The sequence below is a fragment of the Methylobacterium sp. Leaf465 genome (genome assembly GCF_001424705.1).
Classification (GTDB): Bacteria; Pseudomonadota; Alphaproteobacteria; order Rhizobiales; family Beijerinckiaceae; genus Methylobacterium.
In genome coordinates, this window is the sequence record NZ_LMRA01000006.1 from 1 (window position 1) to 55085 (window position 55085).

The window sequence follows — 55085 nt, forward strand, 5'->3', positions numbered from 1 at the left end:
CGGTGTCGGGCTGCTCGTCGCTTCTGCCTGCGGCCGGCCCGCCGACAGGTCCACGATCTCGTAGCGGGCGAACGTCCCCTCGCTCGTGGACACGTCCGCCCCCTCCACAACCGCCCCCGTCGTCGGGCCGGCCGCAGGCAGAAGCGACGAGCAGCCCGACACCGTCAGGGCAGTGCCCAGAACGGTGCAGAGGGCCAAAGGCAGTGCGCGCATGCGGGATCGCCTGTCGGTTTCTCTCATGGGCTGCCTAGACCATCGCCGGGTCCCTGTCCGTGGCGGCCGGGACACAGTCTCGCGGTGAGCACCCGTCGGCCGCCAGCCGTCCCCACTACCCACGTCTTTCCCAAAAAATCGTGTCCGAGACGATACTTGAAAGAAGCAACGCGATGTGCGTTCTCGTCGGGGAGGCAACAGTGAATTTGCCTGACCTGGGTTTCGGCAGAACCGGATTCGATGACAGCGTCGTTTGACTACACACCTCCTGGGCTAGCCCAGGGTGTTCCGGGATCGGTCCGACGACGGCACGTCTTTTATATTCCGGGTTACGATCCTGAGGGCAGCAGCCGCTACCGTATGCTGTTCGTCCGAGAGCTGGCCCGCTACGCCAAGCGGTTCGGAGAGCCGAAACGCACGGTAACCGCTGCGCATCTCAGCGCCGACGGGCTGGTTCAGAGCTGGCGCGTGGCCGGCCAGCCTGCCACGCAGGGGGCCGAGACCACCTACGACGTGCTCCTCTGGGACGACATCGTCCGCGCGGACTTCCGGCGCCGGCGTCCGGTCAGCGTCGCCCTCCTGGTCCTCGGCACGCTCCAGACCATCGTCTCCGGCCTGATGCTGCGATTCTACCGGCTGAACTGGAAGTACGGCAACGTCATCCTCTACCCGCTGGTGATGGTCCTGCTCCTCGCCCTGTGCACCCTGGCCATCGCCGCCTTCGTGCATGCCCATCTGGGAACGGCCTTCGGGCACAGCCTCGGGTGGCCGCTCTGGGTGACGCTGCCGGCAGGCCTCCTCATCGGCCTCGCCTGGATCAAGGCGATGGAAGCCGTCCTCAACCGGATCTTCTTCTGGCAGCTCCTGAACGACTGGGTCTTCAACTGGCAGCACGGCCAGGGCCGGCGGCCGGATTACAAGCGCCGGCTCGAGGCCTTCACCGCGCATGTCCTCGCCCGCTGCACCGCCCTGGCGGTCGGCGACCCGCCCGACGAGATCCTGATCCTCGGTCATTCCTCGGGAGCCCTGAGCGCCGTGGAGGTGACCGCCCGGGTGCTCGCCCACGATCCGCATCTCGGCACCGGAACGACCACGCTCGCCCTCGTCACCCTGGGGTCCGGCCTGCCCCTGGTGGCGATGCAGGGCGGGGCCAAGGGGCTGCGCGGCGAGATCGCCAGTCTCGTGACCTCGCAGCGCCTCGTCTGGGCCGACTTCCAGGCGCCCCAGGACTGGATGAACTTCCCCGGCTTCAACCCGGTGGTGCATCTGAAGCTCGACCTTCAGGGCCGGGCGGTCGCCAACCCCCTGGTGCGCTCGGCCCGGTTCCGCGAGATCATCAGCACGGAGACCTACCGGAAGGTGCGCTGGCGTCCGTTCCGGATGCACTTCCAGTTCCTCCTGGCCAACGACCGGCGCGGGTACTACGACTTCTTCGCGATGACCCTGGGCCCGCAGCGACTGCGCGAGCGGGCGCTCGCGCCCATCCTGCCCGACCCCGTATCGCCCGATCCCGCCTCGGCGCGGTCCGCGTCGCCCGGCGCCTGTCCGGGGACGCCGCTGGCCTCCTGAGGCCGGGGAAACCCGCCTTCGTCCGGCATGTTTCCGCACAGCCTCCGGGCGCCGCGGCCTGCTAAGAGGCCGGGGCCGGCCCGTCCGGGGCGGCTGCCAGGACGGGGCGCACGATGTCATCAGATCAGATTCCGGCGTCGGGCGGCAGGCCCAGGGTCCTCGTGGTGATGGGCGTCTCGGGCTCGGGCAAGAGCACGGTGGCGTCCCGGCTCGCCGAGCGCCTCGGCTGGACCTTCGTCGACGGCGACAGCTTCCATAGCCCCGGGCACGTGGCCAAGATGCGGGCCGGGCACCCCCTCGACGACGACGACCGCGCGCCCTGGCTCGCGGCGATCGGCGCCTGGATCGACACGCAGCTGCAGCACCGGACTCCCGGCGTGGTGGTCTGCTCGGCCCTGCGCCGGGCCTATCGCGACGTGCTGGTGCGCGGCCGGGAGGAGGTGCGGATCGTCTATCTGGCGGGCGACCGCCCCCTGATCGAGGGGCGCCTCGCGCGCCGGCAGGGGCACTTCATGCCGGCAGGCCTCCTCGACACCCAGTTCGCGATCCTGGAGCCGCCGGCCCCCGAGGAGAACGCCGTGGCGGTGGGCATCGATGCAGCCCCCGAGACCATCGTCGCAACGATCGTGGCCCGGTTGGGATTGGGGGAGGGCGCCCCGCAACCGTGAGCCCCCCGAGTTCCATGCCCCCGTCCTCCGAACCGCTGCCCGCCGCGATCGCCCTGGTGATCTCGGACGTGGACGGCACCCTGGTGACCACCGACAAGCGTCTGACGCCCGCGACCCGCGCGGCCGTGCGGCGGCTGGAGGCGGCGGGCATCGCCTTCACAATCGCGTCGAGCCGGCCGCCCGTGGGTCTGAGGTCGCTGGTGGCCGAGCTCGGCCTCACCCTGCCGATGGGGGCCTATAACGGCAGCACCCTGGTCGCCCCCGATCTCACCCTCCTGTCGGAGACGCTGATCCCGGCCGAGACCGCCCGCGAGGCCGTGCGGCGCTTCGCCGAGGCCGGTCTCGCCACCTGGGTGTTCGCCCGCGGGCAGTGGAACCTCACCGATCCGCAGGGGCCCTACACCGACCTCGAGCGCCGGACCCTGCAGGCCGAGCCGAACGTGGTCGCGGACCTCGAACCGCTCCTGGACCAAGCCGCCAAGATCGTCGGCGTCAGCGCCGATGCGGCGCACCTGGAGGCCTGCGAGACGGAGACCGCCGCGGCGCTGACGGGGCGAGCCGACGTCCATCGCTCGCAGGCCTACTATCTCGACGTGACGCCGCCCGGCTCCGGCAAGGCCGCCTTCGTGGATGCCATGAGCCGGCATCTCGGCCTCGACCACGCCCGGATCGCGACCCTGGGCGACGCGGCCAACGACGTACCGATGTTCGCCCGGAGCGGATTTTCCGTTGCGATGGGCAACGCCGCGCCAGCCGTCCAGGCCGCGGCGCGGGCCGTCACGGCCACGAACGATGCGGACGGGTTCGCGAAAGCCATCGACGAATTCATTTTGCGGCGCTGAGGCGGTCCGCGCGCCGTCGCCCTTCCGATGCTGCGAGGCCCTTGGCAACATTGGCGAATCGCTTTGGATACAATTCGGACACGGCGGCGGCGACTGTGCCATGTGCGACACAGCACATGGGGAAACGGTCACGCTCGGCCTGCCGGAGCCGCTTTCCGGCCTCAATTAGCCCGGACCTTGACCGTCCAAGAACAAGGACGATCCGGGTCTCCGATGAACCAGCGCTTCCTGCTCCTCGCCATCGCCGCGGTCGCCCTCCCGTGCGGGATGCTCCCGGCCGGCGCGGCCCTGGCCCAGGGTGCGGCGGCGCGGGACAACATCGATGCCCTGATCGAGCAGCAGGCCAAGGCCAACGGGGTGCCGTCGAGCTTCGTCCACCAGGTCGTCAAGCGCGAGAGCAACTACAACCCGAACGCGAAGGGCGGAAGCGCCCTCGGGCTCATGCAGATCAAGCATGCGACCGCCCGGGGCCTCGGCTACCAGGGGGATGCGGCGGGCCTGTTCGACCCGCGGGTGAACCTCCGCTACGGCATCGCCTACCTCGCCGGCGCCTACCGGGCCGCCAAGGGCGACATCGCCCAGGCCTACAACTTCTACAATCGGGGCTACTACTACGCCGCCAAGCGCCTCGGCATCGAGACCAGCGCCCCCGAGGATCTCGAGACGCCGAAATCCGGCGAGGCCTTCTCCAACGCCTTCGCCCGCGCCGACAGCCCCGCCGTCATCGCCGCCAACACCGCTCTCGCCTACGCCCCGAGCCCCGCCGCCAATGGCGTTCCCACCGAGACGGTCGCGGTGCCGCTGCCGCCCCGCAGGCCCGCATCCCTCGCCGGTCTCGGCACGGTCGCGGTCGCGGCCCTGGCGCCGGCCGACGCCGCCCCCCCGGCATCCGCGGCGGCCATCAGCCCCCATCCCGGCGTCGTCCCGGGCATGACCCAGGCCGGCGCCCAGGTCGAGGCCGTCTTCACGGAGTCGATCGAAGTTCCGCTGCCGCCCCGCCGTCCGTCGGCGCCGGCCCTGGCCGCGGTCGGCCGGCCGGGGGTGGCGAAGAAGGCCCCGGTGGCCGGCACCGTGCTCGAGGCCTCGGCCCTGCCGGCCGCAGCGCAGTAGGCCGTCCCGCCCTCGCTCCTCCCGCGCGGCGTTTGCGCGCAAGGGCAGTCCCTGACCGTCACGGCTCGACGGAGACGGCACCGAACCGATTCTCCGGGTTTCCCCCGTTCTGGTGCCCCTGACCGCTTGCGTCGGACCGCGCCTCGCCTCACATGGTGCAATGCGAAGCAGCGTGCTTGGGCTCGGTTCGGCCCCCTCGCGGCAACGATCCAAGGGCACTGTTCCGCCATCGAAGTTCCGCGTTGTTGCATTTTGACAGATTCGAAACGCTGAAGCTGGGCATAATATTTCCATATCCGGGAGCATAGTGCCGGTATCGACCCCCTGTTGTGGCACCCTGCGTGCGGGCTTCAGCCCGACCGCGAACCGAGGAAACGGACGACGGCATGGCCGGCGCGGTAGAACAAGAATCGACCTTCCTGGCTGATCTCGGCCGGCGGGTTCGTCATGCCCGGACCGTGCGGGGCCTGTCGCGCAAGCTCCTCTCGCAGACCTCCGGTCTGTCGGAGCGCTACATCGCGCAGCTCGAGAGCGGGCAGGGCAACGTCTCGATCATCCTGCTGCGCCGGGTCGCCAACGCGATGGGCGTGCGCCTGGACGACCTGATCGCCGGGCAGGAGACCCTGCCGGACTGGCACGTGATCCGCGATCTCCTCGGCAACGCGTCGCCGGAGCAGATCGCCCTGGCCAAGGGCATCCTGTCGGGCCAGTCCTCGGCCAGCGGCGAGGCTCCGCAGCCGCGCGTCGCGGTGATCGGCCTGCGGGGCGCCGGCAAGTCGACCCTCGGCCGCCGGGTCGCCGATCGCCTGGGCTGGACCTTCGTCGAACTCAACGCCGAGATCGAGCGCGAGAACGCGCTCTCGGTGAAGGAGATCTTCGCGATCTACGGACAGGAGGGCTACCGCCGCCTGGAGCAGGCGGCCCTGCGCCGCCTCACCGAGCATCCCGGTCCCCTCGTGCTCGCCACCAGCGGCGGCATCGTCGCGGAGCCTCTGACCTACGACCTGCTCCTCCAGGCCTTCTTCACGATCTGGCTGCGGGCTCGGCCAGAGGAGCACATGCAGCGCGTGCGCGACCAGGGCGAACTCACCACCACCGGCGACCACCCCTCGGCCATGCAGGAACTGCGCGCCGTCCTGGCCAGCCGCGAGCCGCTCTATGCCCGCGCCTCGTCGGTCGTCGACACCTCCGACGTGCCGGTCGACGTGATGGTCGACCGCCTGGCCGAGGCCATCGAGGCGCGCTTCGGCACCCTCGACCACCGCCGCAGCGCCTGACGGCTCGGGCCCGACCGATCGGACCGGGACAGCGTGCGCTCTTGATCGGGCGTGCGATGCGCACCAAGCTATGGGATGCGCGGTCCGGCACCGGTTTCCTCTGCCGGACCCCGTGACGACAGACACGACCATTCCGGAACGCCGCGCGGCGGGAGCAGAAACCCACTGACGCGGCATGACCCGCGCGTCGGGTGGCGGCGCGCTTCGGCCCCACGCGACGCGCCCGGCCCAGAGGAGGCCCCGATGTCCGCCAGCCCCTTCCCCATCGCCGCGAAAGGCGCCGAGCCGCTGGCGGTCTGCGATCCGATCTGGGCGCGCCTGCGGGCCGAGGCCGAGGCGATCGTGCGCGAGGAGCCGCAGCTCGCCTCGTTCATCGTGGCGACCGTCCTCAACCATACCTCGCTGGAGGGCGCCGTGGCGCACCGCGTGGCGGCCCGGCTCGGACATGCCTCGCTGCCGGCCGAGCTCATCGCCCACGGCTTCTTCGAGGCGATCACCGCCGAGCCGAGCCTCGGCCAGGATTTTCGCGCCGACATCGCCGCCGTGCTCGATCGTGACCCGGCCACCAGCCGGGCCATCGAGCCGGTGCTGTACTTCAAGGGCTTCCACGCCATCCAGGCCCATCGCCTTGCCCACTGGTACTGGACGGCCGGGCGGCGCGACCTTGCCCTCTACCTCCAGAGCCGGTCCTCCGAGGTGTTCCAGACGGACATCCATCCGCAGGCCCGGATCGGGCGCGGCATCTTCCTCGACCATGCCACCGGCCTCGTGGTCGGCTCCACGGCGGTGATCGAGGACGATGTCTCGATCCTCCACGCCGTCACCCTGGGGGGCACCGGCAAGCAGGGCAGCGACCGTCACCCCAAGATCCGCCACGGCGTGATGATCGGCGCGGGTGCCAAGATCCTGGGCAACATCGAGGTCGGGGCCTGCGCCCGCATCGCCGCCGGCTCGGTGGTGCTGCGCCCGGTGCCGGCCAACACCACCGTGGTCGGCGTGCCCGCCCGCGTGGTCGGCACCGCCGGTTGCGCCGAGCCGTCGCGGGCCATGGACCAGCTCGTCGCCATGGACCAGTTCATTCACATGGCCGAGGGCATCTGACGGCGCGCCCGGCACGCCGGGATCGATCCGAAGCCCGGCTTGCCCATCCTCCGATGGCGTGGCAAGCGGAGGCCAGCCCGGCCCCGGCCGCCGGCAGGCCCTCGGGGCCGCCGCGCGCGACCGGCCATGAGCCGGAGACGACCCGAACGCGAGAGGCGATCAGCGTGAACAAGACCGACATTGTGAAGGTGCAGGACTACCTCCGCCGGACCTTCGCCAACACCAACATCCGCCTCGTTCCTCGTCCCAAGAAGGACGATTCGGCCGAGGTCTATATCGGCGAGGAATTCCTCGGCGTGGTCTCGGTGGACGACGAGGACGGCGACCGCTCGTTCAACTTCGCCATGGCGATCCTGGACATCGATCTCGAGGATTGAGGGCCCCTGCCTGCCGCGGGGCCCCGACAGGCCGCACCGGCCTGTGCGTGGATTTAACCCTGACGGCAGGAAACCCTTAACGTTTCGTAAACGACGCGGCACAGTGCGCGCCACATCGCCTCTCGATGGTGGAGCGTTCGCGTCATGACCCTCAGCCCCTCGGCCCTCGATTCCCTGCAGACCCTCTGCGTCGGTCTCGCCCTCTCGGGCCTCCTCGCCAGCGCCTTCGAGCTGTTCACGGAGCGTCGCGCGAGCTTCAGCCTGCTGGAGCGCGGCGGCGTCACGGCCGTGGCGGCCCTGCCGATGCTGGCCTTCGGTGCACCCTTCATCATCCTGCGGAACACCGTGCGTGGCCGCCGGCTGGAGCGCCGCCCGATTCCCTTCGTGATGATCGCCACGATGATCGCCTGCGGCTGGAGCCTGATGTCGGGCCGCGTCGCCCTCGACCTCGCGCACCTGATCGCGGGCGTCTGAGCGCCCGCCGCCGGCCCCGCGGTTTCCGGACGGGTCCCGGCCAACATCTGGAACCACCGACGCAGAAAGGGCGCCCCTCCGGAGGCGGCCTTTCGCGTGCCGACGGGAGCCGCCCTCAGCGGTTGGCGGTGGCCACCGGGGATGCCCCGCCGTTCAGGGTGACCCAGGCCAGACCATCCTGCCCCTCGCGTTTGATGAAGGTGTAGCCGGTGCGCGGGCCGGACAGGACCGCATTGGTCTTGTTGTCGAGGATCAGGTCGCCGCGATCGGTGCGGACCATCAGGACCGCGTGGCCCTCGCCGATCTCGTCGATGACCACGGTCATGCGCAGGGCCCGGCGCGGCAGGCCGCGCTCCACCAGCATCCGGCGCTTGAGGAGCTGGTAGTCCTCGCAGTCGCCGAAGCCGTCGTCGGGATAATCCCAGCGGTCGACGACCCCCCAATGGGCGAGGTCGGTGATCGGCTTGATCCGGGCGTTCACCCGCCGATTGACGCGGTTCAGCAGGTCGCGGATGCGCGGCGTGAGGGCGATGACGGCCGGCTGCGTCGTGTCGACGGTGCATTCGGCGGGCATCCGGGCGCAGAAGGCGGTCCAGGCGGCGACGGGGCGAGCGGGGGCGCCTTCCTCCAGGGCCGAGGCATCGGGCAGGGCCGCGACGGTCTGAGCCTCGGTGCTGGCACCGCCGATGAGCAGGATGGTCCCGACGAGGCCGAACTGCACCGTGCGGGCGAGGCGTCGCCGAAGTCTCCCACGCGGCCCGTGCGGCAGTCCCTCGACGCTTCGCAGTATCGCGTGCCGCATGCCGGTCGCCCTGCCATCCCGCTGGTGGAGCGACAAGGTTTACACGGGAACGATCCAGGCTCAATCGGAAAGTTAAACCCGCGTTAACGCGCACCGGGGCGCGTTGGTTCCCTACGGGTTCGTGCGACGAGAGGATGCTTCCGGATCGCGCCACGCCGTCGGGACGGCCGGTGCCCGCGAGCCCGTTCGGCCTCCACCGGGACGCTCAGCGGTTGGCGGTGGTGACGGGCGAGGTCACCCCGCCTAGCGAGACCCATGCCACCGTATCCGCCGACTCGCGTTTGATGAAGACGTAGCCCGTCCGGTACCAGGTCAGAACCTCGCTGGTCTTGTTGTCGAGGATGAAGTCGCCGCGGTCGGTGACCAGGGTCAGCACGGCGTGCCCCTCGCCCTTCTCGTCGATGACGACCGTCATCCGCATCGCCCGGCGCGGCAGGCCGCCCTCGGCCAGGAGCTTGCGCTTGAGCAGCTGGTAATCCTCGCAATCGCCCGAACCGTCCTCGGCGAGGTCCCAGCGATCCGGCACGCCCCAGTGCTCCTGGTCCGTCACGGCGTGCAGGGACTTGTTCACGCGACGGTTGACCGAGACCACGGTGTTCCAGATGGCCGGGGTGAGCGTGATGCGGTTGGGCTCGTTCGCGTCGATCGCGCATTCGGCGGCATAGCGCTGGCAGAAGGCGGCCCAGGCCGGCAGCGGACGGGCCGCGGCCAGGGTCGGGGCGGCGGGAGAGGGCGTGGGCAGGGCCGCCAGGGTCTGGGCCGTCGACGCACCGGTCGTCGCGGCCAGCACCGCGAGCAGGATCAGCGCAATCGTCTTCGTCCGGTCCATGGCGGCGTCCTCACGTCCTATGCCGCCAGGGTGCCGCCGCGGCGCCTGTTCCGCGCTGAAGCCGATCCGCGCAATTTTATCGATTCGCGGGCGCGATTGCGGCTCTCGTGCGACAGACCGAATGCGCCGTCTCGGCGATGGTGCGAAACGGCGCGATTCCGCCAACGGGTCGGTAACCGTGCTCGGAGAGGGGGCTTACCGGAAGCGGAGCGGGCGGCCCCGCCGTGACACCCGGGAGCGCCCTTGCTATGCCGCGGCCTGGGCGAGGGGGCGGAGCGTTCCCCGCGGGACGGACGTCCCCGCCGAGCCCCGGACACGGAATTTTACGGCACCATGAACATCTTCGCCACCTTCGAGGCCCGCGTGCGCGGCGCCGTGCAGGCCCTCATCCAATCCGGGCAGCTGCCCGAGGGGCTCGACCTCGCCCGCGTGGTGGTGGAGCCGCCGCGCGATGCGAGCCACGGCGACCTGGCCACCAACGCCGCGCTGGTGCTGGCCAAGGAGGCGAAGACCAACCCCAAGGCCCTGGGCGAGACCCTGGCCGCGGCCCTGCGCGCCGACCCGGACGTGACGGAGGCCAGTGTCGCCGGCCCCGGCTTCATCAACCTCCGGCTGGCCCCGGGCACCTTCCACGCCGTCGTCCGGGCCGCCCTCACGGAGGCCGAGGCCTACGGGCGCGGCACCATGCCGGGGGGGCCGGTCAACATCGAGTACGTCTCGGCCAATCCCACCGGCCCGATGCATGTGGGCCACGGGCGCGGGGCGGTGTTCGGCGATGCCCTGGCCAACCTCCTGGTGGCGGCCGGGCGTGACGTGACGCGCGAATACTACATCAACGATGCCGGCGCGCAGGTCGACGTGCTCGCCCGCTCGGCCTTCCTGCGCTACCGCGAGGCCCTGGGCGAGGCCGTCGGCCCGGTGCCGGCGGGGCTCTATCCGGGGGACTACCTCGTACCGGTGGGCGCCCGGCTGGCCGAGATCCATGGCCGTGCCCTCCTCGACCAGCCGGAGGCGGACTGGCTGCCGACGGTGCGGGCCTTCGCCATCGCGGCGATGATGGACCTGATCCGGGAGGACCTCGCCCGCCTCGGCATCCATCACGACGTGTTCTTCTCCGAAGCCACCCTCAAGGAGGAGGTGCCCGCCCTACTGGCGGAGCTTCGCCAGAAGGGCCTCGTCTACGAGGGTCGCCTGCCGCCGCCCAAGGGGCAGCTGCCCGAGGACTGGGAGGATCGCGAGCAGACCCTGTTCCGCACCGTGGAGTTCGGTGACGACGTCGACCGGCCGCTGCTGAAGTCGGACGGCTCCTTCACCTACTTCGCCTCCGACATCGCCTATCACCGGACCAAGATCGCCCGGGGCGCCACCGATCTCATCGACGTGCTCGGTGCCGACCATGGCGGCTACGTCAAGCGCATGCAGGCCGCCGTGAAGGCGGTCAGCGACGGCCGCGCCACCCTCGACGTGAAGCTGTGCCAGCTCGTGCGGCTGCTGCGCGCGGGCGAGCCCGTGAAGATGTCGAAGCGCGCCGGCGAGTTCGTCACCCTGCGCGAGGTCGTCGACGAGGTCGGGCGCGATCCGGTGCGCTTCATGATGCTCTACCGGAAGAACGACGCCACCCTCGACTTCGACCTCGCCAAGGTGGTGGAGCAGTCGAAGGAGAACCCGGTCTTCTACGTGCAGTACGCCCATGCGCGCTGCGTCTCGGTGTTCCGCCAGGCCGCGCAGGCGATGCCGGGTGAGGATTTTTCGCGGGCCGGGCTGCTGGGCGAGGCCGACCTCGCCTGTCTCACCGATCCGGGCGAAGGGGAGATCATGCGGTTGATCGCGCAGTACCCGCGCGTCCTCGAGGCGGCGGCCGGCGCCCATGAACCGCATCGCGTGGCGTTCTACCTCTACGAACTGGCCTCGTCGCTGCACGGTTTATGGAACAAAGGCAAAGACTTGCCGCAATTACGGTTTATTAATCCTGGCGACCGAAACTCCACTCGGGCTCGATTGGCCCTCGTTGAGGCGTTGCGGGGCGTTGTCGCCTCCGGCCTCGCGGTGTTGGGCGTCACCGCGCCGGACGAAATGCGGTGAGGTGATCTCGGCGTGAAGAGGGATGCTGCCATGACGACGAACGCTTCGCGGGCGACGGTCGATTTCGACACCTTTGCGCGAGATCTGCAGCAGCCTCCGGCGCCGGCCCAGGCGCCCGTCCAGGGTGTCGCGCCCGTCCAGGCTCAGGCCCCGGCTGCGGCCAAGGCCGACCCCCTGGCCGAACTCGCCCGCATCGTCGGGCAGGACGATCCCTTCCGCGCCCTGCTCCAGGCCCGCGATTCCCGCGCCGATGCCGCCGCGCGCGGCCGCATCGAGCCGAGCTTCGGCGACGGCCCGGTCCAGGGCCGCCCCGCCCAGGTCGAGGCTCACACGCCCGTTCACGCCCCGGCCCCCGTGCACCAGGCCGCTCAGCAGCCGGTCTCGCCGACCGACGCCTTCGACCAGTATCTCGCCTCCGTCGATCACGGCGCCTATGCCGATTCGCAGGGCGCCTATCCGGATCCCAACGCGGCCGAATTCGCCCCCAACGACGCAGACGACCGGGTCCGCTCCCTGGAGCGTCCGCGCAAGCGCAGCCGCCTCGTGTCGGTGGGTGCCGGCCTCAGCGTTCTCGCCCTCTGCGTCACCGGCGCCCTGGCCTGGCGCGGCCTGCATGGCCAGTCCGGCGGCAGCGGCGGCGTCCCCACCATCCTGGCCGACACCGCGCCCCTGAAGATCGCGCCGCAGAAGTCCGATGGGGTCGAGATTCCGGACCAGAACAAGCAGATCTACGAGCGCACCGCCAAGGACGGCCAGATCCGAATCGTCAACCGCGAGGAGCAGCCCCTCGACGTGGCCCAGGCCGCCCGGGCGGCTCTCGGGACCGGCGAAGGGGGAGCGACCCCCGGCAGCGCCGCTCCGGCAGCGGCGCCCCAGCCGGCCCAGCAGGGCGGCCTCGGCGAGTCCCTCGGCGAACCCCGTCGGGTCCGCACGGTCTCTGTGAAGCCCGATACGCCCCCGCCGCCGCCGCAGCGCGAGACCTCCGCCGAAGCGACGACACCGTCGGTGATCCCGACCATGACCCTGCCGGGCGCCACCGGCGACGGCGCCGCCAGCCCGTCCCTGCGCCAGCGCGCGACCCGGCTGCCGCCGCCGGTGGCGACGACCCCGGTGGCCGAAGCGCCCGCCGCGACTCCGCCGGAGCCGGCACCGGCCCCGCGCGTCAAAGCGCCCCAGCGCGTGGCCGCCGTGGCCCCGGAGGCGACCTCCGCCATCTCCGCCCCGCCGCCCGTCGCGGCGGCACCCGCCGCAGCCTCCGCGGGCGGGGGCGGCTACGCCGTCCAGCTCGGCGTCCGCACCAGCGAGAGCGAGGCCCAGGCCGCCTTCCGCCAGATGCAGGGCAAATACAGCCAGCTCTCCGGCCAGCCGGCCCTGATCCGTCAGGCCGAGGTCAACGGCAAGACGATCTACCGCGTCCGCGTCGGGCCCCTCGGCAAGACCGAGGCGACCAGCCTGTGCACCCAGCTCCAGGGTGCCGGCGGCCAGTGCTTCGTGGCCAAGAACTGAGGTCCGCTCCCGGACGCCGGACGAACCGGGCGCCGGCGCGCGCCCGGTCGGTCGACCGGCCAGCGGGCGCGGCGCCTTCGAGGCGCCGCTCGTCCTGTGGCCACCGTACCACGCTCGCCCCCTCCCGTGAGCCCCCTCCCGTGAGCCCCCATTCCGTTCGTGGTTGTCCGGCCGCATCCTGCCCCGATTGGCGTGATGTCGATTCGTCGCCGAACCCCTCCGAGCGTCGTCCCACCCCGCCGGCCCAATCCACCGCGCCGATCCACCGAGGATGCGTCCCCGATCATGACCTCCCGTGCCCTGATCCTTGGTTGCGCCGGCAAGACCCTCTCGGCGCAGGAGGCCGCCTTCTTCCGGGACGTGGCGCCCTGGGGCTTCATCCTGTTCAAGCGCAACATCGGCACGCCCGACGAGGTCCGGGCGCTGACCGACGCCCTGCGGGACACGGTCGGCCGCGCCGACGCCCCGATCCTCATCGACCAGGAAGGCGGCCGGGTGCAGCGCATGGGACCGCCGCACTGGCCGGCCTATCCGGCGGGGCGTCGCTTCGCCGGGCTCAACGGATCGGCCGCGACGATCGCGCATCTGGGCGCCCGGCTGATGGCCCATGATCTCGCCAGCGTCGGCATCAACGTCGACTGCGCCCCGGTCCTCGATGTGCCGGTGGCGGGCGCCCACGACGTGATCGGCGACCGCGCCTACGACACCACCCCCGACCGCGTGGCCGAGATCGGCCGGGCCGTGGCCGAGGGCCTGATGCAGGGCGGCGTGCTGCCGGTGATGAAGCACATCCCCGGCCACGGCCGCGCCGGCTGCGACAGCCATAAGGGCCTGCCGGTGGTGGAGGCGGACCTCGCCAGCCTCAGCGCCCAGGATTTCGTGCCCTTCCGAGCCCTCGCCGACCTGCCGATGGCCATGAGCGCCCATGTGGTGCTCACGGCCCTCGATCCCGCCCATCCGGCGACGCAATCGGCCATCGTGATTCGCGACATCATCCGCGGCGCCATCGGCTTCGACGGCCTGCTGATGACCGACGACCTCTCGATGCACGCCCTCCAGGGCACGTTCCGGACCCGGACCGAGGCCTGCTTCGCCGCCGGAATCGATGTCGGTCTGCACTGCAACGGCGATCCGGACGAGATGCAGGGCGTCGCCGAGGGTGCCCCCGCCCTGGCCGGCGCGGCCCTGCGCCGGGCCGAGGCCGCCCTGGCCCGCCTGCCCGCCATCCCCGACGCCTTCGACGTGCACGAGGCCCGGGCTCGCTTCGCGGCAGCCCTGTCGATGGCCGCCTGAGGTCCGGGTCGCCTGGACGCCCGGCCACCTGACGTCCCGCGCGCCGGTGGCCGGACGAGGCGACAACGGCGCGCGGCTGGTCTATGACCCGGCGGTGGGCCGGAAACTTGCATGCCCGCGATGCGGCGATCGGAACGGAGCGCGCGTCACCCGCACTTCTTGTGCTCGGGGTGCCCGATCCTTAGGTTCGCCATCAATCGACACACGAGACGGCGCCGCGCAGTGTTCGGGCTGTGGCGCGGGAGGTTGCCATGGGCAGCATGAGTATCTGGCACTGGATCATCGTCGCCGGCATCGTGATGCTGCTGTTCGGCCGCGGGAAGATCTCGGACCTGATGGGCGACGTCGCCAAGGGCATCAAGGCCTTCAAGAAGGGCATGGCCGAGGACGAGACGCCGACCACCACGGCCGTGCCGCCGCCGAGCGCGGGCGAGCCGGTGCGGACGCTGCCCCACCAGGGGGAGCCCGCCACCGCCAACACGGTGTCGGCCGACCGCAAGGTCGTCTGATCCGCCACGCGAGAATGGGGCGCTGCGGCCGATCGCGGGTCTGGCGCACGGCGCCGCGACCTGCCATGGGCAGCACGCCGTGGATGGGCGGCGCAGGGTCGCGGGACAGTCGACACCATGTTTGACATGAGTTGGGGCGAGGTGATGCTGATCGGCGGCGTCGCCCTCATCGTCATCGGCCCGAAGGATCTGCCGAAGGCCCTGCGCACGGTCGGCCAGATCACCGGCAAGATGCGCCGCATGGCCGGCGAGTTCCAGTCGCAGTTCAACGAGGCGATCCGCGAGGCGGAGTTCGACGAGATCCGCCGCGAGGTGGATGGGGTCAAGCGCTCGGCGAGTACGATGGGGCCGACCTTCAACCCGGTGCAGACCATCCGCGACGAGCTGAAGGGCGCTGTGGACGGCCGAACCGAGACCAAGACGACCCCTTCGCCGACCCAGGGCCTTGCCAACGTCGCCGACCAGCTGGCCGAGCGCGAGGCGACGATGCCGGCGCCGCCTGCGCCGATGCCACCCGAGACCTTGCCGTACGAGCCCGTCCGACACGTGCCCGGCCCCGTGGAAGCGCTGCCCGACCTGCCGCCGCGCTCCGCCTCGGAAGCGCCCGCTCCGGCCACGCCCCACGCCTGGACCGCCGAACCCCCGGCCGCCTTCCCCGACCCGACTCCCAGCGCGTCGCCTCGCTTCGAGACGCCGGCCAAACCCCAGCTTGATTCCGGCCGATGATCAACGAGACCGACGAAGCCGAGATCGAAGCCTCGCGGGCCCCGCTCCTCGACCATCTCATCGAATTGCGGTCGCGGCTGATCAAGTCGCTGGCCGCCTTCGTGGTGATGTTCTTCGGGTGCTTCTTCTTCTCGCGGCACATCTACAACATCCTTGTCTACCCCTACGTCTCCGTGGTGGGTGTCGAGAACGCGAAGCTGATCGCGACGCACTTCCTCGAGCAGGTGTTCACCAACATCAAGCTCAGCGTGTTCGGGGCCGGCTTCCTGGCCTTCCCGGTCATCGCCACGCAGATTTACGCCTTCGTGGCCCCGGGCCTCTATCGCAACGAGCGTCAAGCCTTCCTGCCGTACCTCGTCGCCACCCCGATCTTCTTCATCCTCGGCGCCCTGGTGGTGTTCTTCCTGGCGATGCCGCTGCTGATCCAGTTTTCGGTCTCGCTGCAGCAGATCGGGCAACCCGGCGAGGCGACGATCGCGCTCCTGCCGAAGGTGGACGAGTACCTCTCGCTCATCATGACGCTGATCTTCGCCTTCGGCATCGCCTTCCAGCTGCCGGTGATCCTGACCCTGCTCGGGCAGATCGGCGTGATCGACACGGCGTTCCTGCGCGAGAAGCGCCGCTATGCCATCGTCCTGGTCTTCGTGGCCGCCGCCGTGCTGACGCCGCCGGACGTGATCTCGCAGCTCTCCCTCGCCATTCCGATGCTGCTGCTCTACGAGGCCTCGATCTTCTCGGTGGCCCGCGTCGAGCGCCGCCGGGCCGCCAAGCGCAAGGCCGAGGGGCTCGACCCGTAAGGCTTTCGGTCCTACGGGGCCTCGGCCGGCAGGGGCGAGGCGACGGGGGCGGCAGGATCACGCCAGCGGTTCAGCTCGGCATCGATCGCCCCTTGCGTCCCCCGCATGAACTCGGCGCCGCTCAGGCCCGGGGGCAGGGGCGGAAGGTAGCTCACCGTCACGGCGCCGGGGCTGTGGCGGGCGCCCCCGTGGGGCCAGTACAGGCCGGAATTCACCGCCACCGGCAGCACCGGCAGGCCGAGCTTGGCATAGAGCAGCTCGACCCCGCGCTTGAACTGGACCGGCTCGGCGATGCCGCCGCGGGTGCCTTCCGGAAACATCAGCACCGAGCGTCCCTGCGCGATCGCCGCGCGGCTCTCGTCGATCATCACCCGCAGGGCCTGGGTGCCGTTGGCCCGGTCGATGATGATCATCGGCGAGCGGCGCAGGAACCAGCCGACGATGGGGATCGCCACCAGCTCGCGCTTGGCCACGATGGCGACGTTGGGCACCAGCACGAGGAAGGCCAGGGTCTCCCAGGCCGACTGGTGGTTGGCCACGATGAGACAGGGCTCGGCCGGGATGCGGTCGCGGCCCTCCTCGACATAGGTGAGCCCGACGATGCGGGCGAGGCCGAACAGGATGCCCCGCGACCACAGGCGGGTGAAGGCGCGGATGGGCCGCGCCGGCGCGCCCAGCAGGGCGAGCACCGCCAGCGGCACGATGAACAGGGCGGTCCAGCCGGCCCAGTAGGCGTTGAAGAGCGCGGAACGGATGCGCGACACGTGACGATCCCTCGATCTCGCCCCGGGCGCGATCCCTCGCGGATCAGGAGCCCCAGGCGCGGCATTTCCCCGGCGACGGCGGCGGCGATCCGGTCTATGCCGGCCCGCCGCGCCGACGCGCGCACGATCCTTTAAACATTTTCCAGTCTCACGCGAGCCGAACGCCGTGCGCCTCACCGTCACCACCTGGAACATCAACTCGGTGCGCTTGCGCATCGATTCGGTCCTGCGCTTCCTCGCCGAGGCCCAGCCGGACGTGCTCTGCCTGCAGGAGACGAAGTGCCCGGACGACGCGTTTCCGCTGAAGGCCCTGCGGGGCTCCGGCTACGAGCACGTCGTGTTCGCCGGCCAGAAGGGCTACAACGGCGTCGCGATCCTGTCGCGCTTTCCCCTCCTCGCGCGCGACGTGATGGCGTTCTGCGAGCGCCAGGACGCGCGTCACATCTCGGCGGTCCTCGGCCCCGAAGCCGGGACGGCGGCCGGGATCGTCCTGCACGATTTCTACGTGCCGGCCGGCGGCGACGTGCCCGACCGCGGCCTCAACCCGAAATTCGCGCACAAGCTCGACTTCCTCGACGAACTGCGCGCCTGGGGCGGCCGTCGGGTCACAGGCCCCGCGATCCTGGTCGGCGACCTCAACGTGGCGCCCCTGGAGCACGACGTCTGGTCGCACAAGCAGCTCCTCGACGTGGTGAGCCACACCCCCATCGAGACCGAGCGGCTCGAGACCCTGCGGGGCGAGGCCGGTTGGGTCGATGCCGCCCGCCTGCTCGTGCCGGAGCCGACGAAGATCTACACGTGGTGGAGCTACCGCTCCCCCGACTGGTCGGCGGCCGACAAGGGCCGGCGCCTCGACCATGCCTGGGTCTCTCCCGACCTCGCCGGCACGGTGCGCGACATGACGGTTGCCCGCCATGTCCGGGGCTGGGACCGCCCCTCCGACCATGCGCCGGTGACGCTGACCCTGGAACTCTGAGGGCTGTCACCGGCCGGTCATGCGCGAGGCGTAGGGGCGGCGTCCATCATCCCCGATGGACAGCCCGAGAGCCCGCATGAATCCCGCAGCACGGGCGGTCCGCCGCGAAACCAGCCTCGGCCTGACCCAGGCCGTGCATCGCAGCCGCGCCCTGTCCCGCGCCGGCCTGTCCGAACGGCTGTTCACCCTGGCCTTCAGCGGGCTGGTCTATCCCCAGATCTGGGAGGATCCGGCGGTCGATCTGGAGGCCCTGGCGCTGGGGCCGGAGGACCACGTCGTCGCCATCGCGTCGGGCAGCTGCAACGTCCTGTCCTACCTCACCGCCGATCCGGCGCGGATCAGCGCGGTCGATCTCAACGGCGCGCACATCGCCCTGGGGCGCCTCAAGCTCGCGGCCCTGACGCGGCTGCCGGATTCGGCAGCCTACCTGCGCTTCTTCGGGCGGGCCGACAGGGCCGACAACATCGCCGCCTACGATGCATGGATCGCGCCCCACCTCGACGCCACCGCGCGCGCCTACTGGGAGGCCCATCGCCTCGACGGGCGCCGGCGCATCGCCGCCTTCTCGGAGAACGTCTTCGGCCACGGCCTGCTCGGGCGCTTCATCGGGACCGGGCATCGGCTGGCCCGGCTCTACGGCTGCGACCTCTCCGCCGTCCTCAAGGCCCGCGACCGCGCCGAACAGCGCAGCCTGTTCGCGGCGCACGTGGCCCCCCTGTTCGAGAAGCGCCTCGTGCGCTGGCTGATCCGGCGCCCGGCCTCCCTCTACGGCCTCGGGATTCCCCCGGCCCAGTACCGCGCCCTCGCCCAGGACCACCCGGGCGGCATGGTCGACGTCCTGCGCCACCGCCTGGAGCGCCTCGCCTGCGACTTCGAGCTCGCCGACAACTACTTCGCCTGGCAGGCCTTCGGCCGGGGCTACGCCCCCGGTCCCGACGCCGCCCTGCCGCTCTACCTGCAGCCGCGCCATTTCGAGACCCTGCGGGCCCGGGCCGGACGCGTGAGCTACCGCCAGCAGTCGATGACGGCGTTCCTGGCCGCCAGCCCCGACCGGAGTGCGGATGCCTACGTGCTCCTCGATGCGCAGGACTGGATGAGCGACGCCGACCTGACCGCCCTGTGGACCGAGATCACCCGCACCGCCCGGCCGGGCGCACGGGTCATCTTCCGCACGGCCGCCGACGAGCGCTGCCTGCCGGGCCGGGTGCCGGACGGGATCCTGGACGCCTGGGACTATGCCGAGGCCGAGAGCCGCGCGGGACAGGCCCGCGACCGCTCGGCCATCTACGGCGGCTTCCATCTCTACCGTAGGCGGGCGGCGTGAGCGACGCCGCGCGGGCGATGGACCGGATGTACCGGCGCCAGCGCCATTTGTACGACGCCAGCCGCAAGTTCTATCTCCTCGGGCGTGACCGGGCGATCGCGGACCTCGCCGTGCCGGCGGGCGGTTCGGTGCTGGAGATCGGCTGCGGCACCGGACGGAACCTCGTGCGCATCGCCCGAAGCTACCCGGAGGCCGCCTGCCACGGACTCGACGTCTCGGCGGCAATGCTCGCCACGGCCGCCCGCAGCATCGCACGTGCCGGGCTCCAGCCCCGCATTCGCCTCGCGCGCGGGGACGCCACGGCCTTCGACCCGGAGGCCCTCTTCGGGCGGGCCCGCTTCGACCGGATCGTGATCTCCTACGCCCTGTCGATGATCCCGCCGTGGGAGCGGGTGCTGGCCCAGGCCGCCGGACACCTCGCGCCAGGCGGCCAGCTCCACGTGGTGGATTTCGGCGATCAGGCGGGCCTGCCGCGGCCCGCCCGTAGCCTCCTCAACCGATGGCTCGCGGCTTTCGCGGTGACGCCGCGCGCAGACCTGCCGCGGGTGGTCGCGGCCGTGGCCTCCGCCCTGGACGCCGAGGCGCGGGTGCAGCAGCGCTTCCGCGGCTACTGCGTGCACGCGGTGATCACGCGCTGAGGCGGTGCAGGACCCTCCCGGCGACCGACGATCGCAGAGATTGATTCAGCCGTCTCCGGAACGCCCGGGCCCGACCCCGCATTGGGTTTCCGACGCGGCGGCTTCCAGGCCGCCCACCCCAACCGGAGGTTTTCCCATGCGCAAGCTCCTCGTCGCCTTCCTGCTCCCGAAGCTCGTCTCCTATCTGCGCCGGCGCTATTCCGGCCGTCCGAGCCCGCGCCACTACTCCTGAGGTTCAGCGCGCCGCGCCCGCCCCGAGGCCCGGCGCGCGCAGCCGCGCCGCCCGTCGACCGTAGCCGAGGTAGATCGCCAGCCCCACGACGAGCCACACGGCGAGCCGCAACCAGGTGTCTCCGGGCAGGCCGAGCATCAGTGCGAGGCAAGACAGGATGCCGAGGATCGGCACCACCGGCATGCCCGGCACCCGGAAGGGGCGGGGGCGTCCCGGATCCGTCCGGCGCAGCACCAGGACGGCGGTGCAGATCACCAGAAAGGCGAAAAGGGTGCCGATGCTCACCAGTTCGCCCAGGAGATCCATCGGAACCAGCCCCGCCACCAGGGCCGTCACCGCGCCGATGGTGACTTGGCTGGCGGCCGGCGTGCGAAAGCGCGGATGCACCCGTGCGAAGGCCGGCGGCAACAGACCGTCGCGCGCCATGGCGTAGAAGATCCGGGCCTGCCCGTAGAGGGCGGCGAGCGCCGCCGTGGTCAGGCCGAGGACCGCCCCGATCTTGATCGCCACCGCGAAGGCCCCGAAGCCGATCGCCTCCACCGCCTTGGCGATGGGGTCGGGCACGTCGAGGGCCCGGTAGGGGACGAGGCCGGTGAGCACCGCCGCCACCGCCACGTAGAGCACCGTGCTGATCGCCAGCGACCCCAGGAGCCCGATCGGCGCGTCGCGCTGGGGGCGACGCGTCTCGCCCGCCGCCGTCGAGATCGTCTCGAAGCCGATGAAGGCGAAGAACACCACGCCGGCCCCGCGCAGCACGCCGCTCCAGCCGAACGCGCCGAAGGGGCCGGTGTTCTCCGGCACCAGGGGAGACCACAGGCCCACATCCACATGGGCGGCACCGACGCCGACGAAGGACAGGATGATCGCGACCTTGATCGCCACCATCACGGCGTTCACCCGGGTCGATTCGCGGTTGCCACGCACGAGGAGCAGGGTCAGCAGGCCGATCACGGCCGCCGCCGGCAGGTCGAACCATGCGGCGCCCCCGCCGGGCAGGGGGGTGAAGGGAGCCGCCGACAGAAACGCAGGCAGGTGCAAGCCGGCATCGGCGAGGAGGGAGCGAGCGTAGCCCGACCAGCCCACCGCCACGGTCGCAGCGCTCATCGCGTATTCGAGAACGAGATCCCAACCGATGATCCAGGCGCAGGCCTCGCCGAGGGTTGCGTAGGCATAGGTGTAGGTGCTGCCCGGGGCCGGCACCATCGCGGCGAGCTCGGCATAGCAGAGCGCGACGAATCCGCAGGCGATGCCGCCGAGCACGAAGGACAGGGTCAGGCCGGGGCCGGCATAGTTCGCCGCCGCCGTGCCGGTGAGGACGAAGATGCCCGCCCCGATGGTAGCACCCACGCCGAGGGCGACGAGGTCGAACGCCGAGAGCGAGCGCGGCAGGCGCGAGGATTCCTTGCCCTCGGCGTCGGCCGCCAGGATGTCGGCGACGGATTTGCGCGCGGTGAGGCTGTTGCCCGTCATCGCCAGGACCTTCGCATGACGGTGGATCGCGGGCCAGTCGGCGCAAGTCCCGGGCCAGGCAGGGGGTGCCGAGCACTCGCCCCGGATTTCACGCCACGATCTAGTTCCCGCACCAGGCGGCAACCTGCCCGTGTTGTCAGAGCCGGACCCCTCTGGTAAATCATGGGCCGCATCAAGAGTCGGGGCGCTCCCTGACGCCAACCTGCTCTCCCGGGCAAGGTGGCACCCTCCGGCAATCGGCGGGGATGTGGCCGGACCGGCAACCAAACGGGCTTCGCCATATCTCTGTTCGGCCGGCCGCTGCACTCCCGATGCGGACCTTGGCCAGACGAGAGCGACCCATGCCCCCCGAGCCCCAGCAATTCGCGAGCGACAACTACGCCGGCATCTGCCCCGAGGCCTGGGCCGCCATGGACGCGGCCAATCGCGGCTCGGTACCGGCCTACGGCGAAGACCCGTGGACGAAGCGGGCGGCCGACACCTTCAGGACCCTGTTCGAGACGGACGCCGCCGACGTCTTCTTCGCCTTCAACGGCACCGCCGCCAACGCCCTGGCCCTGGCCTCTCTCTGCCAATCCTACCACAGCGTCATCTGCTCGGCCTCGGCCCATGTCGAAACGGACGAGTGCGGCGCGCCCGAGTTCTTCTCCAACGGCTCGAAGCTGCTCGTGGTAGCGAGCCCCGACGGCAAGCTCGACCCGGCCCTGATCCGGGGCGTCGCCACGGGGCGCTCGGACATCCATTTCCCCAAGCCCCGCGTGGTCACGATCACCCAGCCCACCGAGACGGGGCAGCTCTACAGCCTCGCCGAGATCCGGGCGATCGCCGCCACCTGCCGGGATCTCGGCCTGCGCCTCCACATGGACGGAGCGCGCTTCGCCAATGCCTGTGCCAGCCTCGGCTGCAGCCCCGCCGACATGACCTGGAAGGCCGGCGTCGACCTCCTTTGCTTCGGCGGCACCAAGAACGGCATGGCGGCGGGCGAGGCGATCCTGTTCTTCGACGCCGCCCTGGCGGAGGATTTCGGCTACCGCTGCAAGCAGGCGGGGCAGCTCGCCTCGAAGATGCGCTTCCTCTCCGCTCCCTGGGTCGGGGTGCTGGAGGACGGGGCCTGGCTGCGTCACGCGACCCACGCCAATGCCTGCGCGCAGAGCCTCGCCGCCGCCGTGGCCGATGTGGCGGCCTTCGACCTGATGTTCCCGGTGGAGGCCAACGCCGTGTTCCTGCGCGCCGCGCCCGAGCACCTCGAGGCCCTGCGCGCCCGGGGCTGGCGCTTCTACACCTTCATCGGCGGCGGTGCCCGTTTCATGTTCGCCTGGGATTCGGACCCGGCCCGGATCGAGGCCCTGGCGGCGGACATCCGCGCCGTGGGCGCCTCGGTCTCCGTGGCGGCCTGAGACGTCGATTTCTCCCTGCGACGGACGGAGGGCTGGCGTCAGGGCCGGTTTCGTGTATGGTCCGCGCCGCTCCGACCCGTATGAACGGGGCCGGGGCACAAGCTGCTTGTGGGCCTGACCGTGCTGGACGACATCCCGGCACCGGCCTTCCGCGAGCGTGGCGCGGCCCTCCTGACGAGGCCGCCCGTTTCCGAAAACCCGGACCGAAAGGCACTGCGATGTCGATCACGGCAGAGCGCAAGACCGCGCTCATCAAGGAATACGCGACCGGCGGCAAGGACACCGGTTCTCCGGAGGTCCAGGTGGCGATCCTCACCGAGCGGATCACCAACCTCACCGGTCACTTCAAGACCCATGGCAAGGACAACCATTCCCGCCGCGGACTCCTGAAGATGGTCTCGCAGCGCCGCTCGCTGCTCGACTACGTCAAGCGCAAGGACGAGGCCCGCTACCGCAGCCTCATCGAGCGTCTCGGCATCCGCCGCTAAACACGGCGTTCACGCGGTTCCGGGCCCGGCCCGGGACCGCGTTTTGACAGTTCGGGCTGCCGGAATGGGTCCGGCCACCCGAAGACCCGGGCGACTTGAAGGCGGATGCGTCGGGGACAGGATCGCGGGGGGCGCGGCGCGCGGCGCCCCCCGCCATCTTGCCCCTGACGGCGCCGGGTTCGCCCGACCGCAGGAAGGCTAGACATATGTTCGATATCCAACGCGAAGAGCTGATGTGGGGCGACCGCAAGCTCGTCCTTGAGACGGGCAAGGTCGCCCGCCAGGCCGACGGTTCCGTCATGGCGACCTACGGCGAGACCTCGGTGCTCGCCACCGTCGTGTCCGGCAAGGAGCCCAAGGCCGGCATCGATTTCCTGCCCCTCACGGTGAACTACCAGGAGCGCGCCTACGCCGCCGGCCGAATCCCCGGCGGGTACTTCAAGCGCGAAGGCCGTCCGTCCGAGAAGGAGACCCTGGTCTCCCGCCTGATCGACCGCCCGATCCGCCCCCTCTTCGTCGAGGGCTGGCGCAACGACACCCAGGTGGTCGTCACCGTCCTGACCCACGACCTCGAGAACGACCCCGACATCCTCGCGATGGTCGCGGCCTCCGCCGCCCTGACCCTGTCGGGCGTGCCCTTCATGGGCCCGATCGGCGCCGCCCGCGTCGGCTACGTCAACGGCCAGTACACCCTGAACCCGCACGTGGCCGACCTCGAGGCCTCGACCCTCGACCTCGTCGTCGCCGGCACCCAGGACGCCGTCCTGATGGTCGAGTCCGAGGCCAAGGAACTCGGCGAGGAGGTCATGCTCGGCGCCGTGATGTTCGGCCACAAGCACTTCCAGCCGGTCATCGAGGCGATCATCCGCCTCGCCGAGAAGGCCGCCAAGGAGCCCCGCAACTTCCAGGCGCCGGAGAACGGCGACGTGGAGCAGGCCGTCCTCGACGTGTGCGAGGCCGACCTGCGCGCCGCATACAAGAACACCGTCAAGCAGGAGCGCTACGCCGCCGTCGACGCCGTGAAGGCGAAGGTGGTGGCCGCGCTCTGCCCCGCCGAGGGCGAGGCCCGTTTCCCGGCGGAGAAGGTCAAGGCCGCGTTCAAGGAAGCGCAGTCGAAGGTCGTGCGCTGGAACATCCTCGACACGGGGTCCCGCATCGACGGACGCGACGTGCGCACCGTGCGCCCGATCGAGTCCCAGGTCGGCGTGCTGCCCCGCGCCCACGGTTCCTCGCTCTTCACCCGCGGCGAGACCCAGGCCCTCGTGGTCGCCACCCTCGGCACCGGCGAGGACGAGCAGTTCATCGACGCGCTGGAAGGCACCTACAAGGAGACCTTCCTGCTGCACTACAACTTCCCCCCCTACTCGGTGGGCGAGACCGGCCGCATGGGCTCCCCGGGCCGTCGCGAGATCGGCCACGGCAAGCTCGCCTGGCGCGCCGTACACCCCGTGCTGCCGCCGGCCCACGAGTTCCCGTACACGATCCGCGTCGTGTCCGAGATCACCGAGTCCAACGGCTCCTCCTCGATGGCCTCCGTCTGCGGCGCCTCGCTGTCGCTGATGGATGCGGGCGTGCCCCTGCGCCGTCCGGTGGCGGGCATCGCCATGGGCCTCATCCTTGAGGGTGAGCGCTACGCCGTGCTGTCCGACATCCTCGGCGACGAGGATCACCTCGGCGACATGGACTTCAAGGTGGCGGGCACGGAAGCCGGCATCACCTCGCTGCAGATGGACATCAAGATTGCGGGCATCACCGAGGAGATCATGAAGGTCGCCCTGCATCAGGCGCAGGAAGGCCGCGTCCACATCCTCGGCGAGATGGCGAAGGCCCTGACCGATGCCCGTCCCGAGCTCGGCGAGTACGCGCCGCGCATCGAGACCATGCAGATCCCCACCGACAAGATCCGGGAAGTGATCGGCACCGGCGGCAAGGTGATCCGCGAGATCGTCGAGAAGACCGGCGCCAAGATCAACATCGACGACACCGGCACGGTGAAGATCGCCTCCAGCGACGGCAAGGCCATCAAGGCCGCCTACAACTGGATCCGGTCCATCGTGGCGGAGGCCGAGCCGGGCATGATCTATGACGGCACCGTCGTGAAGACGATGGAGTTCGGCGCTTTCGTGAACTTCTTCGGCGCCAAGGACGGCCTCGTCCACATCTCGGAGCTCGCCGCCCAGCGGGTCGCCAAGGTGACGGACGTCGTCAAGGAGGGCCAGAAGGTCAAGGTGAAGTTCCTCGGCCAGGACGACCGCGGCAAGATCCGCCTGTCCATGAAGGTCGTCGACCAGGAGACCGGCGAGGACCTCACCGAGAAGCTCAAGGCCGAGCGCAACGCCGAGCAGGATCGCGCCCGCGGACCTCGCCAGGAGGCGTAGGCCATCCGATCCGGCCGGGTGCGCGAGCGCCCGGCCGCACGGTCAGAACGAGAAGAGCGCGGTCCCGCCGGGGCCGCGCTCTTCTCGTTTGGACAGCGCCTTGACCGGCGATCGGCCGAGGCTCAGGCCGCCCGCTCCCGCAGGTGCGCGACCAGCACGGCGGCGGCGCTGTCCGGATCGCGATCGTTCCAGATCGTGCACTCGGCCGCGATCGGGACGACGCGGTCGAGGCGGGTGCGCAGGTCGCCGTCCTCGGGCCGGGCGCGGGCGGCGAGGCGCCGGGCCAGCACCTCGGGGGCCGCCGTGATGGCGACGACGCCGACCTGTGGCAGGGTCCGCCGCGCCTCCTCGACGATCCGGCGGGAAACGTTGCAGACCACCAGCCGTCCGGCCCGCGCCGGCTCCACGGCGTTGCCGGGAATCGCGTAGCCGAGACCGTGCGCCCGCCAGTGCAGGGCGAAGGCGCCGGCGGCGGCGCCTAGGGCGAAGGCCTCCTCCGTGAGGGCGACGTTGTCCTCGTGGGCCGAGGGTGCGCGGGTGATGAGGCGGCGCGGGAAGACGAAACGGGGATCACCGCCCAGCGCGTCCCGCGCCAGCCGCAGCAGGGTGTCCTTGCCGGCCCCGCTCGGGCCGACCACGAGGGCGAAGCCGCCCGCCATCACACCACCCGCTCGCCGGCGCGCCACACCTGGCGCACCACCGGCACGCCCCGGGCGAGGCGGACGCGGACGAGGTCGGCGCGCAGGCCCGGCGCCAGCCGGCCGCGATCGGTCAGGCCGGTGGCGCGGGCGGGGTTCGCCGTCACGGTGGCGATGGCGTCCGGCAGGGTGATCCCGGGGACGCGCTCGGGCAGCCCGAAGGCCGCCATCAGCAGGCTCGCCGGCACGTAGTCCGAGGACAGGATGCTGAGGGTGCCGGCCTCCGCCAGGGTATGGGCCGCGACGTTGCCGGAATGCGAGCCGCCCCGGATCAGGTTGGGCGCCCCCATCATCACGGTGATGCCGGCCGCGTGCGAAGCCTCCGCCGCCTCCAGGGTGGTGGGGAACTCGGCGAGGACCACCGATTCCTCCCGCGACAGCGCGACATCGGCCAGGGTGGTGTCGTCGTGGCTGGCGAGGGGGATGCCGTGCGCGTGGGCGAGGGCCACCAGGGCGGGCCGGTTCACGGCGTTGAGGGCGCGGCCGTCGCGCATCTTGCGGGCGGTGCTGCGTTTTATCTCCTCGAGGGAGCGGCCGCCGCGCCCGGCATACACGTAGTACTTGTCGACGTCACGGAACTGGCGCTGACCCGGCGTGTGGTCCATCAGCGACAGCAGGCCGATGGGGTAGCGCCCGACGAAGGCGCGCACGGTCTCGACCACGTCGGGGGAGGGGATCTCGCAGCGCAGGTGCGTGCGGTGCTCGGCCCGGAACAGGCCGGCCTCCCCGGCCTCCGCCAGGGCGGCGGCGAGCAGCTCCAGCTCGGTGCCGAGGCCGCTGCCGTCCGGGTCGGTGCCGGCGCGCAGCGAGTCGAACACCGTGGTGATGCCCGACGCCGCGATCTGCGCATCGTAGGCCAGCACCGCCCCGAGGGGATGCCAGCGCACGCCGGGGCGCGGGGCGTAGTGGCTTTCCAGGTGGTCGGTGTGGAGCTCGACGAGGCCCGGGATGAGGGTGTCGCCGGCGCAGTCGAGGCCGCGCTCGGGGGCGCGACCGGTGCCGATCTCGGCGATGCGCCCGTCGACCACGGCGAGCCAGCCGTCCTCGACCCGGTCGGGCAGGACCAGGCGGGCGTTCTCGAGGATCTGGACCCGGTCCGTCATGCTTGCCTGTTCCCGATCCCGAATCATGCCGCCAGCGCCCCGTGGAAGGCCGAGACGTCGACGATGCGCGTCGCCACCGCCTCGCGCACGTCCGCATCGTGGAAGATGCCGAGGATGGCGGTGCCGGCGGCCCGCTTCTCGGTGATGAGGTCCACCACCACGGCGCGGTTCCGCGCGTCGAGGGAGGCGGTGGGCTCGTCCAGGAGCAGGATGGGCCGGTCGGCGATGAGGCCGCGGGCGATGTTCACCCGCTGCTGCTCGCCCCCCGAGAAGGTTGCGGGCGGGAGGGCCCAGAGGCGCTCGGGCAGGTTGAGGCGGGCCAGGAGGTCGCCCGCCCGGGTCCGGGCCGCCGCGGGGGCGAGGCCGCCCTCGAGGCCGGCGGCCTCCACCACGGCGCGGGCGCCGACCCGGGGAATCACCCGCAGGAACTGCGAGACGTAGGACAGCGTGGTGCGGCGCAGCCCCAGGATCTCGCGCGGCGCGGCCGTGGCGAGGTCGACGATGCGGGCCCCGTCGCGGACCCGGATCGCCCCGGCGGCGCAGCGATAGTTGCCGTAGGCCATCTTCAGCAGGGAGGACTTGCCCGCGCCGGAGGCACCGCCGAGCACGACGCACTCGCCCGGACGGACCGCCAGGGTGGCGCCGGCGATGACGGGCAGCACGGCGCCGCCGCGCAGGTGCAGGGTGAAGCTCTTGGCCACGTCTTCGAAGGCGAGGAGGGGGGGCGTCATGCGGCGAGCACCGAGGACACGAGGAGCTGGGTGTAGGCGGCCTGCGGATCGTCGAGGACCTGGTCGGTCAGGCCGGTCTCGATCACCCGGCCCGCCCGCATGACGAGGACGCGGTGCGAGAGCAGGCGCGCCACGGCCAGGTCGTGGGTGACGATGATGACCGCGAGGCCGAGCTCGGCCACCAGGCCCCGGATCAGGTCGAGGAGGCGGGCCTGGACCGAGACGTCGAGGCCCGAGGTCGGCTCGTCCATGAGGACGAGGCGGGGGGCGGTGACGAGGTTGCGGGCGATCTGCAGGCGCTGGCGCATGCCGCCGGAGAAGCGCGTCGGCGGGTCGTCGACCCGGTCGGGGGCGATCTCGACCCGGGCGAGCCAGTCGAGGGCGGTGGCGCGGATGCGGCCGTAATGGCGGTCGCCGATGCCCATCAGGCGCTCGCCGACATTGCCCCCGGCCGAGACCGCCATGCGCAGGCCCTGCGTCGCGTCCTGGCGCACGAACCCCCAATCCGTGCGCATGAGCGCGCGGCGCTCGACCGCGCTCAGCGTATCGAGGTCGCGCGTCGCGCCGTCGCGCATGCGGTAGGCGACCGATCCGGCATCGGCCGCGACCTCGCCGGCGACGAGCGAGAGCAGGGTCGACTTGCCGGAGCCGGATTCGCCGACCACCGCCAGGACCTCGCCGGGGTCGAGAGTGAAGCCGATGCCGTCGCAGGCGAGGCGCCGGCCGTAGCGCTTGGTCAGGCCCTCGACGCTCAGGAGCGGGTCCATCACGCGGCCTCCCCGGTCTGGCCGTCGGCGCGGCGGGTCTCGCCAAGGCAGCTCTCGCCAAGGCGGCTCTCGCAATGGTCGGTGTCCGAGCAGACGAACATCCGCCCGCCGGCATCGTCGAGGACGACCTCGTCGAGATAGACGCCCTCGGCGCCGCAGAGGGCGCAGGGGCGGTCGAAGCTCTGGACCCGGAAGGGGTGGTCCTCGAAGTCGAGGCTGCGCACCCGCGTGTAGGGCGGGATCGCGTAGATGCGCTTCTCGCGCCCAGCGCCGAAGAGCTGGAGGGCGGGGCAGTCGTCCATCTTGGGGTTGTCGAATTTCGGGGTCGGGGAGGGGTCCATCACGTAGCGGCCGGCCACCTCCACCGGATAGGCGTAGGTGGTGGCGATGTGGCCGTGGCGGGCGATGTCCTCGTAGAGCTTCACGTGCATGAGGCCGTACTCGGCCAGCGCGTGGAGCTGGCGCGTCTCGGTCTCGCGCGGTTCGAGGAAGCGCAGGGGCTCGGGGATCGGCACCTGGTAGACGAGGACCTGCCCCTCGACGAGCGGCGCCTCCGGGATGCGGTGGCGGGTCTGGATCACGCTGGCCTCGGCCGTGCGCGTCGTCGTGGCGATTCCCGCGGTGGCGGTGAAGAAGCGCCGGATCGAGACCGCGTTGGTGGTGTCGTCGGCGCCCTGGTCGATCACCTTGAGGACGTCGGCGGCGCCGAGGATCGCGGCGGTGACCTGCACGCCGCCGGTGCCCCAGCCGTAGGGCATCGGCATCTCGCGGGCGGCGAAGGGCACCTGGTAGCCCGGGATCGCGATGGCCTTGAGGATGGCCCGGCGGATCATCCGCTTCGTGCCCGCGTCGAGATAGGCGAAGCTGTAGCCGGGGCCGGCCGAGACGGTGACGGCGGCGGGCGCCGCGGCGGGGTTGGACGGGTTCATTCGGCGGCCTCCCGCAGCGGCGATTCGTCGGATTCGGGCGGAGGCGCCGCCGCCCGGGCGGCGTGCTCGGCGCGCAGGCGCCGCACCAGGTCGAGCTCGGCCTGGAAATCCACGTAGTGCGGCAGCTTCATGTGCTCGACGAAGCCCGTGGCCTGCAGGCTGTCGCAATGGGCCAGCACGAATTCCTGGTCCTGGGCCGGCACCGCCACGGCCTCGCCGAGTTCGGCGGCCCGGAGCGAGCGGTCCACCAGGGCCATGGCCATGGCCTTGCGCTCGCCCTGGCCGAAGACGAGGCCGTAGCCCCGGGTGAATTGCGGCGGCACCGCCCCGTGGCCGTGGAACTGGTTGATCATCTGGCACTCGGTCAGGTCCACCGTGCCGAGGCCGACCGGAAAGCCGAGTTCCTCCGGGGTGAATTCGAGGTCCACCGCCCCGACCCGGATCTCGCCGACGAAGGGGTGGGTGCGGCCGTAGCCGCGCTGCGTCGAGTAGCCGAGGGCGAGGAGGAAGCCCTCGTCGCCCCGGGCCAGCGCCTGGAGCCGCACCGCCCGGTCGACGGGGTAGTCCACCGGCTCGCGGGTGAGGTCGCCCACGGGGGCGCCCGCGTCCGGGGGCGAAGGTTCGAGCAGGCCGGCCTGCCCCAGGAGGTCGGTGACCCGCGGGCAGGCGGCGGCATCGGCCTCCGGCTCCGCCTCGGCGGCGGGATCGGGGGAGCGGTCTCGCGAATCCCCGTCGGCCAGGCCGAAATCCACGAGGCGGTGGGTGTAGTCGAAGGTCGGGCCGAGCACCTGCCCGCCGGGCAGGTCCTTGAAGGTGGCGGAGATGCGCCGCGCCAGGGTCATCGCGCCGGTGTCGACCGGCTCGGTGGCGCCGAAGCGCGGCAGGGTGGTGCGGTAGGCCCGCACCAGGAACACCGCTTCGACCACGTCGCCCCGGGCCTGCTTCAGGGCGAGGGCGGCCAGATCGGGATCGTAGAGGGAGCCCTCGGTCATCACCCGGTCGACGAGGAGGCGCATCTGCTCGCGGATCTGCGCCACGGTGAGCTCGGGCACGGCCGGGTCGCCGCGCCGGACCTCGGCCAGGAGGCGGTGGGCGTTGTCGATGGCGGCCTCGCCGCCCTTGACCGCTACGTACATGGCAGAGCCTCCGAACCCGGCGAAGCTTCGGCGCCGACGGGCCGGGCCGAGCGCGGCAGCCCGGCGAGGCGGCCCGGCGCCACGAACAGACAGTCGATCCCGAGGGGGAAGCCCGCATGGTTCGCGGCCCAGCGCGCGGCCCAGTCGGCGGGCAGGGGGCCGGCGTCGAGCCGCGCCGTGCCGCGGATGCCGGGTCCCGCGAAAACCTGCCCCGCGAAACCCGGCCCCGTGAAACCCGGCCCTGCCTCGTCGGAGAGGGTGTCGACGGCCAGGATCAGCGTGGCGGAGGCATCCGGGTAGGCGGGGGTGCCTTGGGCGAAATCCGTGAAGGGCGGGCAATGGGCCGGATCGGCGATCAGCGCGAAGGCGGCCTCTGCGGGGGCCGCGACCAGGGGCGCCCCGGTGTGGAAGCGCAGGAAGCCGGCGACCGCCGGGTCCGCCCGGAGCGGCGCATCGAGCCAGACCGGCGTGTCGGCGTCGGTCAGCGCCAGGGCCAGGGCCGCGAGCTCGGGAGTGAGGGGGCCGGGGGGCGCCAGGGCGGTGACCAGGGGGCGGATCCGCCCGGGCCGGCTCAGGGCTTCCATCGCGGCGCGGAAGACGGCCTGGCCTTCGTGGACGGGATCGGCGAAGCCGGGGGCGAGCCTGTGGGCCATCAATCCTCGCCCCGCGCCAGGGTGAAGAAGGTGACCCGGGTGGCCGCCGCCTTCCGGGCGGCCCGTTGCGCCGCCTCCACCCGGCGGCCGGCGATCTCCGCCAGCGCCGCCTCGAGAGCGGGCCGCGCCTCCGGGCGCTGCCAGTGGGCATCCAGGATGGCGGCGAGGCGGGCGCGGGCCCGGTCGCGGCCGAGATGGTAGGCGAAGCCGGTCTCGCCCCCGGGCAGGCGCACCGCCGCCCGGGTCACCGTGGCCTCGCCGGCGTTGAAGGGCCGGCCGTCGCCGCCGATCCGCCCGCGGACCATGACGAGGCCCGTCTCGGGCGCCCGCAGGTCCTCCGCCTCGGGGGCGGCGCCGGCCCGCGCCAGGGCGGCCAGCAACTCGTCCGCGGAGGCTTGGCCGGCCCGCGCCATCGCCCGCTGGCGCGGGGCAAGGTCTGGCATCCCGGGCCCGGGTGGTGTTTGGCTGGCGCTCGGCATCGGTCGGTCTCCAAACCTGTCTATATGTGTAGACAAGTGGATGATCGGGCGCAAGGGCTTTCGAGGACGCCGTGCATTTCGAGGACACCATGCCTTTCGAGGACACCATGCAGACGACGCACGCGAGCCACCCATGACCGAGGCGGGCGACAGCCGCGTGACGGCGCTCCAGCGCGGGGGCGGCCTCGCCGCCTGGCGGCAGATCGCGGACGCCCTGGCGGACGAGATCCGCGGCGGGACCCTGGCGGCCGGGGCGCAGCTGCCGGCCGAGTCGGCGCTCGCCGCGCGCTTCGGCGTGAACCGGCACACGGTGCGCCGGGCGCTCGGCGTGCTCGCCGAGGGCGGGCTGGTGCGGACCACGCAGGGGCGGGGCAGCTTCGTGGAGCAGGGCCCGATCGCCTACCCGATCGGCCCGCGCACCCGCTTCTCCGAGATCGTCTCGCGCACCGGGCGCGAGGCCTGGGGCGACCTGATCGCGGCCGCCACCAACCCGGCGGATGCGGACTGGGCCGAGGCCCTGGGGATCGCCCCGGGCGCGCCGATCCTCGAACTCCTCACCGTGCACCGGGCCGACGGCGCCCCGATCTCGACGGCCCGGACCTGCCTGCCCCTGCCGCGCTTTACCGGTTTCGACGCCGCCTACGCCGCCAGCGGCTCGCTCACCCGCGCCTATGCGGGCTTCGGGGTGGCCGACTACACCCGGCTCTCCACCCGGATCGGTGCCCGCCCGGCCAGCCCCGAGGAGGCGGAGCGCCTGGACATCGCCCCCGGCCGCACCCTGATCGCCCTGTCCAGCGTGAACGTGGACGGCGCGGGCACCCGCATCCAGGCCACCCGCAGCCTCTTCGCCGCCGACCGGGTGGAGCTGGTGGTGGAGTGAGGCGGGCTCCGATTCGGCCGGGGCGGGCGACGTGCTGGCAGTACGGGAAAGGCCAGGAGACGGACGAGGCGGACGGGCACGGCTTCGCGGCCGGTTCGATGTGGTCGCGGCACCCGGCCGCCGCGGGCTTCGTTGAGATCGCGGCCCGGGCGGGCTATGCACGGGCCCCATGGACCTCCAAGCTCCCGTGAGTCGCTCCGTGGCTCCCCTCGCCTGCACGCCGCCGCTGAACCGGACGGCGGCGCCGTTCCTGCCCATGAGCCGCGCCGAGATGGACCGGCTCGGGTGGGACGCCTGCGACATCGTCCTGGTGACGGGCGACGCCTACGTGGACCACCCGAGCTTCGGCATGGCCATCATCGGCCGGCTGCTCGAGGCGCAGGGCTTCCGGGTCGGCATCATCGCGCAGCCGGACTGGCAATCGGCGGAGCCGTTCAAGGCCCTGGGCCGGCCGACGCTGTTCTTCGGCGTCACCGGCGGCAATCTCGATTCGATGGTGAACCGCTACACGGCGGACCGGCGCCTGCGCAGCGACGACGCCTATACGGCCGGAGGCGAAGGCGGCGCCCGGCCGGACCGCTGCACCATCGTCTACACGCAGCGCTGCCGCGAGGCCTACAAGGACGTGCCGATCATCCTCGGCGGCATCGAGGCCTCGCTGCGCCGCATCGCCCATTACGATTACTGGTCCGACAAGGTGCGCCGCTCGATCCTGGCGGATGCCAAGGCCGACCTGCTCCTCTACGGCAATGCCGAGCGCGCCGTGGTCGAGGTGGCCAACCGCCTCGCGGCCGGCGAGGCCCCGCAGGATCTCCACTCCGTCCGGGGCGTCGCCCTGTTCCGCCGGGTGCCCGAGCCCTACACCGAGTTGCCCGCCGACGACCTCGATTCGGCGGACGAGGCCGCCAGCCGCCGCCCCGGCGAGACCGTGATCCGGCTCCCCGCCTACGACGAGGTCAAGGACGACAAGGAGGCCTATGCCCGCGCCTCGCGGGTGCTGCACCGGGAGGCCAATCCCGGCAACGCGCGCCCCCTCGTCCAGCGCCACGGCGACCGCGACCTGTGGCTGAACCCGCCGCCGATCCCGCTCTCCAGCGACGAGATGGATGCGGTCTACGACCTGCCCTACGCCCGCGCGCCCCATCCGTCCTACGGCGACGCCAAGATCCCCGCCTGGGACATGATCAAGTTCTCGGTGACGATCATGCGCGGCTGCTTCGGCGGCTGCACCTTCTGCTCCATCACCGAGCACGAGGGCCGCGTCATCCAGAACCGCTCGGAGGGTTCGATCCTGCGCGAGATCGAGCACATTCGCGACAAGACGCCGGGCTTCACGGGCGTGATCTCGGATGTCGGCGGGCCGACGGCGAACATGTACCGGATGGCCTGCAAGGACCCGAAGATCGAGGCGGCCTGCCGGCTGCCGTCCTGCGTCTTCCCCGACATCTGCCCGAACCTGAACACCTCGCACGACGACCTGATCCGGCTCTACCGCAAGGTCCGCGAGGTGGAGGGCGTCAAGAAGGTGATGGTCGCCTCCGGCGTGCGCTACGACCTCGCGGTCCGGAGCCCCGAATACGTCGAGGAGCTCGTGACCCACCACGTCGGCGGCCGTCTCAAGATCGCCCCCGAGCACACCGAGCGCGGCCCCCTCGACCTGATGATGAAGCCGGGCATCGGCACCTACGACCGCTTCAAGGAGATGTTCGACGCCGCCGCCCAGAAGGCCGGGAAGAAGTACTACCTGATCCCGTACTTCATCGCGGCCCATCCGGGCACGACCGACGCGGACATGCTCAACCTCGCCCTCTGGCTCAAGAAGAACGACTACCGCGCCGATCAGGTCCAGACCTTCCTGCCCTCGCCCATGGCGACGGCGACGACCATGTACCACACCGAGATCAACCCCCTGCAGGGCGTGCGGCGCGGCGGCAGCGAACCGGTCGACGCGATCAAGGGGCTGCGGCAGCGCCGGCTGCACAAGGCGTTCCTGCGCTATCACGACCCCGAGAACTGGCCCCTGCTGCGCGAGGCGCTGCGGGCGATGGGCCGGGCGGATCTCATCGGGCCGCGGCCGGACCAGCTGGTTCCGGTCTCGCAGCCGTCGGGAACGGGCTCCGGGGCGGGCAAGGGGCGGGGCCAGCCGCACCCCGCCCGCCATCCGGGCGCGCCGCGCTTCACCACGAAGGGCGTGCCGCTGCGGAAGTGACGGTCCCGCGCGCCATGTGCGCGGTCTCACCGCATCCGGGGCGACAGGTGCCCTACGTCCCCCGGATGAGCATCCCCATCCGCGACGTCAGCGTCCCGATCTTCGTCAACGCCCTGCGCAGCATGAGCGCGTGGCTCGACAAGGCGGCATCGGAACAGCCGGAGGCCGCGTTGATCGGCCGGCGGCTGGCGCCGGACATGAAGCCCCTGCCGGCCCAGTATCAGATGGCCTCCGACAGCGCGAAGAACGCGGTGGCCCGGCTCGCCGGGATCGAGGCGCCCGCGATGCCCGACGTCGAGACGACCTTCGCCGAACTCCAGGCGCGCTGTGCCAGGACGATCGCCTTCGTCGAGGGCGTCGATCCGGCCGCCTTGAGCGCCGAGCGCGAGGTGGAGCTGAAGTTCCCGAACGGCATGGGATACCGCTTCAGCGGGCAGGCGTATCTCACCGGCTTCGCGCTTCCGAACTTCTTCTTCCACGTCACCACCGCCTACGGCATCCTCCGCAGCGCCGGGGTGGGCCTCGGCAAGATCGACTACCTCCAGCATCTGGGCCCGCCGACCCTCCCCACGGCGAAGTAGGCGCGCCAGGCGCCCGAACCCCGAAACCCGAGACCGGGCGCTCGTCGCCGGCCTGCCGGTGGACGCCGTGGCGGCCGATCCGCCCCCCCGGCAGGACCCGGATCGTGACGGCCGGGCGGGATCAAGGCCGGGGCGCGCGGGACGAGCCAGGATGTCCCGGCCCGGGGACCGATTGTCCCCGGGCAGAGGATGGGATGCGGGCGGGCCGACGACGTCCCGAACTCACTCGACGAAGCCCCAGGCGGCGTCCCGCGCGCGCCGGTCGTCCTCGTCCATCGGGCGCATCCAATCATCCGGGCGAGGAGTTCGGCACGGATCTCGGCAGGCATCCCCGGCGACCGCCGGTGCGGCGGGCGGCGCGGGCCGGACCGGGGATGCCGGTTCCCCCGCGCGGCGCGGGCCGGGCCGGGGCGGATCGCTCGCCCGCGCCCCCCGTCCCGGGGTCCGACCGCCGACGTGTCGTCTCGGAATCGTCATGGAAGCCCTCCTCAATGGGCCAGGAACCTCAATGGGCCAGGAATCTCAATGGGCTAGGAACAGCGCCGCCGGGCTGCCCCGAAGGAGCGCCCGGGTGACGCCGCCGAAGAAGAACTCCCGGATGGGGGAATGCCGGTAGGCGCCGGCCACGATCAGGTCGGCCCCGAGCATCCGCGCCCGGTCGCACAGCGTCTCCGCGATGCCGTCCGCCACCGGCAGGTCGACGACCGTGACGGCCACGCCGTGGCGCGCCAGATGGGGGGCGAACTCGGCGCCCGGCACGGCGGCATGGAGGTCCTCCGGGTCGGCGACGCAGACGATCTCCACCACCTCGGCCGCGCGCAGGAACGGCAGCGCGTCGTTGGCCGCCCGCGCCGCCTGCGCGCTGCCGTCCCAGGCCACGACGATCCGCTGCGCGGAGAAGGCCTCGATGCCCGGCGGCACGGCGATGACGGGGCGTCCGCTGATGAACAGGGCCTTCTCGACGATCTCGCGGTCGATGTCGTAGGTCCGGGAGCCCGCGTCGAGGACCGTCAGGTCGTGCAGGCGCGCCTGCCTCGCGAGCCGGCCCACGATCTCCGGGAAGGGCAGGCTCGGCGTCTCGACCGTGCAGATCACGCCCGCCTGCGCCGCATCCCCGGCCACGCGGTCCGCGACGGAGCGGGCCAGCGCATCGAGGCGCCGGTCGATGGCGGCCACGCCGTCGAGGTCGAACGCGCCGAGCCAGGCATCGTCGCCGGTCAGCCGCCACGAGGCCGACTGGACCGTCAGGTGGGCGCCCGCGGCTCTCGCGAGGGTCAGCCCGTAGCCGATGGCGGCGGAGGCCTCCGGGCGGTCGGATTCGATGGCGGTCCCGACGAGGATGTCGCGGATGGCAGAGAGCGGCGAAGGAACGGCCTGGGACATCGTTCGTCTCCCGATTGAGCCGCCCTCAGCCTCGGCCGGTTTCGAACGATCCGCCTTGATCCACCTCAAGTCATCGCGCAGGCCCGATCCCGGCGAACGCGGCCGGGCGGGATTTCCACTGCGTGCCGCGAAGACGAGACGCACCACCACGGACCCGGGAAGGCCTGGGATGCGCGGGACAGCCCGCCCCTGCGATGACGTCCCGACCCGGGAGCTTTCCGGCAGGACGTCCCCGACGGCGCCCGCCCTCGGCGAGATGCGCCGATGCCTCGGACGTTCGCCCGGCGGCTCGATCCCCCATGCGGCGACCGGCCGGCCCGGGGCGGACGATCCGGGCCGCGTCAGACCCGATCCGCCCCATCTCGCCGCGGGACCGACCGCCTAGCGCGCGGCCCCGCCGATCAGGGCCCGGCGCAGGCGTCCCGAGACGGCGTCGATGAGGGCCACGGTCACCAGGATCATCAGGATCAGGAAGGCGACCTGGCGCAGTTCGAGGACGCGGATCAGCTCGCTGAGATACTGGCCGATGCCGCCCGCGCCGACGATGCCGATGATGGTGGCCGAGCGGGTGTTCGATTCGAAGAAGTACAGCACCTGGCTGCCGAGCACCGGCAGCACCGCCGGGATCAGCCCGAAGCGGATGCGGTGCAGCGCGGTGCCGCCGGAGGCGGAGACGCCCTCGCCGGCCTTGGCGTCGGCGGTCTCCACCGCCTCGGAGAACAGCTTGCCCAGCGCCCCGACATCCGCGCACGCGATGGCGAGCGCCCCGGCGAAGGGGCCGAGCCCGACGACGTTGATCCAGATCAGGGCCCAGATCAGCACGTCGACGGAGCGCATCACGTCGAGGCCGCGCCGGACGGTGAAGTGCACGAAGGGGTTCGGCACCACGGTGCGGGCGGCCAGGAACGCCACCGGAAAGGCCACGAGCGCGGCCGTCAGCGTGCCGATGAAGGCGATGCCGAGGGTCTCGGCCAGCGCCTGGAGGAAGGCGAAGGCCCGGCCGCCGGTCTCGGGCGGCCACATCAGCAGGCTGAACTCGCCGAGGCGGCCGAGGCCGGCCAGCAGGCGCGCGCCGGAGACATCGAGGCGCACCAGGGCGTAGGCCGCCAGGGCGGCGAGGCCGGCCAGCGCCAGGACCGCCAGGAGGCGCCCCCGCCAGGCCGGTCGGAAGCTGTCGGGAAAGCGCCGGCGCAGGGCGGCGATCTCGGCCGGGGTCGGGTCGGGGCCGGTCATCGCAGGCCCCCGAGCAGCCCGTGGCGCAGGCGCTCGGTGCCGAGGTCGATCGCCATCACGGTGAGGATGATCAGGACCAGGATGGCGCTGACGTCGGCGTAGTAGAAGTTGCGGATCGCCACGAGGAGCTCCTGTCCGATGCCGCCGGCGCCGACGAAGCCCATGACGCCGGCACCCCGCACGTTGATCTCGAAGCGCAGCAGCCCGTAGGAGACGAAGTTCGACAGCACCTGCGGCAGCACGGCGAAGCGCAGGGTCTCGATCCGCCCGGCCCCGGCGGCGGTGAGGCTCTCCACCGGCCGCATGTCGATGTTCTCGACGACCTCCGAGAACAGCTTGCCGAGCGCCCCCGTGCTGTGGATCGCCAGGGCCAGCACGCCCACCATCGGCCCGAGGCCGAAGGCTATGACGAAGAGCAGCGCGAACACGATCTCGGGCACGGTGCGGCAGAATTCGAGCCCGCGCCGCACCAGGATGCAGGCCGTCCGGCTGCCCGTCACGTTGGCGGCGGCGGAGAAGCACAGGAGGACGCCGCCGATCGCCCCCAGGAGGGTGCCGAGATAGGCCATCAGCAGGGTCTCCCCCAGGAGCCCCAGCCATTTCGGCCCGCCCCAGTACCATTCGGCCAGGTCCCCCGGCAGGTTCGCCCAGGTCAGGGGTGGCAGGATCTGGACGATGTAGTCGGTGAAGCGGCCGAGATGGGTCGCCAGCACCCAGGGGCGCACCTCCGCGGCCCAGGCGGCGAGCCCGGTGAGGACGACGAGCCCGGCGAGGCCCGCCCAGGTCCGGCGCCGGGTCGCGGCGACGGCGGCGTCGTAGGCCCCCGCCAGGGCGGCGGCCCGGTCCGGGGGCAGGGGCGCGATCCGCTCAGGCATCGGTCGTCCCCGGCGCGCCCCCGCGCCCACGGCTCGTGACGGGTCCGGTCAAGATTTGCGGCGCTGGTCGTCGTTGAACTTCAGCATCTCGATGATCGGCTGGTAGTCCTTCAGGGTCACGGGGGTGAGGCCCTGGTCCTTGCCGTCCGAGAGCCGGTCGAAGGCCGCCTTGTCGGCCGTGGGCATCGCCACCAGGGCCTCGCGGATCTTCGCCTTGAGGGCGTCGGGCAGGCTCGACAGCATGGCGAAGGGCCCCTCGGGCAGGAAGTCGGACTTGAACACCACGCGGAAATCGGCCTGGCTCATCGGCGTGCCGTCGGGCTTCTTCAGCATGCCCTTGGCGGCCATGCGGGTGACCATGGTGTCGGTGTCGGTGTTGTAGAGGTTGGCCGCCGCGTCCACGGTGCCCTGCACCAGGGCGAGGACCGCGTTCTCGTGGCTGCCGGCATAGACGGTCTTGCCGAAGACCGTGTCGACCGGGTAGCCGGCCTTGTTCAGGAAGAAGCGCGGCGCCTGGTTGCCGGAGGTGGAGTTCGGGTCGACCAGGGCCAGGTTCTTGCCCTTGAGGTCCTCGATCGTCTTGTAGGGGCTGTCGGCGCGCACGTAGACCACCGAATAGTAGCCCGAGGCGCCGGTGTTGTGGCGCTGGTTGACGATGGGCTCGACCTTGACGCCGGTCATCACCGCGCGGGCGAAGGAGGCGGGGCCGTAGAAGGCGAGCTGGGCGTTGCCGGCACGCTGGCTCTCGATCACGGCGGCGTAGTCGTTGGCGATGCGCAGCTTGACCGGCACCCCGAGGGCCTTCGACAGGTAGGCGGTCATCGGCGCGTAGCGATCGGTGGTGCCCGACGCGTTCTCGGCCGGGATCACCGCCAGGGTCAGCTCCGGATAGGCCGCACTCCAGTCCTGGGCGGCGGCGGGCGCGGCGAGGAGGGCGAGCGCGAGGGCTCCGGCGAGGGATCGGCGGGTCAGCATGGGAAACTCCCGGATGGAGGGTTTCAGGACTCAGGCGACGAGGGCGGCGGGGTAGGGCGCGCGGCGCGCGGGCGCGTCCATGACCTCGCCCGCCTCCAGCCCGTAGAGCTGGCGGGCGACGTCCTCGGTGAGGTCGGCGGGGGCGCCGTCGAACACGAGGCGGCCGTCGGCGAGGCCGACGAGGCGGTCGCAATAGGTGCGGGCCAGATCCAGGGAGTGCAGGTTGCACAGGACCGTGATGCCGTGGCGCCGGTTGGCCTCGGCCAGGGCGTCCATGACGATGCGGGTGTTGCGCGGGTCGAGGGAGGCCACGGGCTCGTCGGCCAGGATCAGGTCGGGGGCCTGCATCATCGCCCGCGCGATGGCGACGCGCTGCTGCTGGCCGCCGGAGAGCTGGTCGGCCCGGTGCCCGGCGAAGTCGCCCATGCCGAAGCCGTCGAGGGCGGCCAGGGCCAGGGCGCGCTCGCCCTCGGACCAGAGCTTGAGCAGCGCGCGGTGCCGGGGCACCTCCGAGAGCCGGCCCATCAGGACGTTGCTGAGCACGTCGAGGCGGCCGACGAGGTGGAACTGCTGGAAGATCATGGCGCAGCGCGCCCGCCAGCGCCGCAGGTCCCGCCCGCGCAGGGCCGTGACGTCGAGGCCGTCGAACAGGATGCGGCCGCCCGTCGGCTCGGCGAGGCGGTTGATCATCCGCAGCAGGGTCGACTTGCCGGCGCCCGAGCGCCCGATCACGCCGACGAAGCGGCCGCGGGGGATGGCGAGGGAGACGCGCTCCACAGCGCGGCGGTCGCCGTAACGGCGCGTCAGATCTTCGAGGATCAGCATGCGGGTATCCGGCGCTTCACGATGAACGCCGGTAAACCCGCGGGGCACGACAGGATCATGACAGTTGTTCGGCTAATCGAGAGCCGGAAGTCTCAGGCCTCTGCTTCGTAGCGCTCCAGGAACGCGTCGATCGACAGGGCGCGGAAGTCCGGCAGGGCGCGGCGCAGGCGGGCGTGGTCCCAATCCCACCAGGCCAGGGCCAGCAGGCGCTCGGCGATCGCCTCGGGGAAGCGGCGGCGCACGACCCGGCCCGGATTGCCGACCACGACGGTGTAGGGCGCGACATCCCGCGTCACGATCGTGCCGGCGCCCACCACCGCCCCGGTGCCGATGGTGCGCCCGGCCAGGATGACGGCGCCGTGGCCGATCCAGACGTCGTGGCCGATGCGGACGGGCAGGGCCCGGCGCCGGGCGAAGAAGGCGGGCTCGTCCCGCTCCTCCCCCGGCCAGTAGGCGCCGGCCCGGTAGGTGAAGTGGGATTGCGAGGCCCGCTCCATCGGGTGGTTGCCGGGGTTGATCCGCACGTGGGAGGCGATGGAGCAGAACTTGCCGATGGTGGTGTGGTTCGCCTGCCCGTCCTCGACGATGTACGTGTAATCGTCGAGATGCGTCTCGCTGAGGCGCGTGCGCGCGCCGACCTCGGTGTAGCGCCCGAGGCGGCACGCCGAGAGCTCGGCGGTCGGGTGGACGGCCGGTTCGAGGCCGAGGCGATCGGAGACCATCGGGCGATCCTGTCAGGCGGGGAAGGGGAGGCGGCGCAGGAGGCGGAACGGGCCCGCGCCGTCCTGGACGACCACGCTCACCGCATCGACCGTCAGGTCGGGCAGGCCCGCGGCGGCGGCGGCCAGCAGGGGCAGGGCGGTCGCCCCGTCCTCCGGCCCGAGGGGGCCGGTGAGCGTCATGTGGAAGCGGAAGGCCTCGAAGACGTGCGGATAGCCCCAGCGCTCCAGCAGCGCCCGGCCGCGGGGATCGAGGCGCTCGGGGCGGCGGCGGGCCCGCTCGGCGGGCGTGAGGGGCGCGCGCAGGGGATCGAGGGCCGCGACGCACTCGGCGGCGAGGAGGCCGAGGGCGGCCGGGGGGGCAACCGGCACCAGGGCGGCGAAGGCCCCGAGGGCGGCGACCCGCAGGGGGCCGACGGGCAGGGGGCTCCGGTGCGCGGCCAGGGCCTCGGCCGCCGCGAGGAGATCGGCCTCGGTGGCGCCGGGGGCGAGGCGCATCGGCGCCTTCAGGGTGGCGTGGAAGCCGTAGGTGCGCGGCTCGGCGGTGTGGGCGGCCAGGATCGCCCGGAGCGCCTCCGGGCCGGGCGCCGGGCCGGGACCGAGGATCGCCTCGCCGAAGGCGGCCAGGGCCGAGCCGGGGGCGGGCGTGAAGTACAGGGCGTATCGGGCGGGTCGGTCCAACGGGGTCGTGTCCTGGCGGCACGCGAGGGGCGGGGTGGGCCGCACGGGATGCGCCCGCGCGCGAGGTGCCGAAGCGCGCATACCACGGGCGCCCGACGCCGATATGACAGGCTGGGCGCCGTCCGAGGCGCGATGAGGCGATGGCCGTGTCCGCGCGCAGGCACAGACAGATCCGGACCCTGACCCCGCCCTCCCTTGCCCTGGCGGCCGCCCTGCTGGTGGCCGGCGGGGCCGGCGCGCAGGCCGCGGGGGAGGCGCCCACGCGCCGCTTCACGGCCGCCTACGGCCTGAGCTTCCTGAACCTGCCGGCGGGCGAGGCGAGCCTCGCGGTCGAGCGGGCGGACGCCCGCTACGCCCTCGAGCTCGAGGCGGGCCTGCGCGGCCTCGCCGGCTTCTTCTTCGACGGGGCCGGCAAGGCCACCGTCGCGGGGTCGACGAATCGCGCCGGCGCGGTCACCGCCACCTTCCGGATCGACAGCCGCTACGGCGGCAAGCCGATCGCGGTGGAACTCGACCTCGCCGGCGGGCGCGTGCGCAGCGCCAGCGTCGCGCCGCCCCCGACCCCGCGCGACGACCGGGTCCCGGTGGCGCCGGAGGACAGGGTCGGCGTGGTCGACCCCCTGACCATGCTGACGATTCCCCTCGGGACCGCTCCCCTGGACCCCGGCCTGTGCGACCGGCGCATCCCGGTCTTCGACGGGGCGAGCCGGGCCGACCTCGTGCTGTCGCGGGGCAGCCTCGCCACGGTGACGGAGGGCGCCTATCGCGGCCCCGCCCTCGACTGCCGGGTGCGCTGGGTGCCGATCTCCGGGCACCGCTCCGGCGGGAGCAACGTCCGCCGCATGGCCGCCAACGACGACATGCGGGTGCGCTTCGCCCCGATCCTCGACGGGGCGCTGTTGCTGCCGCTGTCGATCACGATCGCCACCGGCTGGGGCTCGGTGCACATCGAGGCGACCCGCTGGGGCGGGGCGCCGCCGGCCGGCCCGGACGCCCCGGCGGCGAGGCCCGGGGTGACCGTGCGGCTGCCCAACGCCCGCTAGCTGGGGCGTGGCTGGGACCGGCCCCGGCGACGACCTCGTGCCGCCCCGCACGCCGGCGGTGGAACGCCCGTTCCCCCGCCGCGTTCGCCCCGCGACGCAGCACAGGAGACGCCAGCATGCCCAATGCGATGATCCACGACATCTTCAGCGGCACCCCGAACCTCACCACCACGGAGCGCGCCGTCTCGGTGGTGCTCGGCCTCGGCATCGCCGCCGCCGCCGCGCAGCCGCGCCCGAACAAGTGGCTCAGCCTCGCGGCCCTCGTGGTCGGCGCCGGCCTCGCCATCCGCGGCGCCACCGGCCACTGCGCCGTCAAGGCCGCCACCGAGGCCTGACCGGCCCCGCGCCCGGTGCCCACGGCATCGGGCGGATCGCGACCGGACACGAAAAAGGGGCGCCTCGGTGAGGCGCCCCGTCTCGTTTCGGGCTTCGGACGTCGCTGGCCTTACAGCGTGGTGGTCGAGCGGCGGCCCTGGATGAAGCCGTAGATCGCCAGCACGACGATGGCGCCGACGACGGCGCCGATCAGGCCCGCGCCCTGGTTCGGACCGTACCAGCCCAGCGCCTGGCCGAGGAAGGTGGCGACGAAGGCGCCGACGATGCCGAGGATCGTGGTCAGGATGAAGCCGCCGGGCTCGTTGCTGCCCGGCATGATGAACTTGGCGATGACACCGGCCAGAAAGCCGATGATGATGGTCCAGATGATACCCATGAGCTGATCCTCGAACTTGGCCGAACCCTCTGGGTCGGACGTCACTGGCGGCAGGGGCCGGCTTTCGAGCCTTGGCCTTGGCGCATGGGGTGAGAACGCCGCACCCGCGGGATGAGTTGCGCCGCACGACGGGACTTTGTCACGTGGACGGAAACGCCGATCCGGCGCGGCCGGTTCGCCGCGCGCGCCGGGCGCGGGGGGCCTTTACGTTCGGGTCCCCGACGCGGCACAACGCTTGCCCCGAGCCGGGATGCCAAGGGGGCATTCCAGGGGTGCCCCGCGGCATCCCGCGGCCGACACGCGAGAGGCACGTATCCCCGCCATGACGATCCAGCGCTTCGAATCCGGTCCCCGCATGAGCCAGGCCGTCACCTACGGCGACATGGTCTTCCTCGCGGGCCAGGTGGCCGGCACGGTGGTGGGCGCCGGCGTCACCGCGCAGACCCAGGAGATCCTGGGCGAGATCGACCGCCTGCTGGCGGCCGCCGGCACCGACAAGAGCCGCATCCTCACCGCCACCATCTACCTGGCCGACATCGCCACCTTCGCGGAGATGAACGCCGCCTGGGACGCCTGGGTGGCGAAGGACAACCCGCCGGCCCGCGCCACGGTGGAGGCCAAGCTCGCCGCCCCCGAATACCTTGTCGAGATCGTGGTCGTGGCCGCGAAAGGACAGGCATGAGCCGAGCCGGCACCCGCCGCGCGCTCCTGTCCGGGGGGCTGGTCGCCGGGGCGCTCGCCGCCCTGCCGCCCGGCCTGCCGGGGGCCCGGGCGCAGACGCCCGCGCCGCAGGGCGAGCGCGTGGTCAACATCTACAACTGGTCGGACTACATCGACCCGAAGGTGCTCGACGCCTTCACCCGGGAGACCGGGATCAAGGTCGTGTACGACACCTACGACAACAACGAGATCCTCGAGACCAAGCTGCTGGCCGGGCGCTCGGGCTACGACGTGGTGGCCCCCTCCGGGCCGTTCCTGCAGCGGCTGATCCGGGCGGGCGTGTTCCAGCCCCTCGACAAGGCCCGGATCCCCAACCTCGTCCATGCCTGGCCCGAGATCGCCGCGCGGCTCGCCACCTACGACCCCGGCAACACCTACGCCGTGGACTACATGTGGGGCACCACCGGCATCGGCGTGAACCTCGCCCAGGTGCGCGAGCGCCTGGGGGCGAACCAGCCCCTCAACAGCTGGGGCCTCGTCCTCAATCCGGGCCTGATGGCCAAGCTCAAGGATTGCGGGGTGATGCTGCTCGATTCCCCCGAGGACCTGATCCCGAGCCTGCTGCCGTTCTATGGCTTCAAGCCGGATTCCAAGCGCTGGGACGACATCACCCAGGTCACCGACGCCCTGTTCAAGGTCCGCGGCTCGGTGCGCAAGTTCCACTCCTCGGAATACATCAACGGGCTGGCCAACGGCGACCTCTGCCTGGCGGTCGGCTATTCCGGCGACATCATGCAGGCGCGCAAGCGGGCCGAGGAGGCCAAGAACGGGGTCGAGATCGGCTATGTCATCCCCCGCGAGGGCGCGCTGATGTGGTTCGACGCCCTCGCGATCCCGAAGGACGCCCCCCATCCCGCCGAGGCCCACCGCTTCCTCGACTACCTGATGCGGCCCGAGGTGGCGGCGGCCAACACCAACTTCGTCTCCTACGCCAGCGGCAACGCGGCGGCCCGGAAGTTCGTCAAGCCTGAGATCCTGGCCAATCCCGGCATCTACCCGGACGAGGCGACGATGCAGCGCCTCGCCAGCAACACCGCCTGGGACGACCGCACCCAGCGCTTCGTCACCCGGAGCTGGACCCGGGTGCGCACCGGCCGCTGAGGCCGTCGCCGACCGGACCCCCAAACAAGAACGGCGGCCCCGAGGGACCGCCGTTTCGTGTTTTCGGACGCTCCGACCGGGGGGGGGTCAGTTGCTGGCGAGGTGGGGCATCGGGTCGACCGGGGTCGCGCCCTTGCGGATCTCGAAGTGGAGCTGGGGCGAGGTCACGTTGCCGGAGGCGCCGGACTTCGCGATGGTCTGGCCACGCTTGACCTTCTCGCCGGGGCGCACGTCGAGCTCGCCGTTATGGGCGTAGGCCGAGACGTAACCGTTGGAGTGGCGCACCAGGACGAGCTTGCCGTAGCCCTTCACGTCGGAGCCCGCATAGGCCACGGTGCCGTCCTCGGCGGCCTTCACCGCGGTGCCCTCGGGCACCGAGATGTTGATGCCCTCGTTGCCGGAGGTGCCGTAGCCCGAGATCACCCGGCCCTTGGCGGGCCAGCGGAAAGACTGCTCGGAGGCGGCGACCGACCCGGTGCTCGCCGGCTCTGCCTTGGGCGCCTCGACCGCAGCGACCTTCACGGGCGCCTTGGCGGCCTCCTTGGCGGCGGCCTCCGCGGCCTTCGCCTCGGCGACCTTGCGGGCGGCCTCCTTGGCGGCGTCGGCCTTGGCCAGCTTGGCCGCCTCGGCCTCGGCCGTCTTGCGGGCCGCCTCGGCCTTCTTGGCCGCGTCCTTGGCCGCGTCCGCCTTCGCCTCGGCCTTCACCTCGGCCTTGGCTTCCTTGATCTCGATCTTGCGGACCGCCTTGTCCTCGGCCTTGGCGACGGCCTGACCGGGACGGGGATGGGCCTTGCGGGCCTCGGCCGCCTTGGTCTCGGCGAGCTTGGCGGCCGCCGCCGCCTTCTCCGAGGCCTTGCGGGTCTCGGAGGCCTTCGCAGCCTCCACGACCTTGCGGGCTTCGGCGAGCTTGGCGGCCTCGGCCTGGCGCTTGGCCTCGACCTTGGCCTCGGCGGCCTCGCGGGCCTCCGCCTCGCGGCGGGCGTCGGCGGCACGCTTCTCGGCGGCCCGGTCGATCACCTTCGGGGCCGGCGCGGCGGGCACCGCGCGGGTGCTCATGCGGGCCGCATCGGGATTCATGCCCGAGACCGCCGAACCCGTCATGCCGGCCGAGACCGGCTCGGTGGAGGCGAGACGCGTGGTCTGGGGCCGGGCCGGGGCGGGGGCCGCCGCCATCGGGCGGGGCGACATGGCCGCCGGCGAGGAAGCCGCGCCCGGGGCCCCGAGGGCCTGGGACTGGATGCGGCTGGTGCGCACCACCGGCGCCGGGGCGATCTCGCCGTCGGGCAGGCTGCCCGTCGCGGCGGGCTCGCTCGACAGGTTCGAGGCAAATGGATTGCCGAAGGGATCGCCCAACCGGGACGCATCCGAAGAACAGGCGGCCGCACCGCCTCCAATCACGCCGATGAGCGCGAAACGCGACAGCGTCCTCAACCCTCGACCAGTCCCGCGAACCCGCATCGACGCACCTGTTTGCCTGACGCAACTTGATGACGTCATTCAAACCCGATTCAGGTTAAGCAACCGTTCCGATTCACCACGTTCGCGGCACGGACGGGGCTCCACCGGAACCTTTCGCGCTACAGGAGGCCGGCGCGCCCGGGGGTGAGCGGCGCCAGCCGGACGGCCGCGCCGGGGCGGACGTCCAGGGTGCCGTCCGGTCCCCGCGTCCAGGTGACGAGGCCCGCTGCCTCGGGCCGGCCGACCGGGGCGACGAGGCGGCCGCCGGGGCCGAGCAGGTCGCCGAAGTGCCCGGGAATCGCCGGCACCGTCCCGTTGAGGAGGATGCGGTCGAAGGGCTCCGCCCCCCGCAGGGTCGCCGGGTGCAGCCCGTCCCCGACGGTGATCGTGGCGAGCGGCCGGTCCTCCGGCACGAGGTTGTCGCGGGCCTCGTCCGCCAGGGTGGCGTAGCGCTCGAGGCTGCGCACATGGGCAGCGCCCAGCCGCAGCAGCAGGGCGGTGACGTAGCCCGAGCCGGTGCCGATCTCGAGGATGCGGGCGCCCGGGCGCAGGCCCAGGGCCTTCAGCATCGCCGCCACCGTGGTCGGCGCCGTCATGGTCTGCCCGCAGGCCAGGGGCAGGGCAAGGTCGCGCCGGGCGAGGTCGCGGTGCCGGGCCGGGGCGAAGCGCTCGCGCGGCACCCGCTCCATCGCCCGCAGGGTGTCGGTGTCGCGCACGCCGCGGCCCCGCAGGGCCATGACGAAGGCGGCATCCTCGATCGAGCCCTCGTGCATCATGGCTGATTCTCGAAGAAGGCCCATTGTCTCTGGGTGTGTGCCGCAGGGGGGACGGCTTGTCCCGGGTGCGGCTGCTCAGAGTTGCGGCTCGGATTCGAATGGAACGCGTTCCCCTCCCCCCTGCGGGGAGGGGGCAGGGGTGGGGGTCGCTCCGCTGGCCTCAGTCGGTCGCGGGTCACCCAGCCACCCCCACCTCCCACGCCTCCCCACAAGGGGGAGGAGGGCCGCATCGGGCTGAGCAAAACGATTGCTAAACCTCCGAAAAACCCTGCGCGAAGCGCGTCAGGCTCGGCTCGTCGGTGAGGTCGAGGCGCAGCGGCGTGACCGAGATGCGCTTCTCCGCGATGGCCTTGAGGTCGGTGCCGTGGCCGGGCTGGAACGTCGCCTTGGCGAAGGCGAGCCAGAAATAGGGATTGCCGCGCCCGTCCTGGCGCGCATCGATCTGGAGCAGGGCCTGGTTGCGGAAGCCCTGCGCCGTCACCGCCGTGCCCAGGACCTCCCCGGGCTCGCAATCGGGGAAGTTCACGTTGACGACGATGCCGGGCTCGATGCCGATGTCGAGGATCTTGCGGACGACCCCGGGGCCGTGCTCGGCGGCGCAGTGCCACTTGATGGCGCCGCGCCCGCCGGCCCCGTAGGCCTGGCTCAGCGCGATCGATTTCACGTTGAGGATCGTCCCCTCCATGGCCGCCGCGATGGTGCCCGAATAGGTCACGTCCTCGGCGACGTTCTGGCCGCGGTTGACGCCCGAGAGCACCAGGTCGGGCCCGTGGTCCTTGAGGATGTGGCGCACGCCCATGATCACGCAGTCGGACGGCGTGCCCTTCACGGCGAAGCGCTTCTCGGCGACCTGGCGCAGACGCAGGGGGTCGTTCAGCGAGAGGGAATGCGAGACGCCGGACTGGTCGGTCTCCGGCGCCACCACCCAGACGTCGTCCGAGAGGGCCCGGGCGATCCCCTCCAGGGTCTCGAGCCCCGGCGCGTGGATGCCGTCGTCGTTGGTGACGAGAATGCGCATCAGCTCTTGAACCCCTCGATCCGGTCGATCCCGCCCATATAGGCCTTCAGCACCGACGGCACCGTGACGCTGCCATCCGGGTTCTGGTAGTTCTCCATGACGGCGATGAGCGCGCGGCCCACGGCCACGCCGGACCCGTTGAGGGTGTGGACGAAATTCACCGCCTTGCCATCCCGGGCGCGGACGCGCGCGTTCATCCGCCGCGCCTGGAAGTCGCCGCAGACCGAGCAGGACGAGATCTCGCGGAACGTCTCCTGGCCCGGCATCCAGACCTCGATGTCGTAGGTCTTCTGGGAGGCGAAGCCCATGTCGCCGGTACACAGCGTCATGATCCGGTAGGGCAGGTCGAGCTTCTTCAAGACCGCCTCGGCCGAGCCCAGCATGCGCTCGTGCTCCGCGGCCGACTGCTCCGGATGGGTGATCGAGACGAGCTCGACCTTGTTGAACTGGTGCTGGCGCAGCATGCCGCGGGTGTCCCGCCCCGCCGAGCCGGCCTCGGCCCGGAAGCACGGGGTGAGGGCGGTGAAGCGCAGGGGAAGCTCTTCCTCGCGCAGGATGCTCTCGCGCACGAGGTTGGTGAGGGGGACTTCCGCCGTGGGGATGAGCCAGTGCTCGCCCGCCTGGAACTGGTCGTCCCGGAACTTCGGCAGCTGCGCCGTGCCGAACATCGCCTCGTCGCGCACCAGGATGGGCGGCGCCACCTCGGTGTAGCCGTGCTCGCCGGTATGCAGATCGAGCATGAACTGCCCGAGCGCCCGCTCCAGGCGGGCGAGCTGGCCCTTGAGCACCACGAAGCGGGCCCCGGACATCCGGGACGCGGCCTCGAAATCCATCAGGCCCGAGGCCTCGCCGATCTCGAAATGCTGCTTTCCGGTGGCGAGCTGGGGCCGGTGCGCCGCGAAGCGCCGGTACTCCACGTTGCCGTGCTCGTCGGCGCCCTCGGGCACCTCCGGGTTCGGGCGGTTCGGGATCGCGGCGAGGCGCTCGTCGAGGGTCGCCGCCGCCTCCGCCTGCGCGGCTTCCAGGGCCGGGGCCTCCTCCTTCAGGCGGGCGACCTCGGCCATCAGCGCCTGCGCCCGGTCCTCGTCCTTGGCCTTCTTGGCGCCGCCGATCTCCTTGGCAAGCGCGTTGCGGCGCTCCTGGTTGCCCTGCGCGGCCGAGATCGCGGACTTGCGCGCGTCGTCCAGGGCGATCAGCTCGGCGGCGAGTGGCGCCAGCCCGCGGCGGCGCAGGGCCTCGTCGAAGGCGTCCGGATTGTCGCGGATGGCGCGGATGTCGTGCATGGGCTCGGCTCGTACGATGCGAGCCCGACGCTTAGCCGCATCGGCCCCGGCCCGACAAGCGCGGCCGGGTGATCTGCCCCGCTACTGCGCCCGGATCTGACGCTCGGCCGCCTTGTCCTCGGCGCGCCCGTAATTGATGAAGAACAGGTTCCCCTCCACGGGGCGCCCCTTCTGCAGGTTCGTGAGCTGCACCGTGGTCTGGTAGCCCTGCGGATCGGTGATCCGCCACTGGCTGAGGGTCTTCACCTCGGCGTCGAAGAAGAGCTGGATCTTCGAGGTGCCGCCCAGCGTCGAGCGGTCCTCCAGGGCGATGCGCAGGCCGCCCGGATCGTTGGCCACGTCGGTGACGGAGAGATCGCGGGCGAGGTCGATCTTGTCGCGCAGCAGGAATTTCAGGGGCGTCTGCGAGATGAAGTAGAGGTCCTGGGTACCGAGCTTGCGGTCCTTGACCGCCACCGAGGTCCCGTCGGCCACGATCTCCAGGGGGGAGGGCTGGTCGTAGTCGAAGCGCAGGCGGCCGGGCTTGGCGAGCGTCAGCTTGCCGCCGATGCGGCGCCCGTCCGGGCCGATCTGGACGAAGCTGCCGGTGAGCGTGGTCATGCCGTTGAAGTAGGCGTTGGCCTGCGCGATCACAGTGGCGTCGTCCGCCTCGACCGCGACGGCGGCCGCTGCGGGCGCGCCCACGGCCGCGACCTTGGCGCCAGCCTTCGGATCGACGGCCTTCGGATCGGTGGTCTTGGGCTCCGCCCTGGCGGCCTTGGCCGCAGCCGCCTTGTCGGCCGCCACCTTGTCCGCCGGCTTGGCCGGCTTCGGCGCCTGGGCCACGGGCTTCTTCGGCGCGGCGGCGGGGGCCGCCGGGGCGGGCTCGGGCTCCGGCTCGGGGGCCGGGGCCGGCTGCTCCTTGCGGCCGAACAGGCCGTCGAGGAACGAGGAGACCTGGGCGGAGGCCGGCTGCGGCAGGGCGAGGCCCGCCGCCAGGACGAGCAGCGGACCGGCGGCGAGGCGGTGACGGCGGCCGATCATCGGGACGCTCCCTTGAGGCGATGCGTAGGCGTGCGGATCGAGTGCGGGTGGTGCCCGCTTAGAAGCCCGCCCTGTGGCGAATATGCGACGGGTGGGACGGCCACCGCCCCACCCGCGCCATCCGGCTCAGTCGTCGTAATCCATCATGCCGGAGGCGGCGTGGCCGCCCTCCATCAGGATCTCGCGCTTGCCGGCATGGTTGGCCGGGCCGACGATGCCCTCGATCTCCATCCGCTCCATGATGGAGGCGGCGCGGTTGTAGCCGATCTGCAGGCGGCGCTGGATGTAGCTCGTCGAGGCCTTGCGGTCGCGCATCACCACCTGCACCGCCTGGTCGTAGAGCTCGGCGCCGGGATCGATGCCGCCGCTGCCCGCATAGGCGCCGGCGTCGAAGATCGGGGCGTCGCTGTCCTCGATCTCGGCGGCCTGGACCTTCTCGGCGCGGTCGGCCTTGTCCGCCTTCGCGCCCTTGGCGGGCTTCTCGTCGCCGCTGCCGTCGTCGGCCGTGACGGCCTCGAGGTAGGAGGGTCGGCCCTGGCGCTTGAGGTGGGCGACCACGCTCTCGACCTCCGCATCGGAGCAGAACGGCCCGTGCACGCGCGTGCGCCAGGCGCTGGATCGCCCCCTCGATGTCCTTGCCCGCCACCATCATCAGGTCGGCCATCTCGTCGACCACGATCACGATGTAGGGCAGCGCCGACAGGTCCATCTCCTCCGTCTCGTAGACGGCCTGGCCGGTCTCGCGGTTGAAGCCGGTATGGACCTCGCGGGTGATGGTCTCGCCCTTGGCCCGGGCCTCCGCCATGCGGGCGTTGTAGCCGTCGATGTTGCGCACGGCGATCTTGGACATCTTCTTGTAGCGCTCCTCCATCTCGCGCACGGCCCATTTGAGGGCGATGACCGCCTTCTTCGGGTCGATGACGACGGGGGAGAGCAGGTGCGGGATGCCGTCGTAGACGGAGAGCTCCAGCATCTTCGGGTCGACCATGATCAGGCGGCACTCCTCCGGCTTCATCCGGTAGAGGAGCGACAGGATCATGGTGTTGATGGCCACGGACTTGCCCGAGCCCGTGGTGCCGGCCACCAACAGGTGGGGCATCTTGGCCAGATCCGCGATGATCGGCTCGCCGCCGATGTTCTTGCCCAGGCACAGGGCGAGCTTGTGCTTGCTCATCCCGAAATCGGCCGAGGCGAGGAGTTCGCGCAGGTACACGGTCTCGCGGGTGTCGTTGGGCAGCTCGATGCCGATGACGTTGCGGCCGGGGACCACGGCGACGCGGGCGGAGACCGCCGACATCGAGCGGGCGATGTCGTCCGAGAGCGAGATCACGCGGCTCGACTTGGTGCCGGGCGCCGGCTCCAGCTCGTAGAGGGTGACGACGGGTCCGGGACGCACGGCCAGGATGTCGCCGCGCACGCCGAAATCCTGCACCGTCTGCTGGAGGTTGAGGGCGTTCTGCTCCAGCACGTCGGCATCGACCTCCTCCGTCTCGTTCAGCGGCGGCTCGGCCAGGAGGTCGAGGGCGGGGTGCTCGTAGTCGGCGTTCTCCACGAAGGACATCGGCACGTGCCGGCCGGCCGGGATGAGGAGCGGGCGCTCGGGCAGGATCGCGCGCGGCATGTGGACGGCCGGGACCTCCGGCGCCGCGACGGCCTCCGCCGCGGGGGCGGACGCCTCGGCCTCGACCGGGACGGACCCCTCGACCGCGTCGGTCGACGCGACCGAATCGGTTGACGCGACGGGCGTCGGAGCCTCGATCTCGGGCTCGGGGGCGGACAGGCCCTTGGGATTGCGCAGCAGCACCGGGCGCGCCGGGATCGGGGTCGGCACGAAGGCGGGCTCGGCCGCCCGGGGCGCCGCCGCGACAAGGGCAGGGACGACGGGGGCAGGGACGACGGGGGCAGGGACGACGGGGGCAGGGACGACAGGCGCCGGCTCGAAGGGCGCGACCGGCACGAACGGCATCGCCCCCGGCAGGGCAGGGGAGGGGGCCGGAAGCGGAGCCGCGACCATCGGGGCGGCCACCAGGGCCGCAGCGCCGACGGGGGCGGCCGGACGGCCGGCGCGGATCGCCGCGCGGGCCGCCATGGCGTGGAGCGGGGTGGGACGGACCGGCGCCGCCCCCGGAACCGCGTTGTCCTGGCCCTCGACCGGGCGCGGCGGGCCGAAGGGTTCGAACCGCACGAGGTGTTCCAGGCGGTAGCCCGCCCGGGCCGGCGCCGTCTCGGCGGTCGCGTCGGCCGGGGCGGAGGCCGCGGGCTCGACCCGTGCCGCAGCGCCGTCGAAGGCCCCGCGCTCGGAGACGGGGCTTTCGGCGGTGGCGATCTCGGAGGGGACGATCTCGGAGGCGGCGATCTCGGACGCCGGCAGCGGGGCGGGCTCGGCCTGGATCGCCGACCAGGCGTCGAGGGCGGCGCCGTCGCGGCCGTCGAACCAGGCCTGGACCTCGGACCAGTCCGGCACGTCCGACCAGTCGCGATCGTCGGGGATCACGGCCGTCTCGACGGGCGCGGTGTCTGCGAGGGCGGTCTCGGCGAGAGACGTTTCGGCGAGAGAGGTTTCGACAGGGACGGCCTCGACCGGCGCGGGCTCCGGCGCGAGCGCGGCGGGAGCCTCCGGGTCGGGACGGACCTGGCGCCGGTCCGGGCTGCGGAAGAAGCGCACGCCGGGGGGGGCGACGAAGGGCTGGCGCCACAGGGGCTCGGGCACCTGGGCGGCCAGGGCCTCGGCCTCCGCCTGCGCCGCGCGGGCGGCCTGCTCCCGCGCCTCGGCCTCGAGCCGGAGCGCGTCCTGCTCGGCCTGGAGGCGCAGGGCCTCCGCCTCGGCCTCCGCATGGGCCTGGGCGCGGGCGGCGCGCTCGGCGTCCAGCGCCCGCTGGCGGCGCTCGTGCAGGACGGGATCGGGGGTGCGGGTGTAGCGCACGGCCGGTCCGGCCGGGGCCGCCGCGGCAGGGGCCGGGGCCTCGCCGGCCTCGGGCATGATCGCGGCCGGGCGGCGCGGGGTCCGGATCAGGACGCGGGGCGCGGGCGTGTCGGCCTCCATCTGGCCGTCGTCGAACCCGACCGCGGGGGCGGCGCGGCGCGGGATCATGTCGAGGGTGGCGCGGTCGTCGAAGACCTGGGCCGGCCAGGCCTGGATCGCGGGGGCGGGCCGGAAGGCGAGGCCGACCTCGTTGCGGCCGACCAGGGCCTGCGGGCTCGTCATCCAGCTCGGGGTCGGGCGGGTGGCCGCCACCGTGTAGTCCGGCCGCT

General features: G+C 72.1%; 52 protein-coding genes, 2 pseudogenes and 1 riboswitch (1 of these 55 running past the window's edge). Of the genes and pseudogenes, 27 read left to right on the forward strand and 27 right to left on the reverse strand.

The window, feature by feature from the left end; all coding sequences use genetic code 11:
• Nucleotides 1–213, reverse strand: a pseudogene (locus ASG51_RS24740) (hypothetical protein); the annotation flags it as partial.
• 240 nt (nt 214–453) lie between these two features.
• Between ASG51_RS24740 and ASG51_RS05550 the strand changes: the two are divergent.
• The 8 genes from ASG51_RS05550 to ASG51_RS05585 all read left to right on the forward strand — a co-directional run bounded on the left by ASG51_RS05550 (nt 454) and on the right by ASG51_RS05585 (nt 7631).
• Nucleotides 454–1782, forward strand: a complete 1329-nt coding sequence (locus ASG51_RS05550) for a hypothetical protein (protein WP_056379628.1) — start codon at nt 454–456, stop codon at nt 1780–1782.
• A 113-nt stretch (nt 1783–1895) separates the two neighbouring features.
• Entirely contained in the window at nt 1896–2450 is a 555-nt protein-coding gene (locus ASG51_RS05555) for a gluconokinase (protein WP_056379629.1), read from the forward strand.
• 14 nt (nt 2451–2464) lie between these two features.
• The gene (locus ASG51_RS05560; protein ID WP_056379632.1) at nt 2465–3292 is read left to right on the forward strand and encodes a Cof-type HAD-IIB family hydrolase; all 828 of its coding nucleotides are present in this window, start codon (nt 2465–2467) and stop codon (nt 3290–3292) included.
• A 213-nt stretch (nt 3293–3505) separates the two neighbouring features.
• The gene (locus ASG51_RS05565; protein ID WP_056379634.1) at nt 3506–4402 is read left to right on the forward strand and encodes a transglycosylase SLT domain-containing protein; all 897 of its coding nucleotides are present in this window, start codon (nt 3506–3508) and stop codon (nt 4400–4402) included.
• Between the two features lie 341 nt (nt 4403–4743).
• Nucleotides 4744–5679, forward strand: a complete 936-nt coding sequence (locus tag ASG51_RS05570; RefSeq protein WP_277996197.1) for a helix-turn-helix transcriptional regulator — start codon at nt 4744–4746, stop codon at nt 5677–5679.
• A 243-nt stretch (nt 5680–5922) separates the two neighbouring features.
• Nucleotides 5923–6780 (forward strand): serine O-acetyltransferase, encoded by an 858-nt coding sequence (cysE, locus tag ASG51_RS05575; RefSeq protein ID WP_055950704.1) that lies wholly within the window; start codon nt 5923–5925, stop codon nt 6778–6780.
• Nucleotides 6781–6944: 164 nt separating this feature from the next.
• Nucleotides 6945–7157, forward strand: coding sequence for a DUF3126 family protein (locus tag ASG51_RS05580; protein WP_055950709.1), 213 nt, complete (start codon nt 6945–6947; stop codon nt 7155–7157).
• Nucleotides 7158–7301: 144 nt separating this feature from the next.
• Nucleotides 7302–7631 carry a hypothetical protein gene (locus ASG51_RS05585; protein ID WP_055950713.1) on the forward strand — a complete coding sequence of 110 codons (330 nt, stop codon included), beginning with the start codon at nt 7302–7304 and terminating at the stop codon, nt 7629–7631.
• 115 nt (nt 7632–7746) lie between these two features.
• Here the strand turns inward: ASG51_RS05585 and ASG51_RS05590 are convergent, their stop codons facing one another.
• Nucleotides 7747–8433 (reverse strand): transglutaminase-like cysteine peptidase, encoded by a 687-nt coding sequence (locus tag ASG51_RS05590; protein WP_056379636.1) that lies wholly within the window; start codon nt 8431–8433, stop codon nt 7747–7749.
• Between the two features lie 205 nt (nt 8434–8638).
• A complete protein-coding gene (locus tag ASG51_RS05595; RefSeq protein WP_056216378.1) occupies nt 8639–9262 on the reverse strand; it encodes a transglutaminase-like cysteine peptidase in 624 nt (207 codons plus the stop codon).
• Nucleotides 9263–9595: 333 nt separating this feature from the next.
• Between ASG51_RS05595 and argS the strand changes: the two genes are divergently transcribed.
• The 6 genes from argS (at nt 9596) to tatC (ending at nt 16175) form a co-directional block, all read left to right on the forward strand.
• On the forward strand, nt 9596–11344 hold the full coding sequence (argS, locus tag ASG51_RS05600; RefSeq protein WP_056379638.1) for an arginine--tRNA ligase: 1749 nt from the start codon (nt 9596–9598) through the stop codon (nt 11342–11344).
• Nucleotides 11345–11374: 30 nt separating this feature from the next.
• Complete coding sequence (locus ASG51_RS05605) at nt 11375–12850, forward strand: SPOR domain-containing protein (protein ID WP_056379640.1); 1476 nt, start codon at nt 11375–11377, stop codon at nt 12848–12850.
• A 285-nt stretch (nt 12851–13135) separates the two neighbouring features.
• Nucleotides 13136–14143 carry a beta-N-acetylhexosaminidase gene (nagZ, locus tag ASG51_RS05610; RefSeq protein ID WP_056379642.1) on the forward strand — a complete coding sequence of 336 codons (1008 nt, stop codon included), beginning with the start codon at nt 13136–13138 and terminating at the stop codon, nt 14141–14143.
• A 251-nt stretch (nt 14144–14394) separates the two neighbouring features.
• Nucleotides 14395–14652 carry a twin-arginine translocase TatA/TatE family subunit gene (locus tag ASG51_RS05615; RefSeq protein WP_055950728.1) on the forward strand — a complete coding sequence of 86 codons (258 nt, stop codon included), beginning with the start codon at nt 14395–14397 and terminating at the stop codon, nt 14650–14652.
• Nucleotides 14653–14769: 117 nt separating this feature from the next.
• The gene (gene tatB / locus ASG51_RS24570; protein ID WP_082513893.1) at nt 14770–15378 is read left to right on the forward strand and encodes a Sec-independent protein translocase protein TatB; all 609 of its coding nucleotides are present in this window, start codon (nt 14770–14772) and stop codon (nt 15376–15378) included.
• Nucleotides 15375–16175, forward strand: a complete 801-nt coding sequence (gene tatC, locus ASG51_RS05625) for a twin-arginine translocase subunit TatC (RefSeq protein WP_056216387.1) — start codon at nt 15375–15377, stop codon at nt 16173–16175. Before tatB ends, tatC begins: the two co-directional genes overlap by 4 nt.
• Nucleotides 16176–16186: 11 nt before the next feature.
• Here tatC and ASG51_RS05630 read toward each other — a convergent pair whose 3' ends face one another.
• A complete protein-coding gene (locus ASG51_RS05630; RefSeq protein WP_056379644.1) occupies nt 16187–16939 on the reverse strand; it encodes a lysophospholipid acyltransferase family protein in 753 nt (250 codons plus the stop codon).
• A 166-nt stretch (nt 16940–17105) separates the two neighbouring features.
• Here ASG51_RS05630 and ASG51_RS05635 point away from each other — a divergent pair, with 166 nt between their 5' ends.
• The 3 genes from ASG51_RS05635 (at nt 17106) to ASG51_RS05645 (ending at nt 19877) form a co-directional block, all read left to right on the forward strand.
• Nucleotides 17106–17915, forward strand: coding sequence for an exodeoxyribonuclease III (locus ASG51_RS05635; protein WP_056379646.1), 810 nt, complete (start codon nt 17106–17108; stop codon nt 17913–17915).
• 76 nt (nt 17916–17991) lie between these two features.
• Entirely contained in the window at nt 17992–19239 is a 1248-nt protein-coding gene (locus tag ASG51_RS05640) for a DUF3419 family protein (RefSeq protein WP_056379648.1), read from the forward strand.
• 26 nt (nt 19240–19265) lie between these two features.
• Nucleotides 19266–19877 (forward strand): class I SAM-dependent methyltransferase, encoded by a 612-nt coding sequence (locus ASG51_RS05645; RefSeq protein ID WP_056379650.1) that lies wholly within the window; start codon nt 19266–19268, stop codon nt 19875–19877.
• 235 nt (nt 19878–20112) lie between these two features.
• Here ASG51_RS05645 and ASG51_RS05650 read toward each other — a convergent pair whose 3' ends face one another.
• Nucleotides 20113–21579, reverse strand: a complete 1467-nt coding sequence (locus ASG51_RS05650; RefSeq protein ID WP_082513894.1) for an amino acid permease — start codon at nt 21577–21579, stop codon at nt 20113–20115.
• Nucleotides 21580–21743: 164 nt separating this feature from the next.
• A riboswitch (SAM-I-IV-variant riboswitch) is annotated at nt 21744–21856 on the forward strand.
• 64 nt (nt 21857–21920) lie between these two features.
• On the opposite strand from ASG51_RS05650, the gene ASG51_RS05655 reads away from it, so the two are divergent.
• The 3 genes from ASG51_RS05655 (at nt 21921) to pnp (ending at nt 25842) form a co-directional block, all read left to right on the forward strand.
• Complete coding sequence (locus ASG51_RS05655; RefSeq protein WP_056216398.1) at nt 21921–22976, forward strand: low specificity L-threonine aldolase; 1056 nt, start codon at nt 21921–21923, stop codon at nt 22974–22976.
• Nucleotides 22977–23194: 218 nt separating this feature from the next.
• On the forward strand, nt 23195–23464 hold the full coding sequence (rpsO, locus tag ASG51_RS05660; RefSeq protein WP_055950756.1) for a 30S ribosomal protein S15: 270 nt from the start codon (nt 23195–23197) through the stop codon (nt 23462–23464).
• Between the two features lie 206 nt (nt 23465–23670).
• A complete protein-coding gene (pnp, locus tag ASG51_RS05665) occupies nt 23671–25842 on the forward strand; it encodes a polyribonucleotide nucleotidyltransferase (protein ID WP_056349910.1) in 2172 nt (723 codons plus the stop codon).
• Nucleotides 25843–25964: 122 nt separating this feature from the next.
• Here pnp and phnN read toward each other — a convergent pair whose 3' ends face one another.
• The 8 genes from phnN to phnG are packed head-to-tail and all read right to left on the reverse strand — an operon-like array spanning nt 25965 to nt 32302.
• The gene (phnN, locus tag ASG51_RS05670) at nt 25965–26501 is read right to left on the reverse strand and encodes a phosphonate metabolism protein/1,5-bisphosphokinase (PRPP-forming) PhnN (RefSeq protein WP_056379652.1); all 537 of its coding nucleotides are present in this window, start codon (nt 26499–26501) and stop codon (nt 25965–25967) included.
• Nucleotides 26501–27643, reverse strand: coding sequence for an alpha-D-ribose 1-methylphosphonate 5-triphosphate diphosphatase (locus ASG51_RS05675; protein ID WP_056379654.1), 1143 nt, complete (start codon nt 27641–27643; stop codon nt 26501–26503). The genes phnN and ASG51_RS05675 overlap by 1 nt, the downstream gene beginning before the upstream one ends.
• Before the next feature lie 23 nt (nt 27644–27666).
• The gene (gene phnL, locus ASG51_RS05680) at nt 27667–28374 is read right to left on the reverse strand and encodes a phosphonate C-P lyase system protein PhnL (protein WP_056379656.1); all 708 of its coding nucleotides are present in this window, start codon (nt 28372–28374) and stop codon (nt 27667–27669) included.
• Nucleotides 28371–29141: a phosphonate C-P lyase system protein PhnK gene (gene phnK, locus ASG51_RS05685; RefSeq protein WP_056277811.1), complete on the reverse strand. Its 771-nt coding sequence runs from the start codon at nt 29139–29141 to the stop codon at nt 28371–28373. The genes phnL and phnK overlap by 4 nt, the downstream gene beginning before the upstream one ends.
• On the reverse strand, nt 29141–30070 hold the full coding sequence (locus tag ASG51_RS05690; RefSeq protein WP_056277808.1) for an alpha-D-ribose 1-methylphosphonate 5-phosphate C-P-lyase PhnJ: 930 nt from the start codon (nt 30068–30070) through the stop codon (nt 29141–29143). Before ASG51_RS05690 ends, phnK begins: the two co-directional genes overlap by 1 nt.
• Nucleotides 30067–31206: a carbon-phosphorus lyase complex subunit PhnI gene (locus ASG51_RS05695; RefSeq protein ID WP_056379659.1), complete on the reverse strand. Its 1140-nt coding sequence runs from the start codon at nt 31204–31206 to the stop codon at nt 30067–30069. Before ASG51_RS05695 ends, ASG51_RS05690 begins: the two co-directional genes overlap by 4 nt.
• Nucleotides 31197–31859 carry a phosphonate C-P lyase system protein PhnH gene (gene phnH / locus ASG51_RS05700; protein ID WP_056379661.1) on the reverse strand — a complete coding sequence of 221 codons (663 nt, stop codon included), beginning with the start codon at nt 31857–31859 and terminating at the stop codon, nt 31197–31199. Before phnH ends, ASG51_RS05695 begins: the two co-directional genes overlap by 10 nt.
• Nucleotides 31859–32302 carry a phosphonate C-P lyase system protein PhnG gene (gene phnG, locus ASG51_RS05705; RefSeq protein ID WP_277996198.1) on the reverse strand — a complete coding sequence of 148 codons (444 nt, stop codon included), beginning with the start codon at nt 32300–32302 and terminating at the stop codon, nt 31859–31861. The genes phnH and phnG overlap by 1 nt, the downstream gene beginning before the upstream one ends.
• 169 nt (nt 32303–32471) lie before the next feature.
• On the opposite strand from phnG, the gene phnF reads away from it, so the two are divergent.
• The 3 genes from phnF (at nt 32472) to ASG51_RS05720 (ending at nt 36008) form a co-directional block, all read left to right on the forward strand.
• Nucleotides 32472–33218 (forward strand): phosphonate metabolism transcriptional regulator PhnF, encoded by a 747-nt coding sequence (gene phnF, locus ASG51_RS05710; protein ID WP_056277797.1) that lies wholly within the window; start codon nt 32472–32474, stop codon nt 33216–33218.
• 256 nt (nt 33219–33474) lie between these two features.
• The gene (locus ASG51_RS05715) at nt 33475–35427 is read left to right on the forward strand and encodes a YgiQ family radical SAM protein (protein ID WP_156389591.1); all 1953 of its coding nucleotides are present in this window, start codon (nt 33475–33477) and stop codon (nt 35425–35427) included.
• A gap of 65 nt (nt 35428–35492) precedes the next feature.
• Nucleotides 35493–36008: a DUF1993 domain-containing protein gene (locus tag ASG51_RS05720; RefSeq protein WP_056277790.1), complete on the forward strand. Its 516-nt coding sequence runs from the start codon at nt 35493–35495 to the stop codon at nt 36006–36008.
• Between the two features lie 522 nt (nt 36009–36530).
• Here ASG51_RS05720 and ASG51_RS05725 read toward each other — a convergent pair.
• From ASG51_RS05725 to ASG51_RS05755, 7 genes are all read right to left on the reverse strand, one after another.
• Nucleotides 36531–37391 (reverse strand): universal stress protein, encoded by an 861-nt coding sequence (locus ASG51_RS05725; protein ID WP_056379666.1) that lies wholly within the window; start codon nt 37389–37391, stop codon nt 36531–36533.
• 381 nt (nt 37392–37772) lie between these two features.
• Nucleotides 37773–38624 carry a phosphonate ABC transporter, permease protein PhnE gene (phnE, locus tag ASG51_RS05730; RefSeq protein ID WP_056349885.1) on the reverse strand — a complete coding sequence of 284 codons (852 nt, stop codon included), beginning with the start codon at nt 38622–38624 and terminating at the stop codon, nt 37773–37775.
• The gene (gene phnE / locus ASG51_RS05735; protein WP_056379668.1) at nt 38621–39499 is read right to left on the reverse strand and encodes a phosphonate ABC transporter, permease protein PhnE; all 879 of its coding nucleotides are present in this window, start codon (nt 39497–39499) and stop codon (nt 38621–38623) included. Before phnE (ASG51_RS05735) ends, phnE (ASG51_RS05730) begins: the two co-directional genes overlap by 4 nt.
• Nucleotides 39500–39547: 48 nt before the next feature.
• Nucleotides 39548–40474 (reverse strand): phosphonate ABC transporter substrate-binding protein, encoded by a 927-nt coding sequence (gene phnD / locus ASG51_RS05740; protein ID WP_056216431.1) that lies wholly within the window; start codon nt 40472–40474, stop codon nt 39548–39550.
• A 30-nt stretch (nt 40475–40504) separates the two neighbouring features.
• Nucleotides 40505–41299 (reverse strand): phosphonate ABC transporter ATP-binding protein, encoded by a 795-nt coding sequence (gene phnC / locus ASG51_RS05745; RefSeq protein ID WP_056216433.1) that lies wholly within the window; start codon nt 41297–41299, stop codon nt 40505–40507.
• Nucleotides 41300–41391: 92 nt separating this feature from the next.
• Nucleotides 41392–42021 carry a DapH/DapD/GlmU-related protein gene (locus ASG51_RS05750; RefSeq protein ID WP_056379669.1) on the reverse strand — a complete coding sequence of 210 codons (630 nt, stop codon included), beginning with the start codon at nt 42019–42021 and terminating at the stop codon, nt 41392–41394.
• A 12-nt stretch (nt 42022–42033) separates the two neighbouring features.
• Nucleotides 42034–42699 carry a DUF1045 domain-containing protein gene (locus ASG51_RS05755; RefSeq protein ID WP_056349882.1) on the reverse strand — a complete coding sequence of 222 codons (666 nt, stop codon included), beginning with the start codon at nt 42697–42699 and terminating at the stop codon, nt 42034–42036.
• Nucleotides 42700–42839: 140 nt separating this feature from the next.
• On the opposite strand from ASG51_RS05755, the gene ASG51_RS05760 reads away from it, so the two are divergent.
• Nucleotides 42840–43742 carry a DUF3108 domain-containing protein gene (locus tag ASG51_RS05760; protein WP_082513895.1) on the forward strand — a complete coding sequence of 301 codons (903 nt, stop codon included), beginning with the start codon at nt 42840–42842 and terminating at the stop codon, nt 43740–43742.
• A 116-nt stretch (nt 43743–43858) separates the two neighbouring features.
• On the forward strand, nt 43859–44077 hold the full coding sequence (locus ASG51_RS05765) for a DUF2892 domain-containing protein (protein WP_056379672.1): 219 nt from the start codon (nt 43859–43861) through the stop codon (nt 44075–44077).
• Nucleotides 44078–44187: 110 nt separating this feature from the next.
• Here ASG51_RS05765 and ASG51_RS05770 read toward each other — a convergent pair whose 3' ends face one another.
• Nucleotides 44188–44454: a GlsB/YeaQ/YmgE family stress response membrane protein gene (locus tag ASG51_RS05770; RefSeq protein WP_056185315.1), complete on the reverse strand. Its 267-nt coding sequence runs from the start codon at nt 44452–44454 to the stop codon at nt 44188–44190.
• A gap of 322 nt (nt 44455–44776) precedes the next feature.
• On the opposite strand from ASG51_RS05770, the gene ASG51_RS05775 reads away from it, so the two are divergent.
• Both ASG51_RS05775 and ASG51_RS05780 read left to right on the forward strand, forming a co-directional pair.
• Nucleotides 44777–45136: a RidA family protein gene (locus tag ASG51_RS05775; RefSeq protein WP_056216442.1), complete on the forward strand. Its 360-nt coding sequence runs from the start codon at nt 44777–44779 to the stop codon at nt 45134–45136.
• Nucleotides 45133–46275 carry a polyamine ABC transporter substrate-binding protein gene (locus ASG51_RS05780; protein ID WP_056379674.1) on the forward strand — a complete coding sequence of 381 codons (1143 nt, stop codon included), beginning with the start codon at nt 45133–45135 and terminating at the stop codon, nt 46273–46275. The genes ASG51_RS05775 and ASG51_RS05780 overlap by 4 nt, the downstream gene beginning before the upstream one ends.
• Before the next feature lie 87 nt (nt 46276–46362).
• On the opposite strand, the gene ASG51_RS05785 is transcribed toward ASG51_RS05780, so the two are convergent.
• From ASG51_RS05785 to ASG51_RS05810, 6 genes and pseudogenes are all read right to left on the reverse strand, one after another.
• Nucleotides 46363–47733, reverse strand: a complete 1371-nt coding sequence (locus ASG51_RS05785) for a M23 family metallopeptidase (RefSeq protein ID WP_056379676.1) — start codon at nt 47731–47733, stop codon at nt 46363–46365.
• A 119-nt stretch (nt 47734–47852) separates the two neighbouring features.
• Nucleotides 47853–48509 carry a protein-L-isoaspartate O-methyltransferase gene (locus ASG51_RS05790; protein WP_156389585.1) on the reverse strand — a complete coding sequence of 219 codons (657 nt, stop codon included), beginning with the start codon at nt 48507–48509 and terminating at the stop codon, nt 47853–47855.
• Between the two features lie 250 nt (nt 48510–48759).
• Nucleotides 48760–49527: a 5'/3'-nucleotidase SurE gene (gene surE / locus ASG51_RS05795; RefSeq protein ID WP_056216447.1), complete on the reverse strand. Its 768-nt coding sequence runs from the start codon at nt 49525–49527 to the stop codon at nt 48760–48762.
• A complete protein-coding gene (serS, locus tag ASG51_RS05800) occupies nt 49527–50810 on the reverse strand; it encodes a serine--tRNA ligase (protein ID WP_056277771.1) in 1284 nt (427 codons plus the stop codon). The genes surE and serS overlap by 1 nt, the downstream gene beginning before the upstream one ends.
• A gap of 81 nt (nt 50811–50891) precedes the next feature.
• Nucleotides 50892–51833, reverse strand: a complete 942-nt coding sequence (locus tag ASG51_RS05805) for an outer-membrane lipoprotein carrier protein LolA (protein ID WP_056379677.1) — start codon at nt 51831–51833, stop codon at nt 50892–50894.
• 126 nt (nt 51834–51959) lie between these two features.
• Nucleotides 51960–55085: pseudogene (locus ASG51_RS05810) on the reverse strand (DNA translocase FtsK) (it continues 151 nt past the right edge of the window).

What these genes read in the sequence shown, in the direction of transcription:
- phnG (WP_277996198.1), bottom strand. Translation starts at nt 32,302, where the DNA reads ATGCCAGACCTTGCCCCGCGCCAGCGGGCGATGGCGCGGGCCGGCCAA.
- ASG51_RS05715 (WP_156389591.1), top strand. Translation starts at nt 33,475, where the DNA reads ATGAGCCGCGCCGAGATGGACCGGCTCGGGTGGGACGCCTGCGACATC.
- argS (WP_056379638.1), top strand. Translation starts at nt 9,596, where the DNA reads ATGAACATCTTCGCCACCTTCGAGGCCCGCGTGCGCGGCGCCGTGCAG.
- ASG51_RS05550 (WP_056379628.1), top strand. Translation starts at nt 454, where the DNA reads ATGACAGCGTCGTTTGACTACACACCTCCTGGGCTAGCCCAGGGTGTT.
- serS (WP_056277771.1), bottom strand. Translation starts at nt 50,810, where the DNA reads ATGCACGACATCCGCGCCATCCGCGACAATCCGGACGCCTTCGACGAG.
- ASG51_RS05690 (WP_056277808.1), bottom strand. Translation starts at nt 30,070, where the DNA reads ATGAACCCGTCCAACCCCGCCGCGGCGCCCGCCGCCGTCACCGTCTCG.
- ASG51_RS05750 (WP_056379669.1), bottom strand. Translation starts at nt 42,021, where the DNA reads ATGGTCTCCGATCGCCTCGGCCTCGAACCGGCCGTCCACCCGACCGCC.
- ASG51_RS05695 (WP_056379659.1), bottom strand. Translation starts at nt 31,206, where the DNA reads ATGTACGTAGCGGTCAAGGGCGGCGAGGCCGCCATCGACAACGCCCAC.
- ASG51_RS05675 (WP_056379654.1), bottom strand. Translation starts at nt 27,643, where the DNA reads ATGACGGACCGGGTCCAGATCCTCGAGAACGCCCGCCTGGTCCTGCCC.
- phnF (WP_056277797.1), top strand. Translation starts at nt 32,472, where the DNA reads ATGACCGAGGCGGGCGACAGCCGCGTGACGGCGCTCCAGCGCGGGGGC.
- ASG51_RS05645 (WP_056379650.1), top strand. Translation starts at nt 19,266, where the DNA reads ATGTACCGGCGCCAGCGCCATTTGTACGACGCCAGCCGCAAGTTCTAT.
- phnK (WP_056277811.1), bottom strand. Translation starts at nt 29,141, where the DNA reads ATGGACCCGCTCCTGAGCGTCGAGGGCCTGACCAAGCGCTACGGCCGG.
- ASG51_RS05770 (WP_056185315.1), bottom strand. Translation starts at nt 44,454, where the DNA reads ATGGGTATCATCTGGACCATCATCATCGGCTTTCTGGCCGGTGTCATC.
- tatC (WP_056216387.1), top strand. Translation starts at nt 15,375, where the DNA reads ATGATCAACGAGACCGACGAAGCCGAGATCGAAGCCTCGCGGGCCCCG.
- ASG51_RS05780 (WP_056379674.1), top strand. Translation starts at nt 45,133, where the DNA reads ATGAGCCGAGCCGGCACCCGCCGCGCGCTCCTGTCCGGGGGGCTGGTC.
- ASG51_RS05590 (WP_056379636.1), bottom strand. Translation starts at nt 8,433, where the DNA reads ATGCGGCACGCGATACTGCGAAGCGTCGAGGGACTGCCGCACGGGCCG.
- tatB (WP_082513893.1), top strand. Translation starts at nt 14,770, where the DNA reads ATGTTTGACATGAGTTGGGGCGAGGTGATGCTGATCGGCGGCGTCGCC.
- ASG51_RS05655 (WP_056216398.1), top strand. Translation starts at nt 21,921, where the DNA reads ATGCCCCCCGAGCCCCAGCAATTCGCGAGCGACAACTACGCCGGCATC.
- ASG51_RS05565 (WP_056379634.1), top strand. Translation starts at nt 3,506, where the DNA reads ATGAACCAGCGCTTCCTGCTCCTCGCCATCGCCGCGGTCGCCCTCCCG.
- ASG51_RS05555 (WP_056379629.1), top strand. Translation starts at nt 1,896, where the DNA reads ATGTCATCAGATCAGATTCCGGCGTCGGGCGGCAGGCCCAGGGTCCTC.
- cysE (WP_055950704.1), top strand. Translation starts at nt 5,923, where the DNA reads ATGTCCGCCAGCCCCTTCCCCATCGCCGCGAAAGGCGCCGAGCCGCTG.
- surE (WP_056216447.1), bottom strand. Translation starts at nt 49,527, where the DNA reads ATGCGCATTCTCGTCACCAACGACGACGGCATCCACGCGCCGGGGCTC.
- phnE (WP_056349885.1), bottom strand. Translation starts at nt 38,624, where the DNA reads ATGACCGGCCCCGACCCGACCCCGGCCGAGATCGCCGCCCTGCGCCGG.
- ASG51_RS05595 (WP_056216378.1), bottom strand. Translation starts at nt 9,262, where the DNA reads ATGGACCGGACGAAGACGATTGCGCTGATCCTGCTCGCGGTGCTGGCC.
- ASG51_RS05605 (WP_056379640.1), top strand. Translation starts at nt 11,375, where the DNA reads ATGACGACGAACGCTTCGCGGGCGACGGTCGATTTCGACACCTTTGCG.
- ASG51_RS05760 (WP_082513895.1), top strand. Translation starts at nt 42,840, where the DNA reads ATGGCCGTGTCCGCGCGCAGGCACAGACAGATCCGGACCCTGACCCCG.
- phnC (WP_056216433.1), bottom strand. Translation starts at nt 41,299, where the DNA reads ATGCTGATCCTCGAAGATCTGACGCGCCGTTACGGCGACCGCCGCGCT.
- phnD (WP_056216431.1), bottom strand. Translation starts at nt 40,474, where the DNA reads ATGCTGACCCGCCGATCCCTCGCCGGAGCCCTCGCGCTCGCCCTCCTC.
- ASG51_RS05775 (WP_056216442.1), top strand. Translation starts at nt 44,777, where the DNA reads ATGACGATCCAGCGCTTCGAATCCGGTCCCCGCATGAGCCAGGCCGTC.
- pnp (WP_056349910.1), top strand. Translation starts at nt 23,671, where the DNA reads ATGTTCGATATCCAACGCGAAGAGCTGATGTGGGGCGACCGCAAGCTC.
- ASG51_RS05805 (WP_056379677.1), bottom strand. Translation starts at nt 51,833, where the DNA reads ATGATCGGCCGCCGTCACCGCCTCGCCGCCGGTCCGCTGCTCGTCCTG.
- rpsO (WP_055950756.1), top strand. Translation starts at nt 23,195, where the DNA reads ATGTCGATCACGGCAGAGCGCAAGACCGCGCTCATCAAGGAATACGCG.
- ASG51_RS05650 (WP_082513894.1), bottom strand. Translation starts at nt 21,579, where the DNA reads ATGACGGGCAACAGCCTCACCGCGCGCAAATCCGTCGCCGACATCCTG.
- ASG51_RS05785 (WP_056379676.1), bottom strand. Translation starts at nt 47,733, where the DNA reads ATGCGGGTTCGCGGGACTGGTCGAGGGTTGAGGACGCTGTCGCGTTTC.
- phnL (WP_056379656.1), bottom strand. Translation starts at nt 28,374, where the DNA reads ATGACGCCCCCCCTCCTCGCCTTCGAAGACGTGGCCAAGAGCTTCACC.
- nagZ (WP_056379642.1), top strand. Translation starts at nt 13,136, where the DNA reads ATGACCTCCCGTGCCCTGATCCTTGGTTGCGCCGGCAAGACCCTCTCG.
- ASG51_RS05790 (WP_156389585.1), bottom strand. Translation starts at nt 48,509, where the DNA reads ATGATGCACGAGGGCTCGATCGAGGATGCCGCCTTCGTCATGGCCCTG.
- phnE (WP_056379668.1), bottom strand. Translation starts at nt 39,499, where the DNA reads ATGCCTGAGCGGATCGCGCCCCTGCCCCCGGACCGGGCCGCCGCCCTG.
- phnN (WP_056379652.1), bottom strand. Translation starts at nt 26,501, where the DNA reads ATGGCGGGCGGCTTCGCCCTCGTGGTCGGCCCGAGCGGGGCCGGCAAG.
- phnH (WP_056379661.1), bottom strand. Translation starts at nt 31,859, where the DNA reads ATGGCCCACAGGCTCGCCCCCGGCTTCGCCGATCCCGTCCACGAAGGC.
- ASG51_RS05720 (WP_056277790.1), top strand. Translation starts at nt 35,493, where the DNA reads ATGAGCATCCCCATCCGCGACGTCAGCGTCCCGATCTTCGTCAACGCC.
- ASG51_RS05765 (WP_056379672.1), top strand. Translation starts at nt 43,859, where the DNA reads ATGCCCAATGCGATGATCCACGACATCTTCAGCGGCACCCCGAACCTC.
- ASG51_RS05725 (WP_056379666.1), bottom strand. Translation starts at nt 37,391, where the DNA reads ATGTCCCAGGCCGTTCCTTCGCCGCTCTCTGCCATCCGCGACATCCTC.
- ASG51_RS05640 (WP_056379648.1), top strand. Translation starts at nt 17,992, where the DNA reads ATGAATCCCGCAGCACGGGCGGTCCGCCGCGAAACCAGCCTCGGCCTG.
- ASG51_RS05615 (WP_055950728.1), top strand. Translation starts at nt 14,395, where the DNA reads ATGGGCAGCATGAGTATCTGGCACTGGATCATCGTCGCCGGCATCGTG.
- ASG51_RS05560 (WP_056379632.1), top strand. Translation starts at nt 2,465, where the DNA reads ATGCCCCCGTCCTCCGAACCGCTGCCCGCCGCGATCGCCCTGGTGATC.
- ASG51_RS05585 (WP_055950713.1), top strand. Translation starts at nt 7,302, where the DNA reads ATGACCCTCAGCCCCTCGGCCCTCGATTCCCTGCAGACCCTCTGCGTC.